The sequence below is a fragment of the Thermoplasma sp. genome, from assembly GCF_008709555.1.
Classification (GTDB): Archaea; Thermoplasmatota; Thermoplasmata; order Thermoplasmatales; family Thermoplasmataceae; genus Thermoplasma.
Window position 1 is genome coordinate 1 of record NZ_VYIJ01000005.1, and the last position, 57,671, is coordinate 57,671.

Sequence of the window (57,671 nt, forward strand, 5' to 3'; positions counted from 1 at the left end):
CTATACGGTTTCTCATTTCACAAACGGTTCATTTGCCATTTATGCGCCATCAACAGATATAATACTGGTTGAATCGCCTGGATACTGGCCGTATTTTTTCACATCTGCCCAAAACCATCATACGATAAATTTGACCAAGGACGTTTCAAATGTATACTATAACTACAGCATAAGCCAGAACCTTCAGATGCTTTACCAGAATATAACATTCCAGCTCAACAATGGAACGGCGATTCCCAATTATTTTGCAAATTCCAGCGTAGGATCGCTCTACTGGCAGATGCTGTTTGACCATATAACATCAGCACAGCTAATCAGATACTTCTATGGTCTTGCACAGAACTACACATCCGGGACTTTCATGGTCAATGGTGTGTACTACAGCATAACTGGATCGCCAAAGGTGACTGTTTACAGCACGCCTGACTCGATCAAAGCCTACGTCAACGCTACATACACAAACATGTCGTCTGTTTCAGGCCTCAGCACAATAGACGTCTACGTATACGGCACACAGAACACGCCAGGTTCAATACAGTACAACTTCAACGTGACCTACCATAACAGTAGCCTGGCCGTATCATCCTCAAATGTGCCTCTGATATCATCTTACAAGTATGTGAAGATCTCGCCGCTCTCAAGCAACACCATGGTGAAGTTGAAGCTTTCACCGGTGCAGAAACCCATCGTCTCGAACAATTCGTACACGCTTTATTGGAAGAACATGGTATCGGATAACTACGTGCTGAACGACAACGCATCAAACGCCTATTACGTTGTACCATTGAATCAGACCGTATACCTCAATGCTTCCACCGCTTACTTCAATCCTGTGACGAACTCCAATGATTATGCGCAAGCCAACTTCACATGGAGCATAAACGGCACCACGGAATACAGTTATAACGTTTCCTACAAGTTCTATGATCAGGTTAACAAGGTCAGTGTCAGAGTTGTGAGCCCGTCAGGAGGTGTAGCGTACTCGAACTTCACCGTCATCGGGCTGAGCAACAGCACTGTGCCAGCGGTGAAGTTCTCCGCTTCGTTAAACGGCAGGACTATATCATCTACAAAGAATTACTACGTCTCTAACAACACATACCTGATCTCGCTCAGCGTGCCGCAGTCGGCAAGCGTCAGCTACAGTTTCTATGGATCTTCTCTGAAAGCTGATTCTTACAATGTCTTCCTGATGTACAGCTGGCATTTCCCAGGGCAGACCTTCATAGGGCAGAATGTGTCCTACGCGTTCCAGCACCCCAGCATAGCCCCAGGATACCTGAACCAGTATGCATACGCCAACATCACAACTGAAGTTGGAAATGTTACGCATGTCATATTCCACGTCTACGTGAACGATACAACGCCTCCATCCGCAACTTTCTTCATGATGTACAACGGTACTTACATAAAGAACCCGATAGCCGGAAAGAGCATAGTGCTCAGCGCCAACAATACAACGGATCCATATTATCCATTCTCGGATCTGAAATTCCAGTGGAAGATTGAATACGTTAACGGTACCGTGGCTCAGCCATCATCAACAACGTACACCAACATGACGGCATTGAACATGTCATATGCTATAATCCAGTTCAACACCGTAAACAGCATGATAATATCTCTGAACGTGACAAACCCGTCTGGAATATCTGGCTACTACAACAAGACTGTGTCAATGGTTGTCCAGAGCCCAAGGCTGGTTGTCAAATCCATATACTCACCTAAGGCTGCATACCAGGGTTCTTCATCAAAGGTGTACGTGAACGTCTCCAATCTAGGGACAATAAATGCATATGACGTCAATGTAACACTTTACGTCAACGGCAAGGTTGTAGGAAGCACAACGGTGAGCGAGATAAAGGCAGGATCATATTACAATGCAACTGTCACATGGGTACCACCAACCTCTGGAAAGATCTCTCTCTATGCAACCGCGGAAGTTGGTAATGAGCCTTCAGCCTTTGTAACCGCAGGAGCATTAACGCAGACGGTTAGCGTCAACCCACCTGCTTACAGAACACCGCTTATAGTTGTATCGGTCATCGTAGTGCTCGTTGTGATCGTCTACGTCTACTACAGGATCAGATCTGGTGGCGGAAAGACGACGCAGAAGGCCGTGCAGCCCAAGACAGAACTTCCAAAACAGCAGCAGAAGAAGAAATAAATATAATTTTTATAAAATTTTTACATCTGATCAAGCATTCTTATTCCTATGAGGCTCCCTGCATCGGAGAGTATCTGCCTGTAAGCCTTTACTATCCTGATCCTTCTTGAATAGGTCATTGGATCCGTCCCTATGACCCTGCATGCGCCATAGAAGTCATTGAATTTCTGGACAAGCGATATCAGGTACGTTGCTATCAGATCCGGTTTCAGGTCAAGTGCTGCATCCATAAGATAGTATGGATAAACATACATGGCCTTGACGAGTTCCGCCTCCTCAGGATCCATGTTAAAATCGTACTTATCCCCAGGTTCCTCTGCCTTCTCAAGTATGCTTGTTGCCCTGGCATGCGAATACATTATGAATGGTGCAGAATTTGCCTCAAAGTTAAGCGCTTCGTCCCACCTGAAGGTTATTGCTTTCGGCGCGCTCACCCTTATTATGCTGTACCTTACCGCAGAGGTGGCTATTACCTCCGCTATCTTCCTGCGGTCATCCTCCGAGAGATCTGGCCTCTTCTCGTTCACTATTTTCAGTGCCTCTTCATACGTCCTGTCAACAAGGTCCTGTAGCGTGACTATGTTCCCGCGCCTCGTGGACATCTTCCCCGTTTCCAGCGTTATGAAGCTGTAGTACATGAAGGATATGCGGTTCTCCAGCTTCAGCATCTGCTTCAGTACATGATCAAGGGACTTAGCATGGTCCTTGTGATCCTCACCGAGCACGTCTATGATCCATTCGCTGTTCTCTGCCTTGAAGAGATGGTAGGCGATATCCCTTGCGAAGTATAGCGTTGTTCCATCCTTCCTGGTCAAAAATATCTTCTTTCCAGGTATCTCGATATACCTTGCTCCATCTTCTTCCTTCGTCTGGAGCATATCTATTATCTTCTTTACACTGCCATCACGCAGGAGATCGGATTCCCAGTCGAACTCATCGAACTCAATGCCTATCCGCTTCAGGGTCGAGGCTATACCATCCAGCATAACGCCTGCGATCTTTCTCAGAGTCTCGTACACCTCCGGATCGGCGTTCTCGTACCTCTCTATGTTTCTTTCTATCTCCTTTTCGATGCTCGGATCTGTTTCCATTTCACGGTAGATCCTCTGGTAGTTCTCAAGCAGGTTATCTATGGTTATTGGGCCGCCATACCTGATATAAGCCGTGTAAAGGGATATCATTTGCTTCCCTGAATCGTTCACGAAGTACTGCCTGGTCGTTCTGTACCCATACCTGGTGAGTATCCTGTAAACAGAATCTCCGATTATGGAGTTTCTGGCACGTCCAATGTGAAGTGGTCCGGTCGGGTTGGCGCTTGTGTGTTCAACGCTGACCCGATCAGCTTCCTGGAACACATCCGGATAAATCCCCTTCTTCTCTATGGATTCGATGACCTCCCTGAGCATGTAGGATCTTTTTATCCAGACGTTGATGTAACCGCCTTCTGATACGGCCTTTTCAACGTATTCTTTGCCGGATATCGATCCAACGATCTCATCGATGATCCCCTCTCCACCGTCCGGCGATTTGAGGATCCTGAATATCCTTACCGTTATATCGGAATGACCTGTATCATCTAAATATACATCATTCTCCGATATCCTGAATTTTTCATTCACGATCTCGTATATGGCCTTCCTCAGATCCTGAAAAAGAAGCATGCGTGTTAATCAACACCGCATATAAAATTAATTTGATTCGCTTATATTGGCGAATCTTGATAGTTCTTTGAAGAAGCCGGGGAAGCTCTTGGATACCTTTGTTTCGTTGTCCACGGTTATTTCTAAGCCTGATACGGCGGCAGCTATGGCCGCACTCATTATCATTCTGTGATCGCTGTAGGAGAGCGTTCCAGGGTTCTTCAGTTCGCCTCTCTTGATGAATAGATCCTTGCCATTGTCTTCGACTATGGCTCCGAACCTGGAGGCCATATCGACCATGCCCTCATAGCGGTTGCTCTCCTTTGTCCTGAGCCTGGCGTAGTTGTCTATCTCCACACCGTAGTCCGAGAATATGCCTATCACGGACAGAGGCGGACAGAGGTCCGGGTTTCGGTCAGCGTCAACGGTTACGCGATCCTTTATGCCGGGCAGTACCCTCACCGTGTCCCTGTCTATTGCTATGTTGTCCTTGAACATGTCCAGCAGGACCGAATCTGGCTGGATCCTGGACATTCGCTTTATGTTGAACCTGATGTCAACATTCTCGGACAGAAGGCCAAGCACTAGGAAGAAGGCAAGGCTCGAGTAATCCGGTTCAACATCTATGGCGGTCTTCCATACTCCAGATGGGTTGATTGTTATGGTCTTCTCGATGTTGACGAAGTAACCCAGATCATACAGCACGCGCTTTGTAATGTAAACGTAGCCAGGGGACCTCATGTTCTTCACGAGGAATTCACCACCACCCTTCTTCGCGTAGTAGAATATCATCGATGATACAAACTGGGAGCTGACCCCATCAACCTCGACATATCTCTTCTTGGATTCTGTCCCGTTGACGTCGTAGAACCCTTCGCTGTTCAGCGTCAGATGGACGTCGTTGGCCTCCAGCGCCTTTATGAGTGGTTCCATCGGCCTCCTTGCCAGGCTAGGATCCCCGGTGACATGCGTTATGCATCCAGCTGAACCGAGCAGCCCGACCGCTATCCTGTACGATGTCGCTGACTCACCAACATAGATCTCCTCCGGGCACCTGAGCGATGGCCTTATCCTGAAGCTGCTGTCACTGACCGTTATGCTGGCGCCAGCCTTCTGCGCTATATCCATGGCTATTGAATCATCACCAGTTATCGTTACATAGTTCAGCGTGACATTCTTGTTAAGGAACGCAGATCCAAGTATGTATCTCTGCGTGAAACTCTTTGACGAGGGGAGCGCAACCGTACCGCTACCACCGGATCCATATATTTTAACTGTCATATTTCCAGTAACGTATTCCCTGGTTGTTTATCTTTGTGACTATCCCGAAACCGATATCCGATCTAGCCTTCAAGGCCGAGTTTCTATCCGGAAATATGCCGAATATTGCGGGGCCCTTTCCGCTCTGTGATGAATAAAGCGCACCTGCCTTCATCATCCTATTCATGAGGCCAAGATCCATCCCGAACATGGAACCATATATCAGGCCGTTCGCAACAGCCGCATCGAATATGCGCCCGCTGAAGGCCAGATCCTCAACTCTGCGTATTGCGTTCCTGTAATGTCCGTCCACCGTCAGCGTACCTGAGGATCGCCTCTCTCCATCTGCGCATACTAGAACAGGCAGTTCCGGTAACCTTCCATGCCTTAGTATCCGCATCTTCCTGTTGTCTGTTAGGCAGTACCCTCCGTACATTGCCTGGCACAGATCGTCCAGCGCCCCGGTAACTGAGAAACCGGACATCTTTGAAACCTCAGCAGATGCCGTAAGTATGGACATGTCATCGAGATCCTTTCCAGAGTACACCACCATGGCCTTTGCCAGTGCTAATATGTATGCACTGCTGCTCTTGAGACCGTAACCAGACGGTATCCTGCTCTCAACGGTGAATCTGAAGCATGTGCTTATTGAGAGGTACCTGCGCAGATCTTCGCTGATCTTCTTCTCCTGCGAGCATGTACCTTCTCTCACCGTGACCGTCATCGGCACGTCCGTGGAGAATGCACCGCCTATGCCGTCTATGAAGGCGGATATTATAGATATTCCTCCGTGCGTCCTAGATCTTGCGTATTTCATCCAGAGCCTCCAGCGCGTACTTCCTGAACATCTCTTCAGGACTTATTCCGAAGACGAGTTCAAGGGTCCGCAACCCCTGTCCTATGAAAATGTCAATGCCAGAAACGATCTTGCCCCCAGCATTCTCCATCCTCATCAGGAAGGGTGTTCTCATAGGGTTGTAGACCAGATCGATGCCTATGCTGTCGCTTTCGAACCTGACTGTGGAAAACGGATCTCCCTCTCCGAATGTCCCGATCGGGGTGCAGTTGATGTACATGTCATACTCTGAATTTATGTGATCGCATATGTTTATACCAGAAAAAGCCAGGTTTTCCTGGGCTCTTCTAACGTCTCTTGTGAGGACGTCAATGCCTCCTGCACCATGATCCAGGAGGTATCTGATGGCTGTTCTCGCGATACCGCCGGATCCGGCCACGACGGCACGTTTTCCTCTGACATCGATGCCTTTAGCCTTCAGAGCGTACTCAATCCCGAAATAATCCGTATTGTAACCCTTCATAGCACCATCGATCCTTACGACTAGATTAACAGAATGTGTTTCAGTGGCTATGGGATCCATGGAGTCCAGGAATGGTATTACCGAAACCTTATGGGGTATTGTGACGTTGAATGCCCTCAGAAAGCCAGACCTGATCATGAACAGGGGCAGGATGTCACGATGAACATCCATTGCCAGATAAACGGAATCCATGCCAAGATCCTGAAATATACGGTTGTAAACGATCTGTCCTATTGAATGCGATACCGGATGGCCTATGAGGCCGACGATGCTATCTCCGCTCATGCTCCCTGATGAATGTGTTAAGACCATCGCTGATCATTCTATCCGTTACCTTCATAGTTATTATGTTGCCGATCTCAGCCGGCACAGGCATGTTGATGTAGCCCTCAGCCATCTTCTTGTCGTTTGATACGTACCTCAGTATGCTGTTTACCCCTATGTCAGAGATCCGCACCCTCTCTATCTCATAGTTATCAACAAGCCTCATTATCGCATCTATGACCTCTGGCTTCGTGTTCCCGTATTTCTCGCCTATATGTGCTTCAACCATCAGGCCTGTGGCCACCGCGCGCCCATGGCTTATCTGGCCCTTGGATGCTCCCTCTATTCCATGCGCGATCGTGTGCCCGAGGTTCAGTGTCGATCTTATCCCGTTCCTGTCATAGTAATCCCTATTCACAATGTCCGCCTTTATCCTTATGCTCATCTTGACTATATCTGGAGCATGGTCATGAAAGCTGGATAATGAGCACTCCGATACCTTCCTGAACATGTCTCCGCCAGCTATTATGCTGTACTTTATCACCTCACCCATGCCCTCCTTTATCAGTTCAGGTGTGCTCTTCAAGAACTGCAGATCATCGATGATCAGATATGGATTGTAAAATGTACCTATGACGTTCTTGACATCGGAGAAATCGATGCCGTTCTTGCCGCCTATGGAACTGTCAACCTGGGCAAGGAGCGTGGTTGGTACAGCTATCATCCTTATGCCCCTCTTGTACGTGGCCGCCACGAATCCAGCGAGATCGCCGACGGTGCCGCCGCCAACGTATACAAGCAGAGAATTCCTGCTCACCTTCTTCTCCACAAGAACCTTTATTATCCGCTGGTAGTTCCGCAGCGTCTTGAGCGATTCGCCATCGTTCAGCGTCATCTTGATGGTGCTGCTCCCATAATTTTCAAGCGGCGGTATCTTGGACCCGAACATCTCCTCAACGGTCCTGCTTATCATGAAGACGAGGCTGTCGTAGTGGCCAACCTCCTCATTTATGTGGCCTGTAACGTCTTCGCCTACTACCACTGAGATATTCTCGCCGTTCATTGGCAGTACAAATCTCTGAGCATCCACATGCTGTTTATTGTTAAATGGATATAAACTTTATTATAATATTTATATATCAATATAATAAACTTCAATTGCCAGTTGATATCATTTGCTAGTACAGGTGCACGAAGCGCATACGGATCTCGATAATGTTAATATCCCGGATGTAAATACGGAAAGAACTGACTGATATGGCCTTTCATGGTCTTGTTAAATATGATGACATAACTGTTGATGGATATCCAAAAATACAGTATCACGGTTTCATCGGAAACAACAGAACCGCCATGCTTGTGGCGATGAACGGCTACATAGACTGGGGCTGCCTGCCTAACTTCAATTCACCTGCCGTATTCTCGTCGATACTGGACAGGAACAAGGGCGGATATTTTGCGATACATCCGGCGGATACCCGTGACCTTTACGTGGATCAGTATTACAAGGAGCTGACGAATATACTCGTGACGGAATTCATAAGAAACGGAAAGGTCATACTGAGGACCACGGACTTCATGCCGGATTCCGAGTACGGCAAGATAAGCTTTCCCGAGGTGCACAGGTTCATAGAGACATTCTCCGATCCAGTCCGCGTGACCGTTGACTTCAAGCCAACATTCAACTATGCCACGGAAAGGCCTCTTATACAGAGGGTACAGCACGGGTTCATCTTCAGCACGGAGAAGGAAAACATGGGTATATCAACGGAATTCCAGCTGAAGAGGAACGCGGATCACGTCTTTGCCGATGTGGATATGGAGCCGAGGAGCTCTTCATGGATAATTGCACTTTACGGCATACACCATCTCTACAGGCCGACGGATTACAAATCGTATCTCAGGCTGCAGGAGACAACGGACTACTGGAGGAAGTGGGCATCTAATTCATCGTATGCTGGCATGTACCACAGCATAGTCATGCGGTCTGCACTGGCGCTGAAGGTGCTCTTCTACGAGCCAACAGGAATGATGGTTGCCGCACCTACGGCAAGTCTTCCAGAGGCCATTGGCGGTGAGAGAAACTGGGACTACAGGTACACGTGGATAAGGGATACAGCCTACGTGATCGAGGCGCTTGCCGCAATAGGATACAAGAGGGAGGCTGTATCATTCCTGTACGATATGATGGACGTCATATCCAGGGAGAATAAGATAAGAACCATATACAGCATAGACAACTCGGATGATCTTGTTGAGAAGGAGCTGGATTTCGAGGGCTATCGTGGGTCAAGGCCTGTGCGCATAGGCAACAAGGCCGTGGATCAGCTGCAGATAGACCAGTATGGTTCCATCGTGCGCGCCATACACGCAATGGAGAAGGCGGGAGGCGTTGTAAATTCGTATCTCTGGGACTTCGTTGAAGAGATGATGGCAAAGATCGAGTACCTCTGGAAATATCCGGATTCAAGCATATGGGAATTCCGGACAGAGCCCAAGCAATATGTGTATTCCAAGGTCATGTCATGGGCGGCATTCGACAGCGCCATAGCCATCGCCAGAGACCTCGGCCTCACAGCCCCGATAAAGAAATGGAAGGCCATACAGGATGAGATATGGAACGATGTGGTCACGAAGGGCTTTGATAAGGAGACTAACAGTTTTGTCCAGTACTACGGATCGAAGAACGTGGATGCATCCCTTCTCCGCCTGCCCATACTGGGTTTCATACCCGCGAACGATGAGAGATTTGTCGGTACGCTGAAGCGGATAGAGAATGAACTGATGGTTGATGGATACCTCTTCCGCAGATACAGGGAAGACGATGGCCTTAAGGGCGACGAGGGCTCGTTTTTGATGCTTACGTTCTGGTACATCGAGGATCTGATCCTAATGAAGAGGCTCAGGGCTGCCAGATCTGCGCTGGAATCCGTGATAGAGAAGGCAAATCACCTCGGCCTGTATTCGGAAGAAATAGACGAGAAGACAGGTGATTTCCTGGGCAACTTCCCTCAGGCTCTGTCGCATCTGGGCATTATAAGGGTCGCACCGAAGCTGGAAGAAGCCCTTCTGAAGAGGGTATCAAAGATAAACGAGTGATCTCAGGCTTTCAGGCCTGAGGTCAGCTGGTCGATCCTCTTCATGTCATCATCGCTGAGCCTGACGTCAAGCGCAGCGAGGTTCTCGTCCAGGTATTTCTCCCTGGTCACACCCAGCAGCGGTATCATTGGTATCTTCTCCATCTCCGATCTCTTGATGATCCATGCTATGGCAAGCTGGCTACCGGTTATGCCCTTTTCCTTTGCCAAGTCCATAAGGTCCCTGATGATCTTTTCGTTTCTCCTGCTGAACGTTATGAGTTCAGGATAATACGAGGATCTCGATCCTGATTCTGGTGCCTCGAGGTATTTCCCGGCCAGAACGCCTTGGGCCAGTGGTATGTACGCGAGAAGGCCAAGGCCGTGCTTCTTAGCAACGTCAAGCTTGTCCTTCTCTATACCGCGCTGTATTATGTTGTAGGGTTCCTGCATGGAAACAAAGGGATGAAGCCCATATTTTTCCGAAATGTTCATGAAGTCCTCTATATCCCCTGCAGAATGATTGCTTTCTCCAGTGTACCTGACGAGATCCAGATCCACGAGATGACTGAGGGTGCGCATGGTCTCGGTGTGCGGCGTGTTCGGATCCGACCAGTGTATCTGGTACAGATCTACATAATCCATATCGAGCCTTGAGAGGCTTTCCCTTATCTGCCACATTATGTGCTTTCTGGAAAGACCCTCGCCATTCGGAAAGGTTGAGACCGGACCCCTTACCTTCGTTGCAACCACTATCGATTCCCTGTCATATCCTCTAAGCGATCTGCCAAGGATGCGTTCCGAGTTTCCGATGTGATCTATGTGATCCTCGTTCTTTTCCACGCGGCCATGATATATGTTCGCTGTATCAAAGAAGTTCACGCCCGCGTCATAGGCCTTTCTCACTATCTTGTAGAATTCAGCCTCATCAACCATTTCCACTCCATCCAGGTGAAATTTCCCAGATCCAGGTAGATGCCATGTGCCAATGGCAACCTGAGATACAATCGTTCCAGAGTTACCAAGCCTAACATATTTCATAAAAAGTCATAGCTCCATTTATGAAATACTTTATCGAAATTGATCCATGAAAAGAAAGCAGAATGATAAAGTGACTATTAAGAAAATGCTTGAAATCGATGGATTACGCCCTGGCAAACTGAGCCAGTGAGGTGATCTCGTCAGCGCCCTCCACCCCGTATCTCTTCACTTTTTCTATGTCTACGCCGGCCTTCTGTGCCTTCTTCTCTATGAAGTCCATCATCAGCCTGCCGCCGAATGATATGAGACCTCCCGTTGCCAGCTTGAGGAAAGCATTTCCATGGGCATCCCTAAACCCATCTCTGGCAGCCATCTTTGCAAGATGTCTGTAGGAGGCGTAGTATACGGCAAGGCCGTTGACGTCCAGCATGCTTGTGTTGAGCTTCTTTGATTTTATCCTGCCGAGAGGAACGTTAACCAGAGGCGTAACGGTGAACTCGAATGGGCGGCCGTCCACGTAGGAGTTGCTCAACTTGTTAATGAGCGCTATGGTATCCCATAGATCCTCTGGAGTCTCGCCCTCCTGCCCGACCTGTATGGTGAAAGCTGATCTCCAGTAGTTTCTTGTCTCAACAAGGACTCCCTGCCAGACGATGTCCTGCCATGATCCGTCCACGCCTATTCTCAGTGGAAGCGTCTTGTTCGGCATGTGCTTCTTAGCCAGTTCCTCGCTGCCGGTTTCCAGGCCGGTCTGTATGCCTATCCAGTTCCTCGGGCCAGCCCTCAGGATCTTGGATAATTTCTCCATCATTTCCGGATAGCCGGCAGGTATCGATATCCTTCCATGCGTCGGGTTGGATGTCTTGACTCCCGGCACGCTCATTACGGTAGAGAATAATTCGCTCAACGCTTCCTCGTTTGGCTCGAAGAAATGACCATGCTTGTACCCGAATATTTCATCGGAATGCAGCCAGGCATTGTCAACGCCCCCTGCAACGTTGATCTTGATCTCGTCCACGATCATGTTCAGAGGCATGTACCTCAGCGGCCTGAGAGTTACTTCGCAAAAGTCGCAGCCGACACCACAGCCGCGCATCACCTCGACCATTCCCTTCATCGATGGATTTATGATCTCTGGTATATCCTCAAGCCTAGGATACGCTGACTGGGTTATTCCTCTTGCAAGGAATTTCTCATCCTTCTTCAGAACCTTGTGGAAATTATCATCGTAGCTCATGTAGCCGTTGAAGAACATCTGCTTGTCTATATTGTCCTCGGCTACCTGTCTGAAAAGCTCGGCAACCACGTCATCGGTCTCGCCCTGCACGTAATAATCAACCTTGTACTTGTCGATCTCGTCCCTTAATATTGTAAATTCCCAGACACCAGGACCCCCAACGATCAGCTTAGCCTTCTTGCCCTCCCTAGCCTTGTTGACCTTCTCCATCAGGCTGTCCCATTCACGTCTGACCCAGGCATCAAGATCGCCACCAAAAAGCGCATAATAGGACATAGTCGTTGGCCCAAGACCAAGTGGATCCATGGTGGACACGCCAATGACCTCAGTCTTGTCATCCACATATTCGCCCAGATAATCCTCGTCCACAACTACAACACTGTCCCTACCGAAGGCCCTGACAAGCGATGCCTCGATCTTTCGTATTGCGTATGGAGCATATTTGACTATTCCGTTGACATTGGGTGGTTCCGGGCCCTTGAGAAAGCGGTATATTGGGCCAGGAATGGTCTTCCCCGGTGCACATGGAAGGAAATCCAGCAATGGGAAATGTCTGTATTCATAACTAAGGGTAGTGTCAGATACGAGCACGAATCTGGTCATTTTATCTTAATATGTAGACTCTCTTTATTCATAAACTTTTCCTCCAAAAACTGATAAAAATATTTCTGTCTGACATATTTCAATATATGGCTATGTAATCATTTTTAATTGAAAAATATTATATTTAATCATAACATAGCTTGTCAATGAAAGTTCAAAAGATAATGAACTCAAACTTCAAGACTGTTAACTGGAACGCGACCGTCTTCGACGCGGTGTAGATAATGAATGAAAACCATCTCTACGGCCTAGTTGTGAGGGACGATAATGGGAATAGGGTTGCTCAGCGAACGCAGCATAATAAAACGCTTCATTCCAAGGAACAAGAAACCAGACGAGGTACCGGTTAAGCTGGTGATGAGAAAACCAATACCAAAGGTCAGATCCGATTACGATGTTAAGGACGTTGCGGCTTATCTCAGCGAGAACGGTCTCGAGAGATGTGCGGTCGTCGACGACTCCGGGCATGTTGTTGGGATCGTGACGCTTACCGATCTGTCCAGATACCTTTCCAGGGCTTCTATAACCGGCGTTCTTCTTTCCCACAGGACGAAGGATTACCAGCACATATGCCCGAAGTGCGGTGTCGGTATACTTGAACCCGTCTACAATGAGAAAGGTGAAATAAAGGTGTTCAGGTTTTCAAACCCGGCTTGCGACTATGAGGAGTGATAAACCTCAAAATATTTTTTGTGACTTCTTGACGCATGTCTCTCCCTGAGACCACAATCATCTTCACCCATTGTTTTCGATATTACGATATTCCTTGCTAATATGGGCAATATTTAAAGCTAAAAAATTATATTGCTTCAGAGTCTATACATATTATGAGTTCAAAGGATCTCATAAACCAGATGGTAGGAAAGGTTCCGGAAAAAGACATGGCTGACATTGCAAAGACCAGCAAGACCGTGAACATAGAGCTGAGCGATTCCAGTCCGTTCCGGATCGTCATAGGCAACGGGAAGATAGACATAGCAGATGGAAAGGCTGATAAGGCTGATGCGACGGTCAAATGCACCGATCAGGTTCTCAGCGATATAATAACCGGAAAACTGAACGCATTTTCCGCATTCATGAGTGGCAAGGTCACTGTTTCTGGCGATCTCTTCTTTGTGCAGAAGATGATAACTGTTCTCGGAAAGGGGAAGTGAGACCATGGAGATCAACAAGGTAACCGTTATCGGTTCTGGAATAATGGGTCATGGCATAGCTGAGGTCATAGCTCTCGCAGGCCTGGACGTCAACATTGAGGACGTTTCCAACGAGATACTTGAGAAGGCTAGGAATTCCATAAGCGCCAGCCTGGACAGGCTTGTGAACTCAGGAAAGCTGAAGAACAAGGATGAGGTTCTTTCAAGAATACACTACTTCACGGACATACCGGCATCGGTTAAGGACGCAGATCTGGTCATAGAGGCCGTTCCTGAAGTACTGGAGATAAAGAGGAGCGTTTTCGATCAGCTCGATAAGAGCACAAAGGACACGGCGATACTTGCGACAAACACATCGAACATAAGGCTTACGGAGATCGCTGAAGGCATAACGAAGAAGGGCAAGGTTGTGGGCATGCACTTCTTCAACCCACCGGTCGTATTGAAGTTAGTTGAGGTCATAAGGAGCCAGTACACCGAGGACGAAGTATTTGAAACCGTTTACGAGTTTTCGAAGAGGATAGGGAAAACGCCGATAAAGGTCTACAAGGACACACCGGGTTTCGTTGTCAACAGGATAAACGCTCCGGAATCGCTTTACTTCTGCCTAGTCATAGACAAAGGTCTGGCCAAGCCGGAGGAGGTGGACAGGTTTGCGCGTTCGCAGGGTCTCCCAATGGGGCCATACGAACTCATGGACTACGTGGGCATCGATACGGTTTACCATTCCTTGCAGTACTATGCAAAGGAGCTATCGCCCGACTACTCCAAGTGTCAGGTCTACACTAAGCTCTTCAACGATAAGAAGCTGGGGCTTAAGACAGGGGAAGGCTTCTACAAATGGGTGAATGGGAAGGCGCAGATCCCGGAGGCAAAGCCGACAAAAGCAGTAGAGCTCATGGATATCTTTGCGCTGGAGATAAACGAGGCTGTCAAGATAATCGAGGAAGGAGTTGCATCGCCTGACGATATCGAAACGGGTGTGAAGCTCGGAATGAACAGACCGTTCGGTCCGATAACCGTGGCGAAGGGGCTTACGAATGCCGAGGTAAAAAGCAAGCTTGAGGCGCTCTACCAGAAGTTTGGCGTGGAAGTTTTCAGGCCAGCAAAGTCCATAGCAGAGGGGAAACTGAAAACGGTCATATCCATGCAGATCGCTCCATCAAAACCAGAGGAGAAGAAGGTGGAGGCAGCTTACGTGTCATCCAGCGACCCGGTAATAATGGAGACGAAGGGGAAGATCGCAGTTCTCCGCATAAACAACACGAAGAACAACCTGATCAACGCTGCAGTCATGGATGGATTGGAAAAGGCGCTGACCGATCTATGGAACAACCGGGAGATATCTGTGGTCATAATCACCGGAAACGGGCCCGTGTTCTCGGCAGGCGCACAGCTGGACTCATTCTTCAGCAGCACATTTGACTTCATGGAGTTCGCACGGCGTGGTGAACGTGTTTATAAACTCCTCAGCGAGATACCAAAGGTGACCATAGCAGAGATGAAGGGCTACACGCTTGGCGGTGGGTTCGAGATGGCCCTGGCCTGCGACATAAGGGTGGCTACGGATGATGTCCAGATAGGATTCCCAGAGGTCACTCTCGGTCTCGTTCCAGGCTGGGGTGGTACGCAGAGGTTGTCGCGCGCTGTTGGTCAGTCCAGGGCCGCCTACTATATACTGACAGGCGAAAGGTTCACCGGCAGGGATGCGTACGAGATGGGCATAGTTTCGAAGATATTCAGCAAGGATACGATAGACTCTGAAACACTGAATCTTGCGCAGACCATAGCCGAGAGGGTTGCCCCAATATCAGCGGCACTTGCGAAGAGGCTCGTCCTCAGGAGCACTAACACCTCGCTGGACGATGGGCTGGAGATGGAGGCCATATCAATGGGGCTTCTATACGGAACGGAGGATCTCAAGGAAGGAATATCGGCCTTCCTTGGAAAGAGAAAGCCAAACTATCAGGGAAAATGATCATTTCTTGATCATTTCCCTTAAAACCTTTTTATCTACCTTTCCAGTGCTTGTTTTTGCGAATTCCTTCACGTTTATGAAATCGTCTGGTATCCAGAACTTTGCGATCCTCCCGGCATTGACCATGTCCATCAGATGCCTGCGGATGTCATCTGGTTTTGCGGTTCCGGTGTAGAATGCCACGGGCCTCTCGCCCCACTTTTCATCCGGCTTTCCGACAACGGCGTTTTCTATGACGCCAGGACATGAACTTATGGCATCCTCGAGCACAAGCGATGGAATGAACTCCCCACCGGATTTCACAGCGTCCTTCTCCCTGTCCACTATGCGTATGTAGCCGTACTCGTCCATGACGGCGAGATCTCCGGTGTGCATCCAGCCACCACGCCATAGGGCCTCAGTGCCTTCATTGTTCTTGACGTATACGCTTGTGAGCCATGGTGCCCTGACAACTATCTCTCCTATTGTCTTCTCGTCCTTCGGCACATCGTTCATCTTGTCATCAACCACACGGAGCTGCACCAGAGGTATGGGAACGCCTGTCTTGAGCCTGAACTTCTTCTTCTCCGTGTCAGGCATCTCCTTTACCCTTTCGTTGTAGGTTGCAAGCGTGAGGATGGGAGCAGTTTCTGAGAGTCCATAACCGGATATGGCGGTTATACCTAGCTTTTCAGCGGCATTAGCGAGTCCCTCTGGAAGTGCACCACCTCCCACAATGGCTCTGATGCCGCGCCCGGCAATTTTCTTCACGTTGGGGTTCGTCACTATAAGGTAGAGTATCGAAGGAACCATTGCTATTACGCTTACGTTGTACCTGTCGATGAGATCGATTATGTGGTCGAAATCGTATCTTCCAGGGAGAACGTAACGCCGGCCTGCCATTATGGACATGTACGGCACGCCCCAGGCGTGCACGTGGAACATCGGAACCAGAGGCATTATGGTGTCCCTTGACGTCAGGTTTATTGGATCGTCACCAAGAGCAAGACCTGAGGAGATAGAATGAAGGACGATCTGCCTGTGCGTGAACTGCACACCTTTCGGTAGGCCCGTCGTCCCGGACGTGTAGAAGGTGGTCGCAAGATCGTTTTCAGATATCTGCGGAAGTTCGATATCCGAATATGATCCCTTCATGAGATCCTCGTAAATATACTTGGGCGAGATCGAATCAGGAATCTGCCCTGTCTCTGAGTAAACGATCCATCCCTTTATGAAATAGAAAGCCTCCCTGTTCTTCGAGAGTATCGGAACGAATTCATCACGAACTATCACGTACTTGTCCTCAGCATGATCCATCGTGTAATATATCAGATCCTGGGGATAACGGACATTAACGGTGTGCAGGACAGCACCAATCATAGGAACGGCAAAGTAAGCTTCCAGATACACATAGGTATCCCAGTCTATGACTGCAACCCTGTCGCCCTTCTTCACGCCGATCGAGATAAGCGCCTTTGCCAGAGTGTAAACGCGCTTTCCGAACTCCTCAAACGTGAATTCTCTCCTGCCAGTGTAATTTATCACCTGTGCAGGATTGGATGATATACCACTCTGTAACAGCTTATCTATGGTAAGTTCGTATTTATACTCCATGTCTTTATATTGCATATCTGGATAATATATTTTCTGTATCTATATGTAGGAATAATCGCATGTTTAAAATATTTAAAAATTAAATATATTATTTTCCTGAGATCTTTTTGGAAAAACGATGATAATAAGTTTTTATTTTGTCCCGGCATTCTGAAACGATGTTTGATGGAGAAGATCTGAAGAAGATATTTGCAATGGACGGTTTTCTCAGGAATATAGAGTTTGATGTGTCATATATTTCGGAGGGATCAATAGAAATAAAGGTCCCGCTGAGGGAGAACCTGATACGTATCGGCGATATAATGAATGGTGGTGCCATAATGGCAATTTCAGACGCCATAGGTGGATTGACCGTGCTCACATACGGGACGGTCATAAATCAGGTCACGGTTAACTTTAGCACGGAATTCATAAGGCAGATAGGTAAGGGGCCGGTGGTATTCAGAAGCAGGATGGTCAGGATCGGCAAGAACATAGCCTATGTTGATGTGGAGGCGCTGGATGGCGATGGCCAGCTGTGTTCAAAATCAATGGGTACCTATTATATATACAGATAAAAAAATAAAAGGTCACGGTATCCTCAGATTATACCGCCCTTCTCTCCCATGACCGTCTGCGAAATTACACCGTTTTCCCAGGAATCATCGCCGAAATATACGGCGAGTGCCATGGCATCCCTGTAGTATTTCTCTATTCCGAAGTCGTGTATGTAGCCGTATCCGCCATGTATCTGCAACGAACTTCTGCTAGCCGTTAGCGCAATATCCTTTGCCTTAACCTTGCATAAGGCCCTTGCATACTCACCCTGATTTCCATATAGATAGAAGCGTATGAGATCTATCTGCGTCCTAGCGTTCACGATTTCGTCGAAGATCGGCGTATAATCCTTCAGCGGATGATCGAATGCGGTTCTGACTTTGGAATAATCGATCGCCTTCTGCATAGTGCCATCAGCGAGGCCGAGGAATATGGAAGCGATCTCGCCATCTGATTTCTTCAATTCCATCCTCAGCTTTTCCTCAGATCCGACCTTCTCATAGGAGGAGGAATCAAAATCGATATCGGACAGATCCATTCCTCGAAGCCCAAGGTGGTTCCTGCTTTCAGCATGCATTCCTGAATTCACGGCATATATATTTGTTCCGTCGCTGACGATGATTGACGAAGCGGTTCCGTTGATCACACCGGTGCGCCTGCCGGTCAGCTTTCCTCCCGTGACCGTGAGCGGGTTAGTTTTGCTCCTGAGGTAATATGGAGATATGTCCACGGTGGCATCGACGCTTCCAGACATTATTCTCTCCTTCTGATCGGTATCAGGGTACAGCTTCAGGTACAGGTTTGTGAGAAATATCCAAGTTGAAACGGATGGCGACGCTTTGGCCGTTTCCTCTAGTATTATCATGTATCCGTTCTCATCGAGGCCCGCACCGCCTTTTTCTGCCGGGAGAGTTGCACCGATGAATCCCTGCCCGGCAATCTTCTCCTTCAACTGCCTCTGTATCCCGTTCAGCTCTATGTCCTTTGATACTGGCTCTATCTCCTTTGTCGCGAACTCCCTCACCGTATTTCTAAGGATCTCGTATTCTTCCATCATTGTGTATCACCCACCTTCAGCATTCTGGCTATGACGAGTTTCTCGATCTCACTGGTACCCTCCCATATCTCCATGATCTTGGCGTCCCTGAACGATCTCTCCATACTCGATGTGAGGCCGTCTACACCGGTGATCTCCATGGCCTTCCTTGATACGTATACAGCGGTTTCCGCAGCATACGCCTTGGCCATGCTGGTGACAGCAGGATTCGGGTTGAAGTTGAATATGAAGGAGGCAGCCTCATAGGTCAGGAGCTTTGCAGCCTCTATCCTGGTGGCCATATCTGCTATTGTGAACTGGACCCTTTCCGGCTGTGATGTCAGAGGCCCATCCTTCTGAAGGATGTTAACGGCCCTCTCGAGTATACCCTCGGCTATGCCAAGGGCCTGTGCTGCGACGTATGCCCTGCTTATATCGAAGAAGGTCATTATGTAGTAGAAGCCCCTGCCGGGTTCTCCAACAAGGTTCTCCTCTGGCACCTTGACGTTCTCCAGGGTAAGCTCAGCCGTATCAGTTGCGCGCACTCCCAGTTTTCCATGTATCTTGTTGGATTTGAAGCCTTCGAAGTTCCTCTCAACTATGAACACGCTCATGCCCTGGTGCTTCTTCTTCTCCACGGAGGTCCTTGCGAGGAGTACGAAGAAATCCGCTATGTCGCCGTTAGTTATGAACATCTTTGATCCGTTGAGGATGTAATGATCGCCTTCCTTAACGGCCGTGGTCTTTATGTTTGCCACATCGCTTCCGCCACCTGGCTCTGTAACTGCCAGGCCCATCTTTGCCTGGCCTGAGAATACCCTGCTCAGGTATTTCTTCTTCTGTTCGTCGTTTCCGAAGAGTGCTATTACTTCATTCCCGAAGAACGGTACCAGCATGGATATCCCCATGCCTGCATCGTACTTGCAGAACGTCTCCGTGGCTACAAGTATGTTCCACGGGTTTGAGTAGTCAAAAACACCTTCGCTCAGCATCTTTCTGACGACCTCATCAGGATATTTTTCCTGAAGATCGTATTTTGACGCAGCCTCCTCCGTGAACTCCCTCCTTGCAAACTCCTCAACCTTTTTCCTGAACTCCTTCTGGGATTCATCAAGTTCGAAATTCATATCAATACCTCTCAAACACGACAGAATAGCCCTGTCCTCCTCCAACACAGAGCGTTGCCACTCCGTAATCCTTCTTCTTCTCATTCATTATACGTGCCAGTGTGCCTGCGATCCTGGCTCCGGTGGCACCTAGTGGATGGCCGATTGCTATGGCGCCTCCATGTACGTTCACGCGATCCTCTTCAATACCAAGCTCTTTCATGGCGTTGAGTACGACGACGGCGAAGGCCTCGTTTATCTCCCACAAATCGATGTCGGATACATCCATCTTCGCCTTTGCAAGCGCACTTCTGGTTGCAGGTACAGGCCCCTCACCCATTATGGATGGATCCACGCCTGCCCACCCGAAGGACACGATACGAGCCATAGGCTTGAGCCCGTATTCCTTGACTTTCTTCTCTGACATAAGGAGTGTCAGCGAGGCGCCAGCGTTTAGCGGTGATGAGTTTCCTGCCGTTATGATGCCATCATCCCTGAAAGCCGGCTTCAGCTTCTTCATTTCCTCAAGGGATGCGTTCTTCCTTATGCTCTGATCAGTATCAATGACCTTCTCCTCACCGTTTATCTCCACCTCGATGGGAACGATCTCGCCCTTGAAGTATCCGTCGTCCAGCGCCTTGGAGGCGAGCTGGTGGCTTCTCAGCGAAAATCTATCCATCTCGTCTCTGCCTATGCCTCTGAGCGCCGCTAGTTTCTCTGCTGTCAGGCCCATCGAGTATCCCGTATTCATGTCATAGTGCATGTATTCAGGCCTCACCATGAGCTTTATGTTGGGTTTCAGGAAGGGGCTGTTTCCCATGGGTACGTGTGTCATGTGCTCATAACCACCGGCCATTACGATCTCGGAATTGCCCGTCATTATCTCCATGGCACCTATTGTTATTGCGTTGAGCGATGAGGAGCACGCTCTGTCTAGGGCCATTCCCGGGACATTGTCTGGCAGATTGGCAAGCAGTATGGGGTGCCGCCCGCCGTATGTCCAGTTTTCGTCCATCTGCAGGGCACAGCCAGTTATCACGTCGTTTATCTCCTCTGGCCTGATCCCTGTCTCATCTATCACCGTATTGATCAGCTTAGCCATGGCTTCATCCATGCGGATAGAGTTGAACACATCCTTCTCCGGATCGTTCGGTCTTGATCTGGAGAATGCAGTTCGTTTGAAATCGACGAGGTATACATTCTCACCATTCATTTCGCATCAATATGAATAAGACGAAGATCCGATATAAATTTATTCTGACAATATTTATATTTATTTGTAATAGCATAGAAAATTAACCAAATATATTTGATATGATCGTTTCGAATACTGCTGATTCGACATAAGATGCCAACGAAGATGACCTGGAAACCACAACAAAGGTCATATATATGTTCATAATATTAGGAAAGCTGAAAGTGCGCAAATGGGATGTTTAAAAATTCAGCATCATGGTTGATACCTTGATCACATCTAAGGTCGTTGATGTTGCTTTTTGTAAATTTGCCATTCGCGGACTTTAGTCGAATGGTTGGAATATATATGTCGAAATTCGAAGACTGCAATATAAAAGAAGATCTGAAAGCGGATCTTAAGAGAATTGGCTTTGTAGATATGACGACTGTACAGGAACAGTCAATGGAACCGGCGCTTGCTGGTAAAGACCTTATAATAAGATCAAAGACAGGATCTGGCAAGACGGCAGCGTATCTTGTGCCGATAATAAACAGCATAGGGCGCGGAAAGAAACCAAGTGCACTGATAATACTGCCGACAAGGGAACTCGCCCTACAGGTGAACGGTGTGGCGGAACGTCTCGGCCGAAGTTCAAGGATAAGGACTGCGGTGATATACGGCGGCGCCTCGATGAGCAGGCAGATAGAGATGCTGGAGAGAGGCACCGATATAATCGTCGGTACACCAGGCAGGATCCTGGATCTCCATGAGAGAGGATTCCTTGATCTTTCGGCGATAAAACATTTCGTTCTGGATGAAGCCGATGTGATGCTGGATATGGGTTTCATCGATGATATAAGGATGATAATGTCATTTCTAAGCGAGAAGAGGCAGACCTTCATACTGTCGGCAACCATGCCAGAAGAGATAATAGGGATGGCCAATGATTTCATGACAGATCCTCAAACGATAATCGTAGGTTCGGATGAGGTGACGGTGAAGGAGATAGACCACTACTACACAGTATCGAAGAGAAACAGGAAGCTTCAGGCTTTGCAGAACTATCTCAAGACATACGGTCCGCAGAAGACGATCATATTCTCCAGGACGAAGGCTGGCACAAAGATGGTGTGTGATTTTCTCCTGAATAGGGGATACAATGCAGTGATGATCAATGGAGACATGAGCCAGAGCCAGAGGGAACGTGCAATGTACCTGTTCAGGAACAGGGCAGATTACCTCGTTGCCACAAATGTGGCTGCACGCGGCATAGACATAAGGGATGTCACGGACATAATCAACTTCGATCTGCCAGATGATCCTAGGGTATACGTGCACAGGGTTGGCAGGACAGCCCGCCTCGGATCCGATGGCCGTGCTTTCAGCATAGTGGAAGAGGGGCAGAAGGACGCGGTGCATCAGATAGAACGCATGGCAAGGGTCAGCCTGAAGCATATAAAACTTCAGGATTGAACATCATTTTCTCTTAAAAACATACTATTAATGTTAGTAAAAAATTAATAAATCCTTATGCTACACACATGATTAGCATGCAGTTGCTCGATGATATCAAGGGTTTTATGAACACCTTTAGTGAAACAATGTTCATGGACGTTATAAATTATTCGCTTACAAGAGATAAATATGATTCCATGTTTCTCCCAAGATCAAAATACAGTGATCTGGGTAAGCTTAACGAAGTCAGGATTCAGGATAACGCGATTCTGGTAAGATTTGATGGATATGATCTCAGGATACAGGGTACGGCAGACGGCATCATTAAGTTCACCTGGACAGACGGGCCAGTGATGCCGGTCGCGGATCCCGAATTCGTAAAGCCTGCACAGGACGGGCAGATGTACAGGATAGGCAATAATACACTTTCACTGGAAAGCGACGGCTTCTCGATAATGGACGGCAGCGGAATAACAATGCATCGAGAATTCTTTCCGGTATTTGCAGAGACCATCACGCATAGCTTTGAGATACATCCAGGGGATATGGTTGCTGGCCTAGGCGAAAGAGCTGCACCGCTCAATATTTCCGGACACGTATTCAGGCTCTGGAACCATGACGCAAACGGATCCTATGGCCCAGACAGCGATCCGCTTTACCTAAACGCACCCGTGATCCTCCACGGGCATGCTGGAAAGTTTACGCTTCTGTTCTATGCAAATGCAGGAGATGCAACTGTGGACGCAGGCTATTCGAATGAGAGGAGGGTATCGTTTTCCTTTAGATCAAAGCCGCTGGCCTATTACATCATAACCGGTAGCCTTGATTCCATATACGAGAAGCTATCACGCATAACTGGAAAGCCTTACAGACCACCTTATTGGGCATTCGAGTTCCAGCAGTCAAGGTACAGCTATATGAATAGCAGAGAGGTCCGTGACCTAGTTGATGGCTTCGTCTCACGCGGAATACCCCTCGGCGCTGTATATCTTGATATAGATTATATGGACAGATTCAAGATGTTCACGTTCGATAATCAGAGGTTTGGAGACATCGGGCAGCTCACGGAATACATGAGGGAAAGAGGCGTAAAACTGATAACCATAATGGAGCCAAGCGTCAAGATGGAACCCGGCTTCGAACTATACGATGAGGGCCTCAGGAATGGCCATTTTGTAAGATATCCGGACGGAAACGTCATGTACGCGCCTGTGTGGCCTGAGATGGCAGCATTCCCGGATTTCACCGACGCAAATACGAGAGAATGGTATGCCTCGAAGTATGACTTCATGCGTTCTATGGGCATATCTGGCTTCTGGCATGATATGAATGAACCGGCCATATTCGTGGCCTGGGGCGACAACACGATGCCAAGATCCGCTGTGCACAGCATTGGACGTCACGAGGAGGTGCATAATCTCTATGGATACTACATGGATAAAGCTGCCTACGATCATTTATCCAGGATTGAGAGGCCTTTCATACTTTCCAGATCTGGATGGGCAGGAATAAGCCAGTACGCATGGATATGGACAGGAGATACGGAGACCTCATGGAAGGAGCTTAAGCAGAATATCCTCACGATACTTCACATGTCGCTCTCAGGAATAACGCTCACTGGTTGTGATATAGGCGGCTTCACCGGATCTCCAACGCCGGAGCTGTTCATCAGATGGCTGCAGGCCTCTCTATTCTTCCCGCTTTACAGAGTACACTCTGATAAGAAGTCAAAGAGGAGGGAACCCTGGGCATTCGGCGATCATGAGAAGGAAGTGATAGACGTCATAAGGTTGAGGCATTCATTCGTTCCACACATATACAGTGAGGCAGTATCGTCATCGGAGAGCGGTGTACCCATACTCAGGCCACTGTTCTGGGTTGAACCGGACAATCCAGTTATGATGACCGTTGACGACGAATACATGATAGGAGACAGCATGATAATAGCGCCAGTTGTGGAAGAGCATGCGGTTGCAAGGAAGATAACGCTTCCTAAGGGCAGGTGGTACAATATCAATGATGACAGGATCGTTGAAGGGAGCTTCACAATGGACGTTGACCTAGGCACAGTTCCCATATTTGTCAGGGAAGGATCGGCAATACTGAGGGAAAACAACGGTATTGAACTGCATCTATATCCAGGGTCGCAGATGAGTAGGCGGGTTTTCTACATCAATAATGGGAATGATGATGCTAGGGTCGAGATCGAGTTTGACGGAGGGAACATAGCAATCAGCCCGCCGAAAGTTCCAGGGATAAAGAGCATCATCATGCACGGATTTTCAGGAGGGGATCTGCTTCTGAATGGAGAAACGATAAAGACAGGAGATGGAGTCATCAATCTTATGCTATGAAGTCCAACTTTAATCATATATGCTCATTTTATTTTTGAACCCTTACTTTCCAAGCGGTGAGACATAGAACCCAATTTTTATAGAAAGGTTGGGAGTTTGGGGGAAGCAGTAAAACTCTTCTCGAACATGAGATACACGGACTTCCCCCAATAGAAAGATCTTTAAAGTGTGTATCTATATTTTTTGTATCCCACAGGATAACCAAGTGGTGTGATGCTTGAGTAAAATCGCTGAAATCCGAATCTACGCCTGTGGACGTCGCTATTTTGGCTTGTCTGGATGTCCGGAGAGGCGGATGCCCCTTCGATGAAAGTAAGATCTGAAGCTTCAGATGAGGAGTAGCTCACATCATTATAAATTCGGGCTTCTCTAGATGCATTATTTCTATGATCTATGATATAAAATATTTTCAATGGAGCATATGTGTATATTTTCCAGTATAGTATCATATATCAAAAGTATCCATCAGATAAAATTTAAATATAGCTATGATCATATGTTATCGATGAACAATAAATATGTGATAGCGGGCATATTGCTTATCATACCGTTCATCGCGTATTTCGCGATACCAACGTATAATAGGATTAATCCGCAGATAGGTGGGCTGACATTTTTTTATTGGTACCAGACCCTCTGGCTGGCGATCTCTGCGGTGCTCTTCGGAACAGCTGCATACATACTTGACAAGGGGGCGAAGGAATGAACGGAGTCTACATTGAGATCACAGTTTTCCTCGTCTTCTTCGTGATATTTGTTCTTGTTGGGTTCCTTGCCAAGAACTTCAGGAGAGGAAACCTGAACCAGCTGCCCGAATGGGCCCTTGGCGGAAGAAGGTTGGGCACGTTTCTGGTATGGTTCCTCGTCGGGGCTGATCTTTACACGGCATACACGTTCATAGCTGTGCCATCCTCCATGTATGCTGTGGGTTCGATCCACTTCTTCGCCGTGCCATACGTCTCGCTGGCATTTGCCATAGCCATGCTGACAATGCCGAAGTTGTGGACACTTTCAAAGAAGAGGGGTTATGTTACCGCTGGTGATTTCGTCAGCGACAGGTTCAACAGCAACGCACTTGCCATGATAATAGCACTAACCGGCATAGTAGCTGAACTCCCTTATATCGCGCTGCAGATAGTGGGAATGAGGGCGATACTCACCGGCATGCTCACGCCGCTTGGAGGCAATGTGAACCTGGCCAGCAATATAGCCCTTGTTCTGGCGATACTTGTTCTGATAGGGTTCACATACACCAGCGGTCTCAGGGGAACTTCGCTTACCGCAGTTATGAAGGATCTTATAATATTCACCACAGTTATAGTCGTGATAGTTACGGTCTTTATCGCATATCATTCGGCACTGCATACAGCTTTCACCGTAAAGCCGGTATACGCTGACCTTCCAACGAAGTTCTACAATGCTTACTGGACACTGTTCCTGATGAGCGCTGCTGCCCTGTATCTGTATCCGCATGCCATCAACGGAAGCCTGAGCTCGATGTCTGCCCAGAAGCTGAGGCTCAGTACAGCTTTGCTTCCAATCTACGGTATAGGCCTCGCCTTCCTGGCATTGTTTGGCTTAATCATTTATGGTGTTCCCGCAGCGGAGCATGTCTTAAAAATCACGTATGCGAACAATGGAGCAATGGTCGTGCCAACCCTGATAGCATCTGTGACGCCTTCTTGGTTCACAGGTTTTGCGTTCCTCGGGATATTCATTGGAGGTCTCGTACCTGCTGCCATAATGTCAATGGCTCAGGCGACGCTGCTGACCAGAAACGTCATCAGATACCTCGGAAGGGAACTTGAGGAGAAGAGGGAGACCTTCATAGCAAAGGTATCGATGATATTCTTCCAGCTTCTAGCGCTAGCCTTTGTCTTCATAGTTCCTGGGACGTATTCCATAAGCCTTCAGCTCATTGGCGGAATAATAATACTCCAGACCTTGCCGGCGGTATTTCTCGGTATGTATGTGAAGCGTCTCGAGAAATATGCAGTTGCAGCTGGGTGGCTCGCAGGTATTGTTTCAGGAGTGTATTTCGAGGTGTACTCTAACTTCGTCTATTTCAAATACACAATAATAAAGACCACGCTTATGCCATCCTCACTTGGACTGATATTCGTTGGCTTTATGGCCCTGGTCATAAACCTGGTCGTCGTTGCAGTGGTTGAAGGGGTTGTTTACGCACTTCACAAGCAGCCAAAGGTACTACCAGAAAACATCTGAAAAACGTTAAAAATATTGAAAAATTATAATTTATTGTAAAGTTTTCTCACTATCTCCAGCGTCTCAAGGCCTTTGTTTATTCCAACGTTATAGCTTGGCTTTCTTATCTGATCCGCTTTCTTCTTTATGTCCTCGTACCTTGTCAGTCCGATATATGGTATCGCCATTTCAAGTATCCTGCTGGTATATCCTGTCCCTTCGAACGCGTGTTCCATCAATGCAACGATCCTGTCTATATTGGCAAAGAAAAAGTCTCTGCCCTTTGGGTTTGCAGGCATGTTGCTGAATACATAGAGCATGTCCTGCTTTCTTATTGTGCCATTGTCTATGAGTTCGAATACCCTGCTCAGGTCTGAAGGTTTGCACCAGCCCATGGCAGCGATTATCCTCACACGGATCTCGTCGTCCGTATATCTGTCCGCAGCGTTGGCGAGTTGCGACATTCCATGGACCTTAGCTGCGGCTATGGACTTGGCCAGCGCAAGATCAGGGTCATCGGAAAGCGTATCGAATTTGCGAGCCAGTTCTGAAGCAAAGCTATCGTCAACCATGGCCAGGTCCTGAGCAACTATGCCCCTTATCTTTGATATCTTCTCGTCTTCACCCTTCTTCTTCTCTCCCAACGCTACAACCTGCCTGCTGAGATAGGATGCGGCTGTTTCCCTTATCCTGTTCGACTCTGGTTTCAGGAGATATAGCCCGGTGAGCTGTGCGGAGACTTCCTCAACGATCAGATGATCCTGGTCGTCGAAGAAGCCTTTTATCCTGGTGAGATAATCATCCACAGATATTCTTCCGGAGACGAGGAAAGCGTATAGATCGCTTATAAGCCCCCACCTGTCAAGGTTACTGAGCTTAGAATAGTTCTTCATGACCGTGTTGAACGAATCGCCATCATATGATACCCTGTAAAATCCGCTGCTGTTCACATTTACCTTGACCAGATCATCGATCTCTGCGGTGTCCTCCATGAGCATGGATTTCTTACCTGCGGACGTGATCACTGTCAGAGGTATGGGCCATTTCTTCTCCCCCTTGGTCCCGTCCAGGAAGAACTGCTCCTGGGTGAGCGTGAACTTGTTTCCTCTCCTGGTCACAGAGACAACAGGATATCCAGGGTTCTTTATCCAGTACTCCATCACACGCTTCACCGGTTTACCTGATACATCCTCTATGGCTGTCCAGAGATCAGATCCCTCAGCGTTTCCGAATTTGTGATCGTTCAGATACTTGGATATACCCTTCCTGAACTCATCGGATCCGGCGTAGTCCTCGATCATGCGCAGTATCGAAGCTCCCTTGCCGTAGCTTATCTCATCGAATATCTGCGATATCTCGTCCGGATCCTTCACATCAACTTCTATCGGATGCGTGTTCTTCAGGGAATCTGAACGGAGTGCACCAGACGTCCTGTTTACAAAGAAATCTCCCCAGAATGACCAGTCAGGAAATATCGTATCCATGGTCTTGTACGACATGAACGTGGCGAAGCTCTCGTTCAGCCAGAGGTCGTTCCACCACTTCATCGTTACGAGATCACCGAACCACTGGTGTGCGATCTCGTGCGCTATGGTTATCGCTGCATTCTGCTTCATTATTGATCCGGAATTCTCTGTCGCCATCAACGCCACCTCCCTGAACGTTATGGCACCCCAGTTCTCCATGGCTCCAGCACCGAACTCCGGAACGGATATCAGGTGCATCTTTGGCAGAGCGTATGGTATTCCAAAGTAATTCTCGTAGAATTCAATAGATTTCTTAGCTATCTCAAGAGGGTATTTCGACTTGATATCCTTCAGCGAAGCTAGGATCAGATCAATGTTCCTGTACTTATCATTCGCGTACTTGAATTTCCCAACACCGATGTACAGCAGATAGGTGGACATCTTCGGTGTTTCCTGGAATTCAACGGTCTTCCTCTCGGAAATCTCAATGTTCTTGGGAGGCATGTTGGATATTGCATCGTAGTCCTTATCTATGACGAGGGTGATCGCGAACACGGCCTTATATGCTGGATGATCGACACAGGGAAAAGCCATTCTCGCACCGTTGGACTCAAACTGTGTGGTTATCATGGTGCCTTCCTTAGTCTTGGAAAGATACAAGCCCATCAGCGTGTCGCTGACCTTGGCATGAAAATCGATGTCTAAGATATCTCCGTTATGAAAACTTCCCTTAACGGTGATCGTGTCATCATCAGTTTCGAATTTCACAGGTTTGCCGTTCCAGGCCACCCTGTCCACGGTCAGTCTCACAGAGTCAAGTCTCAGATCCTTCCATTCTCCGGTCAGATGTATCCTCTCATGGGAGGTATAGGTGAAATCCTTCAGGTCAAAGTCGAACCGAATCTCATATTTTTCAATACCCGGATTCATGCAATTCCATTACAGCGCTTTATAAAAAACTATTTTCACAGAATTCTAAATGGATATATATGATTCTTTGATAGCTATTTGATGACAAGGATAATTCACATAGACAGGGAAAACTATCACAGGGATCAGATCCTCGAGGCCGCTGATGTCCTTAGATCCGGAGGTATCGTTGTATTTCCCACGGAGACGGTCTACGGCCTTGGGGCACTTGCTGACAATGCGGATGCATGCAGGAAGATATTCGTGGCAAAGGGAAGGCCCTCTGACAATCCACTCATAGTACACATATCCTCGATGGAACAGTTTGAAAGGTATTCGAATCCACGCGAGATGTATCCGATCGATGGGCTCAGGAAGGTATGGCCTGGGCCTCTGACCGTGGTGGTGAAAAAGGTTGACGGCATACCGGATGTGGTCACAGCCGGATTGCCAACGGTGGCTGTGCGGATGCCGGACGACATAATAGCACATGATCTCATAGAGATGGCCGGGCCAATCGCGGCGCCATCTGCGAACATATCCACCAGGCCAAGCATAACCGATTCTAAGGATGCAATAAGGTTCCTTGATGGAAGAGTGGACGTTATAATAGATGCAGGCCCTACAAGATTCGGTATAGAGTCAACCATCATAGACATAACGAAGAGGCCTGCAGAGCTTCTGAGGCCAGGATCCTACGCCGTTGAGGATCTAGAACCAATCTTCGGTAATATCGTATTCGGAGACGTTGCGAGGGGGTTGGGTGAGGCCAAGGTCGCCATAACTCCAGGTATGAAGTACCGGCACTATTCGCCATCTACGAAGCTTATACTGGCTGAAACAAGGCAGGTGTTCAGGGATATAGTTGATGCGGCGGATGAGGATCTGGTTGTGCTTGCCACAGAGGAGATGGCAGAAGGCAGCACAAGATCAATAATCCTCGGTACGGACAGGGATCTCTACAGCGTGGCCCACAGCCTGTTCTCTTCCTTCATAGCTCTCGATGACATGCATGCAGATCTTGCCCTCATACACCCGTTCGAGGAGCATGGCATCGGATTCGCGCTCATGAACAGGATACGTAAGGCGTCCTACAGAACGGTGAAGAGCAAAGAGGAATTCTTTAACGTAATTAATGAGATCAGGGAAAAGGTAAATTAATAATGACCGGATGCGAGTACTATGCCTAAGGTTGCAGTGATAATGGGCAGTTCCAGCGATTACGAGACGATGAAGCCTGCAGTGGATTTCCTCAGATCCATGAACATCGATGTCATTCTCAGGATCGTTTCCGCGCACAGGACGCCTGAATATATGCTTCAGTTCGCATCCAGTGCGAAGGATCAGGGGATAGAGGTCATAATAGCCGGGGCCGGTGGCGCGGCCCACCTGCCCGGTATGGTTGCGTCAATGACGACTCTTCCGGTGATAGGAGTTCCTGTGCCCAGCAGGAACCTGAACGGCCTTGATTCCCTGTTATCCATAGTCCAGATGCCATCTGGAATCCCTGTTGCCACCGTGGCGATAGGGAACTCGAAGAATGCCGCTATACTGGCCTGCAGGATCCTCTCCATAAAGTATCCGGCGATCGGAGATGCCATAAGGAGATACATGGATGATGAGCGCAACAGGGTTATGAACGAAAAACTTGAATGATCAGGGTTCATTATGTTAGAGGAGGATCTTGCAAGAAAAATAGAGAAGTACATCAGCATTGAGGAGGAGGCTCTCAGGAAGATAAGGATATCTCCAGCTGAGGGATCTTTTCTCAGAAAGATTGCCGAGGACAACATGCAGATGATCTTGAGTTACTATTCCGATGCGAAGCACTTCTATGAGAAGGGAGACCTGATAAACGCCTTTGCTGCGCTCAACTACTCCTACGGATGGATCGATTCGGGCGTGCGTCTGGGCATATTTGATGGAGCCGGAGATCACAGGCTCTTTACCCTCTATGAGTGATCCTGGAGCTGACCAGCATCCGTGCTGCACAGTTTCAGGCGGTGCTTAAGGAAAGGGCAAAATATAAATATATGAATAAATTATTAAGAGTAAGAGACATGAAAAGACAACAGAACGATAGAAGGGATTTTCACGAAAGGCGTGAATTTCCAAAGAGAGAAAAGAAGCTTGATATGAGAAGGAGCGAGGAGTTCGGCTACATGCTCGGTAAGGCTGTGGAGGGGCTTCCAGACAGCGTCCGTGGCGCCATAAGGGGTTCGATATATTCGCTTGCCTCCAAGAAGGGGATAAAGGAGGCCAAAGAGTTCATAGGAAAGAAGTATCAGGAGGGCGTCATAGACTACGACACCCAGAAAAAGCTGATAAACCTAATATACGATTACAGCAAGTACAGATGATCTGTTCTATCCGAAGGCCATACCGGAATATTTGAAGTTTTCATCATATTGATATACTTCTGGTATTTTCACGGTATTTTTTATTATTCTAAATATTCGAGTCACATCATCCTGGCTAGTGATGCCATAAGGGATATCGCAAAGGGTACGGTCATGTTGTCGTCAAGAGGGTATCCCGAAACAGCCTCAACAATAGATCCGAGAGCCGCGAAACCTATTCCGAGGAATCCGAGAAGGAAGAAGCCGAATGCCGCGGAAACGGCGAACAGGGAAAGCGTGCCTGCAACACTCTTCTTTCTGTTTATGATGAGTTTCGGGCTTTTAACGTTGACACCCACTATGGTGGCCACAGAATCCCCAACTGAGATTATGAATACTATGAGCATTATCAGGTAGAGGCTGTCGTGCATGCTGTAAGCCAGGAGTATGCCGGACGCGAACCACATCGACCCTATGCCAAGCTTGGTATGGCTTCTCTCCAGATTCTGCAAAAACTTGCCTATCATGAGGTCAGGCCTCGCTGAGAAGAAGTTTCCTATGGCGTAGAGAATGAGAGAACCGAACGTCACCAGTATCCTGGACAGGTCAACACCATAGAAATAGAGCAACCCTATTATTATTATGCCGGCGGCTATCTGCACGTAGTCTCTCCTGACCTCCTTGACCCTGTCTTCTCCTCTGGTTACCTCATTTGCTCTGACATATTGTCTCTCCCTGGAATCGAATATCATAACAACGATCATCCCGGTGCTTATCGCCGCATCTATGGCTCTCCACTGGCCGCCCTCGCCGAAAAATACATATGACAGGAGTGTGAAGGCGAACAGGAATATGAATGGATAATAGAACCTCTTCGTGTAAAGGTAGGTGCCGCTGATGACTGAAAGGATGAATATGGGAACCACAAGATAGCTGGAAAACGCGAGCATCAGGATCGGGACAACAGCTATAGAAACGGCGTACTTGATCTTGAAATCCTCTGGATCTATAAGAAGCGATATGATGGCCGCAGCGGTTCCAACTGATGCTTCGATATACCCTGCAAGCACTGGGTTCACCTGACACGCATCGTCTTCCGCCCGATGCCTGTTATTAATCGATCACCTGACTATATTTAAATATTGTTCATTTTGTGGCATATACCAACACGACGAACGCCGTAATATGGCGATGTCACTGCTTGAGCGTAATGAAAAGCATTACAAAGGATACAAGGCCGATGGAGTTAACCGCTATCAGAGGAACGGCTATCCTGTATCCCGCGAAATGTGAGAAATCGTAATAGAAATATGCAGATAATATTGACTGCACCAGGAAAAGAGATGAGAAGACGATCATTGGTGCTATGAACTTCCCGCCGGTTCTCCTAATTATGCCTATGTAGAAATAGAGTATTATGCCAAGGAATATGGCTTCTATCAGGACGATCAGGATGTTTGTTATCCAGAATATACCCATTATGAATCACCATATAATAAAAAATATAAAAATTTAGTGAGTTCAGATCTCGGAGAGTGGTTTTGGCGATCCTCCAAGTATGTTGAACACTTCGTAGATTATCTGATATTGGAACTGTCCGGTCTTTACGTTGAATCCCATGTTCTGGTATACGATCTCGTAGGACACGTTTATGTAATCGAATACAGTGCTGTTCTTCTGCAGTACGAACTGAACCGTAGCGTTGACATATGCCATGTCTCCTTTCACTGTTATCATTGGCGGCTCCTCAGAGTAGAACCATACCGCTATCCAGGCTGCGAAGAATTTGTTCCATGTGGCATTTATAGAGCTGTAATTGTTGTAAGTGCCGTTCAGCGATCCATTGACCCAGTGAAGCACTGCATCGGGCGCGTACTGCTCCATCACAAGTGTCGTGTTCTCTATGGCTATGTAGTCCCAGTGTTCAAACGCTGATCCCAGCACAGCGTCTGGTTTGAACCCATTTGCCGTATTCACGGCGTTCTGGTAGTTTGTATTCGTTTTTGCGTTCGAGTAGTCAGCATAGCCGAACGCTCCGGCGAAGACAACGGCCAGAACGATCGCAACTATAAGACCAACCATTATTGGTTTCATGCATGAAATATGCCCAGCCGATATTAGGGAATTTTTCAAAATTATGTGCAAATCTATTGCAAATTGTGTATAAATCGATATATGCTCAGGATATAATTTGTGAACGGATCCGTTCATGCAATCAGGTGCGCGATCACATGGGCAGATCAATCATTCCTGAGGGCTAGCGCTAATTAGATGACATGATTGCACACAATATTTCCATGCCTGGCACTTAATCATGCGTGTTCCATTAATCTTAAAATTTTTTGAATAAAATTAATTGAAATTAAAAAGAATATCCACAGATAATTACTATATTAAGTAACGATACTTGACTATGAAGATCATCGCAAGTGGAAAGGTAAAGGACGTTTACGATGATGGAGATACGCTGATTTTCAAGTTTTCAAACAGGATATCGGTGTTCGACAAGATAATACCGACGGAGATAGAGAACAAGGGAGAATCACTGTGCAGGACGTCATCGTTCTGGTTCAGGTACATAGGTGACAGGGGGATAAAGAACCACTTCATAGAGATGATAGACAAGAGGACTATGCGTGTTCGCAGGTATGCTGTTCCAGACAGGGTATCGCCAGGTTTGTCAGGTTATGTTATACCTCTTGAATTCATAACGAGGCACTATGTTGCAGGTTCCCTGTATGACAGGCTGAAGGCTGGCGACACGAGCCCAGCTGATATCGGGCTTGACCATTTCCCAGCGTATGGCGAGAGGCTCCCTTCGCCCATCTTCGAGGTGACAACGAAGAGGGAGAAAACCGACAGGCTGCTTGGCATTGACGAAGCATTGGCCATATCTGGTCTCAGCAGAGAAGAGTACGATGAAATAAGGGAAACCATACTGAGGATAGACGAAATGATGGAACATGAGGTAAGCAAACGCGGCCTGATACATGCTGATGGCAAGAAGGAGGTTGCGCTGGGCAAGGAGAGGGAGATAGTGATAGTGGACACCTTCGGGACGGCTGATGAAGACCGTTTCTGGGAGAAGAGCGAATACGATCAGGGAAGGATAGTGGAGCTCAGCAAGGAGATGGTCAGGCAGTACTACAGATCAACAGGATACCATGACCGCCTCTATGATGCCAGAGCCAGGAGATTGCCAGAACCAGACATACCCCCTCTGCCTGTGGATATGGCAAGGAAAGTCTCCGATCTATACAGAACAATGTATGAGCGCATAACTGGCCAGAAGTGGTGAAACAGGATAAGAGGTTTGCGCAGATGGATCCATTCAGAAGTGCGATCAGAGGCAACGATCACGATCGCATACCAGTCTGGTTCATGAGGCAGGCCGGGAGATATCTCCCATCGTATATGAAGTACAGACAGCGAATGAACATAGAGGAGATGATGTCATCGCCTGACATCATAGTGGAGGTCACGCATGATCCAGTGGAACGTATAGGAGTTGATGCTGCCATAATATTCGCCGATATAACCACACCTCTGAATGGGATGGGGATAAGGATCAGGTTCCAGGACTCACTGGGGCCGATAACGGAGAACAACATTGAGCGATCAGGTGTATCCGTACTGGAGGAGTTCGATGCGTCCTCGTTCGATCATCCTGTCCTGAGGGCAATATCACAATATAAGGAGAGGTATCCTGAACCGCTTATCGGTTTCGCAGGAGGCCCAGTCACGATTCTTTCATACATAATATCAGACAGCGTGGACAGGGATCTATTCAGGGTTAAGAGGATGATGATAACGGATGAACAAGCGTACAGGACGGTGATGAGGCGCCTCACGGACATGGTTATAGCGTTTGCCAGGATGCAGATAATGCGCGGTGTGGATGCTTTCCAGATTTTTGACAGCTGGGCCGGTTATCTCTCACCAGGGGAGTACGAAAGGTTTGTGAAGCCTTACATGCATGAGATACTGCAGGAGATATCTGACAGCGTACCCAGTATATACTTCAGCACGATGACATCATCCTACATAGCCGATATGGATCTGCCTGCGGATTTTTATTCTATAGATTGGCGCGTGGACATGCACAGGTTCTCCTCTGTCCTGCCGCATGAAATCGGGATCCAGGGGAACCTCGATCCTGCAGTCGTAAACTACGATTACGCTATCGGCGAGGCACGCAGGATAATCGAGTCCGTTTCGGGAAGGCAGCGATACATATTCAACACCGGACATGGGCTAATGCCGAGCACTGATCCGGAAAAGCTAAAACGGTTGGTTGAATACGTGCACAGCGTGAATCCATGAAATCTGCTCTTCTTCTGCTTTCCTACGGAAGCCCTGAGAGGATCGAGGAACTTGACGAGTACCTCAGAAACATATTCAATGGAAAGCCCGTTCCTGAAGCTGTAAGGGAGGAAAATTTCAGAAAGTATGAGATGTTCGGTGGCAGATCACCATCAAATAGCATAATAGCGAACATAGCGAGGAAGCTTCAGGAGAGGATCGGCAGCGATATGGACATAATAGTGGCCTACAAACACTGGAAACCATCCATAGAGGATGCTGCCGGGAACCTCGGCCCATACGATAACGTCGTTGCCATACCACTCTTCTCCTTCTACTCGCAGAATGTTAAGGATTCCTATCTGAATCCGCTCGAGTCAGCTTTGAAGAGACACAATTTCTCTCCACGTCTGGAGTTCGTGAACGGCCTTGCTAACAGCGATCTCTTTCTTCCAATGTGGGCCAACATAATATCGGAGGACGCCAGCTATGACTCGTTTTACCTGTTCGATGCGCACAGTCTGCCAGATCCGGAGAAAGAAGAGGATTACCTTTTCTGGCTCCGCTATTCCACCTATAAGATATCACAGATACTTGGCATAGCCCGATCTGATTTCGGTTTTCAGGGAGGCCACAAGGGCTGGCTAGGCCCAAGCGTGTACGATGTCCTCAACAAGATAGATGGCACCAGCATAACAGTTATACCCATATCTTTCCTCTACGACCATTTGGAGATACTTTATGACCTGGACTACGAGTTCAGGAGGGCTGTCGAGGAGAGGGGAATGCGATACCACCGAGTACGTATGCCGAACGATTCTGCCATGATGGTTAACATAATAGAGCGTGCAGCAAGATCAGCAATAACGCACCTCCGTGGCGAAAAGATCAATGGTCGGGTTATCGGGCAGCCAGCTGCACCGCATCAGAGAGAGGAACACAGATAGGTTCCATGGGGCCTGACAGTACCAGATGCTTCAGGCTTCTCTGTATTTCACATTTTTATGGTCCGTATGGGGCTCATAAAGATATTTCTGATGCATAGGCCAGAGAATCACAAAATATTTATATTATGTGTTTGGCTAACAAAGTGTGCAGAGCATAAGAAGGCCAACATGGGACGAGTATTTCATGCGGATGGCCTATCTTGCTGCATCTAGAACAAACTGTATACGCAGGAAGGTAGGCGCTGTCATAGTCAAGGACAGAAATGTACTTGCGACGGGATACAATGGACCACCAAGCGGTACGGCGCACTGTGATGTCGTGGGTTGCATACGCGAGGACTTGAAGGTACCTTCCGGTGAAAGGCATGAGCTATGCAGAGGTCTCCATGCAGAGCAGAATGCGATTATACAGGCCGCTGTACATGGCGTCAGCATAAAGGATTCAACGATATACGTAACCACACACCCCTGTGTGGTGTGCTCGAAGATGATCATGAACGCGCAGATAAAGGAGATAGTCTACGCCGAGGGATATCCGGACGAGCTTGCAGAGCTCATGCTTCTTGAAAGCGATATCAAGGTGAGGAAATTCACGCTGCCGGATCAGGAGGTAAAGGCTATGATAGGCGAGTTCTATTACCTTGAAGGCGAGGACTGAAGCCGGATCACACTAATATACCGAAGGTATTACCTGATGATGTATACCGCCATTGTCAATCTGAAGGCTTACAGGGAAGCAACTGGTTCAAATTTCCTCAGCTTCATGGAAAAATTTGAAACCATAAGATCTGATTTTGATCTCATATTCTCCCCGTCGTTGCTGGATCTTGAAAGTGCCGCTTCGTATGGGAAATTTAAATTCTTCGCGCAGCACGTCGATCCAGATCCGTATGGTGCATACACGGGCCATGTACCCATGGAGATGATGATGGATCTCGGCATAACCGGGTCGCTTTTGAACCATTCGGAGAGGCGGCTCACCCGCGAAACGATAGTGAACACGCTGCAGAAGGCACGCCAGCTGGATTTCAAAATAGTACTTTGCGTTGAAAATGCTGAAGAAGCAGCGTATTTCAGGGAATACGAACCTGATTTCATCGCCTATGAACCGAAGGAACTGATCGGTGGAAACATATCTGTCTCGTCTGCCAGGCCAGAGATCATAGAGGGCATAGTCAGAATATACGATGGCACCACCACATCGGTTCTTGTTGGCGCTGGTATAAAGAATGGTGGAGACGTAAGGCGTTCCATAGAACTGGGGGCAGATGGCATTCTGGTTGCGAGCGGTGTTGTGAAATCAGCAGATCCGGTAAAAACGTTAAATTCATTAATGGAGTTAAAATAGAGGGGCTGAATGCCAAAGGAGAACGAGGAGCCCCTGGTCAAGATACCTGAATTCGATGAGAGAAAATTTCTATTCGATGAGAAGGAGAGAGCAAAGTCAATAGTCGTTATATTCATAATAGGGGCTATAATCGGTTCAATATCTGGCTATCTTCAACTGATAGGCTACTGGTATCTATCACTCATACTCATCCTTGTGGTTCTCCTATTTTCAGAATATATATTAAAGGGGCTTGGCGTTCAGGTATCTAAGAAGACGTCGCATCGCATTCTTCTGGTTGGCGAGTTCCTTCTTACGTGGCTCGTATTCTGGATCTTGGTTTTGAACCCTCCACTGAACCACGTTTCCGGTCCTGAAATAGCGAACCTGCAGATAGCAAGCAATGGAGTCTGGACATCGCTCGCAGAAAAGAGTGGTGTTTATGATGTACCGATTGGAAGCATAAGCCTCCGAGTTTACATGTATGCCTATTCCGGTGTGGTCTACTACAAGGTCATGGCATATGAGGCCGGATCCACGCCTGCGGTGATACCATCCCATCTCAACAATAACTATGTATACTTCAATCTGACGGATCTGAATTATGATAGCACTTACTACGTTCAGGTTTACGGGAGCACGGTCGTAAATGGATCGAACTTGACCTCTCAGGTATCCTACACACTCTACGCAACCTGATCTTCATTATCGGGTTGTTGTTCATAGAGTATACCGATCTGCACTCTATATTTTCTGACCATGCCCGTGAAAAAATATCTGTACCCCAAGGAATCATCCTTAAAGGTAAGGCGTGGTTCAGAGAATTAGAAAATACTTCGTCCTCTTAAGATATCTGTCAATTCCAGACCCATACTGTGCTGCCTTCTTGCCGTATCCGTAGATCATATCGGGCAGACCAGAAATACGCGCAACATCCCTGATCATGGCTTTTCCTGTGCCATCTCTAATATGCTGATCCGGCCCAAAGGATCTCGCTATGCTTGTTATTCTGTCATCAAGATATGGTGTTATCAGATCCTTTCTGTAATACTTAGCCATTTTCTTCTCTCTGGGCAGCGTCCTCTGAAGGAGCTTCGCAACCTGTTCAGAATTGCTCCTGGATTCTATTGCCTTTCTGTAGCCGTAGAAAAATTCATCCGCGCCCTGGCCAGTTATCACGGTATCATCATCGACGGTGGACATTATTATCGAGAGAATAAGTTCATATCCGATCTCTGATCTTGTGATCGTTTCATCGATCTCCTTCAGCAGGCGCAGGTGGGACTCTATATCTATTTTCTCAAGTGAAATTATTCTTATGCTGAAGTCCAATGCCTTCGATACCTGTTGGGATCTTCTTACATCATGCGAATCGTTGAAACCAGCGGTGTACCCTTTGAGCCTGTATCCGGAAAGATGCATTATGAGGGTGCTGTCCAGGCCTCCAGAGAAACCGAGCGATCCATGCTGCGGGATAACCTCGCTAAGAACATCGCGGATCTGTGCTATGGCCTCACTGTAATCCACGCTGGCAAATTATGGACATAGTTATATAGTTACCTATAATGTAGCAATGTGAATTACGTTCCAGATACATCGGTCATAGTGGACGGCCGCTTCACTCAGTACATACAGGACAAGGAAGAGGCAAACGTGATCCTGCCAGAGGCGATGCTCTCCGAGGTGGAACACCAGGCAAACGAGGGACGCGCCATAGGTTTCGCTGCTCTTGAAGAGCTGAAGAAGCTGCGGGCGCTTGAAAGGGAAGGCAAAATAAGCATTGAGATTGTTGGTGAAAGGCCCAGGGAATGGCAGATAAAGAGAGCAAAGAGCGGGGAGATCGATGAGATGATCAGGAGTGTGGCGCTACAGTACGATGCCATTCTTGTCACGGGCGACAATATACAGCGGGATGTCGCCATAATCAAGGGCATAAATGTTGATTATCTCCCCCCACCGGAAAAGATAGTGAAGAACATAGAGGAGTTCTTCGATGATACGACTATGAGCGTGCATTTGAAGGCTGGTACCAACCCCGTCCTCAAGGATGGGAAGCCGGGAAGCATAAAGTACCGGAGGCTCGATTATATCCTCAACCGGTCTGATCTTGAAAGCATAGCAAGCAACATAGTGAAGCGGGGCAAGCTTGAGGCTGATTCCTTCATAGAGATGGATGCGCAGGGCGCCACAGTCGTGCAGCTAAAAAACATTAGGATAGTCATAACCAGGCCCCCGTTTTCAGATGATCTTGAGATAACTGCTGTTAGGCCCGTCGTAAAACTTGGCATAGACTACTACGATCTCGACGACAGGATAAAGGAGAGGCTGGAGAGCTCTGCGAGTGGCATTCTCGTCGCCGGTTCTCCGGGTGCTGGAAAGAGCACGTTCGTTCAGGCCCTGGCCGAGTTCTTCAACGCCCGCGGAAAGATAGTTAAGACCATGGAGAGGCCGAGGGATCTGGACGTATCGAAGGAGATAACGCAGTATACGGAGCTGGAAGGATCCATGGAAATGACGGGCGACATACTATTGCTTGTTCGCCCGGATTACACCATATTCGATGAGATGCGCGTCACAAACGACTTCAAGGTTTACGCCGATCTCAGGCTTGCCGGTGTTGGCATGGTCGGTGTGGTCCATGCCACAAGAGCAATAGATGCACTGCAGAGGTTCATAGGAAGAATCGAACTGGGTCTGATCCCGCAGATAATAGACACGATAATATATATCAACAACGGACAGGTGGCGCAGGTCCTTAGCACGCAGTATACGGTCAAGATACCATACGGTATGACCCAGGAGGATCTTGCCAGGCCAGTCATCGTTGTATCGGATCTCATATCAGGAAAGGATCTCTACGAGATATACAGCTTTGGAGAACAGGTCGTGGTCGTTCCTGTGAAGGAGAGGAAAGAATCGTCGATCTCCAAGCTGGCTGTGGACAGGATAGAGGACTACATAAAGCGCATCATAAGGAACGATGATGTTGAGGTCAAGATGGTTGGCGACAGCAGGGCCATAGTTAGAGTGGATCCCAAATACATCCCGAAGCTCATTGGCCGAAGCGGTAAGAACATCACTGAGATAGAGAGGAAGCTTGGCATAAAGATAGACGTGGAGGAGTCAGGTTCTTCAGCTGAGAGGCAAAAAGCCGGTGTGGAGATAAAGAATAAGATAATTTACATCGATGTGGGTCATCCAAACAAGCATGTGCGCATATACCTGGGGGAGGTGCCGATACTTCAGGCCCTGTCATCATCCAAGGGCATAGTGAGGATAAAGCTGAGCACTGAGATAGGTAATGCAATATACAACCATATAAAGAACGGAGGAGACATATTCTACTCAATAGACTAACATGAACGAATACGAGAAGGAGATAGAAGAGCTGATAAATGATTACGATCTTCTGCGTGTGCTGAAGCATTTCACAGTAGCGCATGTGGATTACGCCAAGAACATAACCAGATATACAGAGATACCGCAGATGAGGGTGCGTGAATACCTGAAACGGCTGAAGGATATGGGCCTCCTGGACTATTATACGAACACATCAATAAAGAGGACTGAGGCGAAGCTAAAGAAGAGCGCCGAGGTGCACAAGCATCATACGTATTTCCAGATAAACAAGAAGGCTGAGGCTGTGCTTAAGGAGATAACCCCAAAGCTCTACGCTCGTTATCTGAAACCGGAAGATCTGGCTATGCTTTGCAGTAGAAAGGAGAGAAAGGGTAATCCCGGTGCCTGCGATAAGATATTTCGCATGGGATTGATCGATAAATGCTACGACCTCACCGATCTGGGCAGGGAAGTGTTCGATACGGCCAGGAAGATGCAGATACTGCACTGCGACGATAGAAACTAGTTCTTCTGGAAAAGGAATATGTACTCATGTTTGAACACATAGAACCCTCCAGAAAGTGCGCGGTAACGCCAGAGCGCCTCTGAACCGGCCTTGGCCCTTGTGAATTCGAAGTTCTTCACTATGGTGCTCTTGAGCCTGAAGCCCATATCCATGACGGCCTGCATCGCGTAAAAGCCAAGCGGTATCCACTCTCCCCTTCTGTACTTGTCACCTATGACCATGGCCATGAACCTGCCATCCTCCAGATAATCCATAAAGTTCTTCACCACTCTGGATAGCATTTTTATGAAGTCCTCAACGCTCCTGGCATTGGAGAGGTCATCAGGATCGTCCGAGAATCTTATTATGTCATGGTATGGAGGATGAAGTATAACCATGCTGAACTCGTCGATGCCGTTCTCGTCCATTATACCCTTTATATCAACGGTCATCGAATTTCCAGTGTAAAGTCGCGTTATCCCTTCCCCCTGGATCCTTTCTATTATATCCTCAGATTTTCTTACCACATCGTGGTTTATCTCTACCCCAACAGCATTTCTTCCAAGCTTCTTCGCCTCTATGAGGGTCGTACCGCTGCCGCTGAATGGATCCAAGACCCATTCATCTCTTTTCGTATACCTGATCAGCATCTGCCTGGGTATCTGCGGTACGAAGTTTCCCCAGTACCATCCCAGTTTCGATCCGCTGTAATCCCTCTCCTTGAACAACCACAGACTGTCGGTTATCACATCATCATACTCTCTCCACCTTGAAAGATCTATTTCGCTGTAAGGAAGTTTTCTTGGCCTGAAAACCATCCTGTAGATCTCCTCGGCATAATGCGTAGCACGTTCAGTGGTCTTTGACTTCTCTATCTTACCGATGATCTGATAGAAAGCCTCTTCGTTCAAAGTAACGACATGCCCTTTAGCATCCTCTCCGTTTACGCAGGATAGAAGATAACCGGCAACATTGCGCACGGTCTCCATGTCCGGCGCCGATCTTATACCATCCACAGCTTTTTCAATGACACCGAGGGGTATTCGTACTTCGCCCATTGACAACATCAGCATGTTATGAGATTTAATTTTTCTGTGGATCAAATGCCGTTGGTATTTCGTTGTATTCGTTTGAATTTGGAGCCATCATTCATTATCGATCCGAGGAGAAAAGCAATAATGATCAATGCCATAGAAGCCATAATTAGCTTTCACGGTGTTATTATCCATACAATCACCTCTCTCCTATTCTTGATAGATATTCTGGTAGCGATCTCGATCTCGCTGCGTGCTTCTGAAAGGGAAAATAGAATTCAGGTGAAATTTAAGCCTGTCACTATGAAATCCCATGCAAAGTGTACCAAGCTCATTCTTCCGTATAGGCTCGGTCCTATTACAAGAAGGAATTGTCAACGTATATTGAGGGGGCATAAATATTGGATTTTCGTGAGTTAGATGCATTATTTTCCATGAAGATGTTTTTGACCATATCAGCGCATGAAATCTAATATTGACGATATTAAATTTAAGTTGAGGGGGCGATCATAGTCCATGCGCATACTCGCGCTATCCAGATAATCAAGAAGATATGGGGTTGACCGGATTCGAACCGGTGACCTCTCGGTTATCAGCCGAGTGCTATAGCCTGTCTAAGCTACAACCCCGCAGCTCCGTAATTTGTTCCACACATAATATTTTTTCCCTGTATGCTGTGGCATCACGCCACAGAGTACGATCTAAACAGCATTGGCTAGATACTCTATAAGTGGCAGCAACCTCCTCCGGATCTCGCGGCCCATTTCTGTCAGTTCGTATGTTACGATATCACCATCATGCCTCTCGATCAGACCTGCGCCGACCATCTCGTGTAGCCTTGCAGATAGCATGGTGCTGCTGATACCCGGTATCGCCTTCAGGAGGTCGTTGAAGTTCTTCCTTGTATTATCATTCCCCAATACAGAAAGTATGAAGATGGCATATTTCTTGCCCATTACATGGAGAACAGGCGTGGCAGGATCAATGCATATCTCGCCATCTTCAGTCCTTATCATGCAGGAAAGCGTTCTTTCCCCGTTCACGATCATAATATCTGCATTTGCTATTTAAAGGACACCCATCGCATTCAGGGATCTTTTTACAGTGATCCTTGGAGATCTGCACGATCATGGCGTGCAGGTTCTTCAGGCGGTCCACATCCTTTATCTCCGCTTCAACAGATTCCCTGATGCCCTTTCCAGGTATCCCATAGCACCTCTCCAGAAACCTGATTGTGTATTTATCCACGACGAAGACTGGAAAATCAAGCGCGTAAAGAAGAATGGAATCAAGAGTCTCCCGCCCGATCCCCTTCATGGATGAAAAGAAGGATTCTGCGACACCGGCGTCTCGTATATTCTCCAAACCGCCAAACCGGTCTATCACCGATCTGGACAGAGAGATCAGGCGTTCAGCCTTCTGGTTGTAGAACCCTGATGATCTTATGATCTCAGCAAGATCCTTCACATCACATCTGGATATTTCAGCCAGGCTGTTAAGATGTCTTTCCTTAAGGCTTTTCATTGCCTTTTCGACATTTTTCCAGGAGGTGTTCTGTGTAAGTATGGCACCAATGACCACCTCATCCTTTGAATCAGCGGGCCACCAGTGCAGGTCACCGTATATTCGGAAAAGGTCATCGTATACAGTGCTGTATATGCCCATTGCTTCATTCCAGAGACTGGATTATACCGTAGCCTATCAAACGCCATCTGTTCAAAACGCGTCTTCCTATGGCCACGCGCATGCCGTTGAAGGCGGCAACTGGATACTTAAGTGAAACATCTATCTCGCCGCCTTTCATGGAATTCACAACGCCAACGGTGCTCGCAGTTGCGACAGTGAACATGAGAGTTTCCTTTGGCTTTATGGGCTCAACGTTTAGCTCCTGGTCCGAACCGACCACCCTCTTCAGCAGGTGCGATTCCAGTCTCATAGAGAACGCAACCGGAGGTACCTTACCTACACGTCCGGCTATCCTGCCGGTGAACGCGTCTCCCTTGGTGAGAAATGGATCAAGCTTTGTACCAACGGCCGCAAGTCCACCTGGCCTTATCCTGTCATACGAGTATTTGCCGGCCATCAAACTTACTATTTCCGTTGTAACATTGTTCCATACGGTCTTGTTTCCCTTAGTGGTCTGAATGCCCGGGACAATCTCGATCTCATCGCCCACGGCAAACTCTCCCTGCGTCAGAGATCCACCTATGACGCCGCCTTTAAGTTCTCCAACTGGTGTTCCTGGTCTGTTTATATCGAACGATCTCGCTATATACATTATCGGATCGTCTTTCTCGTTAAACTCAGGTGAAGGTATGTATTTCTCTATGGCCTCGAAGAGCGCATCTATGTTTGTGCTGTGATAGGCGCTCACGGGTATTATGGGCGCGTTTTCAGCTATACTGCCCTTAACGAAGTTCTTTATCTCACGATAGCTCTCTATGGCCCTCTCCTTCGTAACTAGGTCGATCTTGTTCTGCACTATTATTATGTTCTTTATGCCCATTATCTCAAGCGCAGTCAGATGTTCCCTGGTCTGTGGCTGCGGGCAGTGCTCGTTTGCGGCTATGACGAGAAGCGCTCCATTCATGAGCGCTGAACCTGACAGCATGGTGGCCATGAGCGTCTCATGGCCCGGCGCATCGACTATGGATATTACCCTCTCAAGCTCGCAATTCTCGCCATTTTCCCGCGTATAATGCACGTTTCCAGATGGATCGTAGCACCTGTATATGGGCGTGTCTGCATAGCCAAGCTTTATGGAGATGCCTCTCTTTATCTCTTCCGAATGGGTATCGGTCTTCGTGCCCGTAAGAGCCAGCGTCAGCGTGCTCTTTCCGTGGTCAACGTGGCCTACCATCCCTATGTTGACGGAAGGCTGGGGCATCTTAAGCTTGCTGATCATCTTTCTTCTCCTCTAGGGGCGTTGGCCCGTACTGAACGATCTTCAGGTTTATCTGTGATATGTCCGATCCTATTATTGATCCTCTAACCGTTATCCGTTTCCTTATGCCGTTCTTGCCCCTGTATCCCTTCCTGTATGAGACCAGGATCTGCTTCTTGCCCTGCGTCTGCAGATCGGATCTCATCGGAAAACCGTCTATGGAACTGCCACCAGTGACCACAAGCTTGTAGCCCACGAGGTCGAAGAATACGCCATCTATTTCGTCACCAATTTTTCTTCCTACAAGCGATCCCATGCGCTCTGCCGGTATCTCCCTCTTGTAAGTCTTCCCGGTCTTGGGATCAGCTATGATTGCCAATGAATTAGCCATGATTCACCTGTCGGTTAATATCAATGCCCTTTAAAAATGTGATGATTCTGCACACCTTAATGAAGTACGGGCTGTAATTCGCTTTCTCAATGCATCATATGACGGGTAGAATTTAAATCTGAAGCTTTGATGACCTTGTGTGATAGTTCTCGGGCTAGAGGGTACAGCTCATACCATCAGCTGCGGCATAATAGATGAGGATAGAATCCTGAGCATGGAGTCCTCTATGTACAGGCCGAAAACTGGCGGTATAAGGCCTCTGGATGCCGCTGTGCACCATTCAGATGTTGTGGATTCCGTAATATGGCGCGCACTGGAGAAGGCGAAATTATCAATCCGCGATATTGATCTCATTGCCTTTTCAATGGGGCCTGGCCTTGCACCCTCGCTTAGAGTAACTGCTACAGCCGCAAGGACCCTGTCAGCTCTGACAGGGAAACCTATACTCGGTGTCAATCATCCTCTCGGGCATATAGAGATAGGCAGGCGTGTGACGGGTGCTGTGGATCCGGTCATGCTATACGTTTCAGGCGGGAATACCCAGGTCATAGCACATGTTAACGGCAGATACAGGGTTCTCGGAGAGACGCTCGATATAGGTATTGGCAACATGATAGACAAATTCGCCAGGGAGGCAGGAATACCTTTTCCAGGTGGGCCCGAGGTCGAGAAGATGGCGCAGAAGGGTACCAGGCTACTGGATCTTCCATACTCCGTAAAGGGCATGGACACGGCCTTTTCTGGAATCCTAACGGCGGCTATGCAATATCTTAAGGCTGGAAATGCCATCGAAGACATAAGCTACAGCCTACAGGAGACGGCCTTCTCAATGATCGTTGAGGTGCTGGAGAGGGCGCTTTACGTTTCAGGAAAGGATGAGATACTCATGGCCGGCGGAGTTGCCCTGAACAGGAGGCTTCGCGAAATGGTCACCGAGATGGCTGATGAGGTAGGCGTCAGGGCGTACCTTACGGATAAAGAATATTGCATGGACAATGGCATAATGATAGCGCAGGCAGCTCTGCTGATGTACAGATCCGGATTCAGGATGCATATCGAGGAAACCGCCGTCAATCCAAGATTCAGGATAGACGAGGTTGACGTACCATGGATCGCCGATAGCGTTAGGAAGGACTATGGAAAAGCTGGTGCGGAATCCCGCATAGAAGAAGTGGACTTCCATGGGCGTCCAGCCATTAGAAAGGTGCGGATTCCAAAGAACTACAGGAATCAGCATCTGGACAGCAAGATAAGGTACGATAGGATGCGGAACGAGTTCACCATGCTGAGAAAGATAAAGGATGCAGGCATCAAGGCTCCGATAGTTTACGATTTCGACCCATTTTCTTTTTCGATCACCATGCAGAGGATACCTGGAAGAATGATGTCGGCTGAACTATCCGAAGGAAAAACCGAGTATATGCATGATCTGGGTGCTGCAGTTGCAAAGCTGCATTCCACTGGGCTAGCTCATGGCGATCTTACCGTTAACAACATCATGGTGAATGAGGGCATCTATCTAATCGATCCAAGCATGGGAAAGGTGTCTGCAGAGATTGAGGACATGGCGGTTGATATATACGCGCTGGAAGATTCGGTGAAAGGCCTTGGTCTTGATCCTAGTATTGTGCTTAAACCGATGATCTCTGCGTATATATCAGACTTCAAGAATGCAGGCGATGTTCTGGAAACCGTCGGCGCAATAAGGAGGAGGCACAGGTATGTTTAAGTTTGTGACAAGCAACCAGCATAAGTTTGAGGAGGTCAGCAGACTGGCCTCTTCATACGGTATTGATATAGAATGGGTGCGCATGAAATACGAGGAGATACAGGACGAGAGCACGGAGAGGATATCGTACGACAGCTGCAAAAAGCTTGCTGGGGTAGTTGAAGCGCCATACTTCGTTGATGATTCCGGTCTGTTCATAAATGCCCTGAAAGGTTTCCCCGGCCCGTTCTCCAGCTACGTATCTTCCACCATAGGCAATGAGGGATTACTGAAGATAATGGAGGGCGTAGAAGACAGGTCTGCCTACTTCCTGACGGTCGTTTCTCTCAACGAGGGGCATAGCATTATGCAGTTCACGGGTAAGGTCATGGGCAGGATAGCCACATCAATAAGGGGTTCCAATGGATTCGGTTACGATCCTGTGTTCATACCTGATGGATCGAATATGACGTTTGCTGAGATGGATCTTGAAACTAAGAATGCCATATCACATCGCAGCATAGCATTCCGTGGGCTCTTTGAATATATAAAGATGAATCATAGTGTTAAGAAATAGTACATATAAAATTATAATTATTACAATCTCCGTATCATTCCTGCTCTTTACGATCATATATTTATAATCTCCTATCTGTCCAGGTGAAATATCAAATGTTCATGTCGAAAAACGTCAATGATAATCCTAAATCTTTTATAATATAGAAAAAAACAAAAAACATATAAATAAATTCGCTATCTTCGAACAATGAGTGAATTTGATGTCATAGTTATCGGCGCTGGTCCCGCTGGATCCTCTGCCGCAATAAAACTTGCGCAGGGTGGTATGAACGTGCTTCTGGTGGAGAGGGGAGATCCTCCAGGAACAAAGAACGTTTCTGGTGCGGTTCTCTGGGGCGATGAGCTCTCGAAGGTCGTGCCAGACTGGGAGAGGAGTGCGCCCATTGAACGTTACGTAACCAGAAAGGAGGTCGCATTTCTCACGGAGAAGTCCAAGATAGCCATAAGCTACAGTTCACAGGATCTGATGGAAAGGAAGTCAGGCAAGATCATAGTAAGAGGAAAATTCGATCAGTGGCTGGCAAGAAAGGCCAAGGACGCGGGTGCTATGCTCGTGACCGGAATAACCATAGATAAACTGGTCATCGACGGTGGTAAGGTCATTGGCGTGATGCAGGATGGAGATGTCATCACATCTGACGCAGTCATAGTGGCTGAAGGGGCGAATCCAAGGGTTCTCATCAATTCCGGGCTCAGGCCAAAGCTCTCAGATCATGATGTTGCTCTTGGAATCAAGGAGACTATCAAGCTTCCGGAAAACGTGATAAACGAAAGGTTCAACGTGGATTCCAAGGGCGGATACGCATCTGAGTTCGTTCTTGGCTTCCTGGATGATGGCATTCTTTCCGGCGGATTCCTTTATACAAATAGGGATACGGTATCGCTTGGAATAGTGGCTTCTCTTGACAGGCTGAGGGCAAACGGCATGACCCATTCATATGATATAATGGGGAAGTTCGAGGAACATCCGTTCATAAAGAACCTGATAAAGGACGGGATACCAGACGAATACGCGGCCCACCTGGTACCTGAAGGAGGTCTTGCAAGCATGCCAAAGCTGTACGGCAATGGATATCTCGTGACCGGAGATGCGGCCATGTTCACGTTCAGCAACGGCATGGTTCTGCAGGGCATAAACTATGCGATAACATCTGGGATACTGGCTGCCGAAACGATACTTGAGAATAAGGGCAAGATAAGCGAGGAGACCCTGTCAAACTACGTGAACAAGCTCCGCAACAGCTACGTTCTGAGCGATCTGTACACGTTCAACGGCATCCAGAACGTGACATGGAGCGATTTCACCCAGAAGACCATGCCTAAGATACTCGACAGCGTAATGATGTCGATGTTCGATGAACGTGGCATGCCGAAGAAGCATCTCATGCAGGTGCTGTCCGCTGCGGTCAAGTCCAACGGAATGAAGTATACGGAGCTGATATCAAGCGGCTACCGCATGATGAGGAAGATGTGAGGTGTTATATATGAAGATTGAGGAAAAACTTTCCCTGCTGAACTACAAGACGGATCGATCCTACGCGCACATAACGATCGATCCCGATATATGTGCGACCTGCCCGGATCACTTCTGTGTTTTTGCCTGCCCGGCAAACTGCTACACGCTCATAAACGGCAAGCTGAATTTCAAATATGAGGACTGCGTTGAATGCGGTACATGCGATATAGCCTGTTCGCATGGCAGCGTTAAATGGACGCTTCCAAAGGGCGATAATGGAGTCATATACAAGTACGGGTGATGGCATATGCTAAACATAGTTGTGATGATAAAGCAGGTTCCTGACAGCAGCGAGGTTGAGATCGATCCTGTAAAGATGACGCTCAATAGGACAAAGGCGAGAAACGTTGTCAATGCGGCAGATCTCAATGCGCTGGAATACGCATTGAGGATAAAGGACAAGGTGGGAGCCAACATAACGGTGATATCCATGGGTCCGCCTATGGCTGATGCAGCCATAATTGAATGCATGGCCCGCGGAGCGGATCGTGGCATCCTCATCACCGATAGGGCATTTGCTGGTGCGGATACATATCCTACCGGCCTTACTCTGGCCGCAACGATAGCGAAACTGGGGAACGTCGATATCGTGTTTGGAGGGGATGAGACGACCGATTCCAGCACAGGCCATGTAGGACCTGGTGTGGCCGAATTCCTCGGCATTGACCAGATAACGTACGCCAAGGAGGTTGATTATGAGGATGGCTACGTCATAGCGACCAGGGATCTCGAGGATGGAGACGAGATCGTTAAGGTCCACACGCCGGTGCTTGTGACAGTCCTGCTGAACTCAAATGTGCCAAGGCACCAGAGTCTCAGGAAGAAGATCGACGCGATAAGGAAAGGCGTCGAATCTTGGGGCATAAACGAGCTCGGTCTCAAGCCAGAATGGGTCGGCCTTCGCGGTTCGCCGACGATCGTCAGATCTATGAAGGCCATCAAGGAGCCTGAACACCTTCACAAGACGATCACATTGGACAAGATCGATGAGGTCGTTGCAGACCTTGTTTCGAAGAACATAATCAAGGTAGGTGGTAAGTGATGGTTGGCCTGATAAATGCGATTCCGGTAGCGAACAAGGACGAATACAAGAATGTCGGCGTATACATAGAGCACAGGGGCGATGATATAAAGAGGTCGTCCATAGAGATGATAGGCATAGGCAAACAGTTAGCCCGCAAGATCAATGAGAAGCTGATCTGCGTTGTCATAGGAGACAAGGTGGATGGTATAGCAAAGGAGGTGGGCGAGTACGGCTGCGATATAGTGCTCGCAGCAGAATCACCCGATCTGGCCGAATACAGGACCATGCCCTATGCACAGATAATCGGAGATTACATTGCAGAATACAAGCCAAACATATTCCTCCTTGCCGCGACCAGGAACGGAAGGGATCTCGCATCGAGGATAGCGGTTAAGGAGAGGACGGGTATAACGGCTGACTGTACGGTGCTAGATGTGGACGAGAACAGGACGCTTCTTGCCAACAGGCCTACCTACGGTGAGAGCACGCTGGCAGAGATACTGTGCAGGAACCACAGGCCGCAGATGGCAACGGCCAGGCCGGGCACATTCACTCCGGCTGAGAAGGAGAAGGATCATAAGTACGAGATAGTCAAGAAAAAGGTCAACGTGGACAAGAGCCTGCTGGGCAAGCAGATACTGAAATTTATCCCGAAGAAGGCCACAGATCTCACAGCGGCGAAGATCGTCGTGGCTGGCGGGCTTGGCCTTGGGGGCCCAGACGGATTCAAGCTTCTGCAGGAACTTGCCGATCTAATTGGTGGGGCTGTTGGATCGTCGAGGCCGCCTGTGGATCTTGGCTGGATAACCAGGGATCACCAGGTTGGCCAGACAGGTCAGGCTGTCAGGCCGGATCTTTACGTTGCGGTTGGCATATCTGGAAAGCCGCAGCACATAGCAGGAATGAAGTTCTCAAAGGTGATCGTCAGCATAAACAAGGATCCGAACGCAGAGATAAACAAGATATCGGATTACATCATAACGGAAGACTACAGAAAAGCCGTACCAGCGCTCATAGACGCAATAAAGAATTTCGGAAAGCAGAAGGTGGCCGAGGCTCAGAAGGCCTGATCCACCCTCCTCTCCGCTATTTCATTTTCAACAATTTTTATGAATTCCTGAAGGCCGTAGGTCTTTGATTTTCCATCTCTGTTCCTTGCGGTAACGCTGTCGGTCTCCTTCTCCTTTGATCCTACCACCACTATGTATGATGGCCTGTATGGATGTATGAGTTTGATCTTCTTGCTCACGGTCTCCTGCGAGGTGTCAAGTTCGCTCCTTATTCCATGCTTAAGCAGCTCCTCATGCACATGCCTGGCGTAATCGTCGAAGGTGCTGCTTATTGGCACGACGTAGGCCTGTATCGGCGTGAGCCAGGTTGGAAGCCTCCCAGCGTAGTGTTCAAGGAGTATGGCCATGACCCTTTCATAACTCCCGTATATGGCCCTGTGCACCATGACCACGCGATCCTCCTTCCCCTCGCTGTTGGTGTACGTGAGCCCGAAGTTCACCGGCATAAAGAAGTCAAGCTGTATGGTAGACAGCTGCCACATCCTGCCGATCGCATCCTTAACGTGCACGTCGATCTTCGGCCCGTAGAAGGCAGCCTCTCCTGGATACTCCTTGTATTCTATGCCCATGGATCTCAATGCATCCCTGAGCTGTTCGGTGGCATTGTCCCAGACGGACAGGTCCGGTGCTAGATCGTGTGAGTGGCATACTGGGCACTCTATGTCGGTACCGCGGGCACCCTCTATCCTGTATCCGCAGTTCCTGCACACGTAGCTGACAAGGTAGTTCTCAGGATGGCCCCTGTCGATCACGCTGAGATCGAACGACATTTCTATCTTTCCGAACAGCGTGCCGAAGACCTCTTTCACCATGGTGAGCAGCCTCCTGATCTCATCGCCTATCTGGTCCATGCGCAGGAAAGCATGGCCATCATCCTGGGTGAATGCCCTGGGCCTGGTCAGGCCACCGACCTCGCCCGACTTTTCATACCTGTAGACCGTCCCTGGCTCTGAATATCTCACGGGCAGATCCCTGTAGCTGTATTTCCTCCTTGAAAATATGGCTATGTGGCCCGGGCAGTTCATGGGCTTTATTCCGTAGCTGTCTCCGTCCGGAAGCGTGAACAGGTACATGTTCGGTTTGTACTTGGCGTAATGCCCGCTCTGCTTCCATATGGTATCTCTGAACACGTGCGGGGTCCAGACGTCGAACCACCCGTTCTTCCTGTTCATGCTGTCCATGTAGGCTAGAAGTTCCTTCCTTATGATCTGGCCGTACTGTGTGTAGAGCGGGAAACCGGGAGCCCAGTCTGAATTGAAGACGGCAAGATCCATCTCAGCCAGTATCCTCCTGTGATCCCTCCTCTTGGCCTCCTCCAGGTTGTTCAGGTATTCCTTGAGAAGCTTCTCGTCGGGGAATGCGGTTCCATATATGCGGACGAGGGTCTTGCTTTCATCGTGCTTGTACACGGCGCTTGCGATGTTCAGGAGCTTGAAGGCCCTTATGTATCCGGTGCTTGGCACATGCGGGCCAAGGCATAGGTCAACAAAGTTACCCTGCCTGTATACCGAGCTGGCGTCAGATACGTTGTCCTCTATTATCCTGATCTTGTATGGATTCCTGGAGAATATCCTGATCAATTCCTCCTTAGGGTACACTATCCGCTCTATCGGCACATCCTCCTTCTGTATCCTGTGCATCTCCTCCTCTATCCTTGCTAGATCTTCCTCGCCGATCGGTTTCATGTCGAAATCGTAGTAGAATCCATTCTCGACAACGGGACCGGTGTTGGGCAGGGCATCTGGATACAGGTCAGTCACGGCGTTCGCAAGGAGATGGGCTGCGGAATGCCTCAATATGTAGAGGCCGTCATCGGAATATACGCTGACGGTAATGGCATCAACATCACGATCCGCGATATCCCTGAGGTCATGCAGCGTGCCATCCACCTTCACTGCAACAATATTTTTGTCCTTTATGACGTCCAGGTAGCGCTGGCCCTTTCTGACATGAACGGTTGAATCTGGCATAATTGGGTAAGAGATATATGTATAAAAAGATCGATTTCATGGATCTGAACGCAAATTGGCAATGTTTATACGTCTTGTTCCAATTAATACATAATGTCATCTTACATAATAAAGAATGGAACGATCCTTCAGGACGATCAAGAGGTAGGGCGCATAGCCATCAACAGGAATGGCATGAGAACAGCAGAAGTCCAAATATCTGGTGTTTCTGATGTGAGGATCGTTCGCGCTGGATCGGGAAGGTTCGAGATATACGAACATGGAAATCTCGTCGGGTACGAGAGGCGCGGCCTGATACTGGATTACTATTCAAACACGTTCAAAGTCGACCCCAGGGAGCTCAATGGCTTTGTGTCCGGCATAGCAAACAGCATCAGCGTATACAACAATGGCATCACTGTTGGAACGATAACAAGATCGGACGGTTCTCTAAGGATCGATGCAAACAGCGACGATACGGTCATGATCATCTACGGGGCATTCCTCCAAGCCTATACCAGGCCAATACCGGTGGCAGCAGGTCGCAGAGGCATACAGGGAAGGTACCTTCTTGCATCTCTGGCGCTACTGATAGGGGGCCTGGGCATCTTCGATTACATGTCCGTATACAGCAAGTATCCATATTACTACGGCCTGGTGATATTTCTGGTCCTGGTTGCAGCGTCAGTGTACATACGTGTTCTTGGCAGGAAGGCTTATTTGAGGAGTCAGAACAGGGAATCTGAACAGCAGTGATGCAGGTGTCGGGATTTGGACCCGAGTCGAAAGCTTGGAAGGCTCTCGTGCTACCAGGCTACACCACACCTGCAGAAAAGCAAAGAGGATATTGAAAAAAGCTAAAAAACTTTTCCCTGGCTTTCATCCAGACGAATTAAGCATTTTTTGGCGTTGATGAATTAAACAGCATAAGGAGATGCGTCCACCGATACACGGTCGTATGGTTCAGAATTGGGAATGCGCCAGCGTACGGCTGCATTAATTTTGCCGGAGGAACTTGCCGTAGAGAGATCGGACGTGCTCTTTGAATGTTTTTAGCTTTTGGAGGATAGTTAACTTTTTGTTTACTTCTAAATTGAAGTGACGGTAAACATGGCTTACATAGGAATCATTGGAGGCAGCGGACTGTACGATCTCATGCCGGAATCAACAAAAAAGGAGGTAGAGACACCCTTCGGAAAACCATCCGACGCCATAGAGATTGGCGAAGTCAACGGCGTGGAGGTAGCCTTTCTGCCCAGGCATGGTAAGAAGCACACAATACCACCGCATAGGGTGAATTATCGGGCCAACATATGGGCCCTGCACGATCTTGGAGTTGAGCGGATAATAGGCCTCAACGCAGTTGGATCCCTTAGGGAGGATTATAAGCCTGGAGAGATCGTCATTCCGGATCAATACATCGATTTTACAAAGAGGAGGGAGCTCACATTCTATGATGGACCCCAGGTATACCATATTTCTGAGGCCGATCCATTCTGCCCAGAGATGAACTCCATCCTTTATGATACCGCCAGAAATCTTAAAATCCCAGTTCACAATTCAGGTACATATATAACGATTGAGGGTCCAAGATTCTCAACGAGAGCAGAATCAAAGATGTTCAGGCAGTTTGCTGATATAATAGGAATGACGCTTGTACCAGAGGTAAGTCTGGCAGGCGAGCTTGCGTTGTGTTATTCGGTAATCGCTTCCATAACGGATTACGATGTGTGGTCCACCAAGCCGGTGGATGCACGGGAAGTGATGAATATAATGAAACAGAATGATCACAAGGTTAGGGACATCCTGTTCAATGCACTTCCGCTCATAAAGAAAGAGAGGAAGTGTTCATGCTCTCTTCGTTTGGATAACGCTAAAATGTGATGGAAATGAAATTGAAATTTTTGGGTGGTGCAGAAGAAGTTGGAAGGCTAGGAGTGAAGATAACGGACAGGGACACGAACGTGATAGTGGACTACGGAGTGATACCGGAGAAGCCACCTCAGTACCCGCTGCCCCCTGAACCGGTGGATGCGATGTTCATAACACACTCGCACCTGGACCATATAGGGGCAATACCTGTCTACTACCACAAGGGAGAGCCAGACCTGTATGCCACGCAGATGACTCTTAACACCATGAAACCGCTGCTGCGAGACGCGCTCAAGGTCACGAACCTCGAGGGATATCCGGCGATGTTCAACGAGGACGATATAAACAGTGCCCTGGCAAACATGCGTCCTGCGAGATACTTCGAGTCAATCGAGGTTGGAAATTTGGTTGCAACGCCCTATCCTGCGGGCCACATACCTGGATCGACCATGTGGAAGTTCGAGGACGGCATGTCTGTGACGGTGACGGGCGATGTCAACACCATAGACACTTACCTGATAAACGGTGCAAAGCCAATAAAGACAGACGTACTGGTGATCGAGAGCACGTATGCGGGTAAGAACCACGAGAGCAGGGAAGACGTAAGGAAGAGGTTCAGGGACAGCGTGAAGGAGGTCATAGACAGTGGCGGAAAGGTCATCATGCCCGCGTTCGCCGTCGGAAGGACACAGGAGCTCATAATGACCATAGCAGACATGGGCTACGATGTGGCAGTGGATGGCATGGGCAACGATATAAGCACGATTTACCTTAACACACCGGGTTTCCTGAGATCCAAGAAGGAGTTCCTGAGGGCACTCAGCAAGGTCAGGATCATAAAGGGCAGGAATATGCGCGAGAATGCAATAAGGAGCGACATAATAATATCGACATCCGGAATGCTCGATGGCGGCCCTGTACTGGGCTACATTCAGAAGCTTCTTGATGACGAGAAGAGCGCCATATTCGTGACAGGATATCAGGTTGAGGGTACAAATGGAAGGAGTCTGCTTGAGAGCGGTACGCTGACCATAGCAGGCGTCACCGTGAAGCCAAAGATGCGCGTGGAATTCTTCGATATGTCTGCGCACGCCGGACACGATGAACTTGTGAGCTTCATAAAGGCCATAGACCCCAAGAAGATCGTGCTCTGCCATGGAGACCACAGGGAGAACCTTCTTCCTGATCTGGAGGGTTACGACGTGCTTCTACCGTACAATGGAAAGGAGTACGAAATTTAAAAATAATTGAATTTTTTTAATTATTTTTCAGGCCTTCGCGTTCCAGATCTTTTCTAATGGTTTTTTCTTCGTTTCAGGTGCGAACAGAACTGTTATCACGAAGGCCACGAACATCAGTGCTGCGAA

The 57,671-nt window shown here is 48.1% G+C and carries 54 protein-coding genes and 2 tRNA genes (1 of these 56 running past the window's edge); 31 read left to right on the forward strand and 25 right to left on the reverse strand.

Features of this window, described 5'->3' with window-relative positions:
* Positions 1 to 2,167 (forward strand): CARDB domain-containing protein (locus F6Q11_RS02985; RefSeq protein WP_297026223.1); only part of this gene is annotated, 2,167 nt, incomplete at its 5' end.
* A gap of 20 nt (positions 2,168 to 2,187) precedes the next feature.
* On the opposite strand, the gene argS is transcribed toward F6Q11_RS02985, so the two are convergent.
* The 5 genes from argS to aroB are packed head-to-tail and all read right to left on the reverse strand — an operon-like array spanning position 2,188 to position 7,740.
* Positions 2,188 to 3,828, reverse strand: coding sequence for an arginine--tRNA ligase (argS, locus tag F6Q11_RS02990; RefSeq protein WP_297026224.1), 1,641 nt, complete (start codon positions 3,826 to 3,828; stop codon positions 2,188 to 2,190).
* 27 nt (positions 3,829 to 3,855) lie between these two features.
* A complete protein-coding gene (locus tag F6Q11_RS02995) occupies positions 3,856 to 5,088 on the reverse strand; it encodes a 3-phosphoshikimate 1-carboxyvinyltransferase (protein WP_297026225.1) in 1,233 nt (410 codons plus the stop codon).
* On the reverse strand, positions 5,078 to 5,884 hold the full coding sequence (locus F6Q11_RS03000; RefSeq protein ID WP_297026226.1) for a shikimate kinase: 807 nt from the start codon (positions 5,882 to 5,884) through the stop codon (positions 5,078 to 5,080). The genes F6Q11_RS02995 and F6Q11_RS03000 overlap by 11 nt, the downstream gene beginning before the upstream one ends.
* On the reverse strand, positions 5,865 to 6,671 hold the full coding sequence (locus F6Q11_RS03005) for a shikimate dehydrogenase (protein WP_297026227.1): 807 nt from the start codon (positions 6,669 to 6,671) through the stop codon (positions 5,865 to 5,867). Before F6Q11_RS03005 ends, F6Q11_RS03000 begins: the two co-directional genes overlap by 20 nt.
* A complete protein-coding gene (aroB, locus tag F6Q11_RS03010; RefSeq protein ID WP_297026228.1) occupies positions 6,658 to 7,740 on the reverse strand; it encodes a 3-dehydroquinate synthase in 1,083 nt (360 codons plus the stop codon). The genes F6Q11_RS03005 and aroB overlap by 14 nt, the downstream gene beginning before the upstream one ends.
* A gap of 167 nt (positions 7,741 to 7,907) precedes the next feature.
* Between aroB and F6Q11_RS03015 the strand changes: the two genes are divergently transcribed.
* Entirely contained in the window at positions 7,908 to 9,749 is a 1,842-nt protein-coding gene (locus F6Q11_RS03015; protein ID WP_297026229.1) for a glycoside hydrolase family 15 protein, read from the forward strand.
* Between the two features lie 2 nt (positions 9,750 to 9,751).
* Here the strand turns inward: F6Q11_RS03015 and F6Q11_RS03020 are convergent, their stop codons facing one another.
* Both F6Q11_RS03020 and F6Q11_RS03025 read right to left on the reverse strand, forming a co-directional pair.
* Positions 9,752 to 10,768: an aldo/keto reductase gene (locus F6Q11_RS03020; protein ID WP_297026230.1), complete on the reverse strand. Its 1,017-nt coding sequence runs from the start codon at positions 10,766 to 10,768 to the stop codon at positions 9,752 to 9,754.
* Between the two features lie 103 nt (positions 10,769 to 10,871).
* Complete coding sequence (locus F6Q11_RS03025) at positions 10,872 to 12,548, reverse strand: radical SAM protein (RefSeq protein WP_297026231.1); 1,677 nt, start codon at positions 12,546 to 12,548, stop codon at positions 10,872 to 10,874.
* Positions 12,549 to 12,815: 267 nt separating this feature from the next.
* On the opposite strand from F6Q11_RS03025, the gene F6Q11_RS03030 reads away from it, so the two are divergent.
* The 3 genes from F6Q11_RS03030 (at position 12,816) to F6Q11_RS03040 (ending at position 15,680) form a co-directional block, all read left to right on the forward strand.
* On the forward strand, positions 12,816 to 13,220 hold the full coding sequence (locus F6Q11_RS03030; protein WP_297026232.1) for a DUF1936 domain-containing protein: 405 nt from the start codon (positions 12,816 to 12,818) through the stop codon (positions 13,218 to 13,220).
* 155 nt (positions 13,221 to 13,375) lie between these two features.
* Positions 13,376 to 13,702, forward strand: a complete 327-nt coding sequence (locus F6Q11_RS03035; RefSeq protein ID WP_297026233.1) for an SCP2 sterol-binding domain-containing protein — start codon at positions 13,376 to 13,378, stop codon at positions 13,700 to 13,702.
* 4 nt (positions 13,703 to 13,706) lie between these two features.
* Positions 13,707 to 15,680 (forward strand): 3-hydroxyacyl-CoA dehydrogenase/enoyl-CoA hydratase family protein, encoded by a 1,974-nt coding sequence (locus F6Q11_RS03040; RefSeq protein ID WP_297026234.1) that lies wholly within the window; start codon positions 13,707 to 13,709, stop codon positions 15,678 to 15,680.
* On the opposite strand, the gene F6Q11_RS03045 is transcribed toward F6Q11_RS03040, so the two are convergent.
* Positions 15,681 to 17,273 carry a fatty acid--CoA ligase gene (locus F6Q11_RS03045; protein WP_297026235.1) on the reverse strand — a complete coding sequence of 531 codons (1,593 nt, stop codon included), beginning with the start codon at positions 17,271 to 17,273 and terminating at the stop codon, positions 15,681 to 15,683.
* A 158-nt stretch (positions 17,274 to 17,431) separates the two neighbouring features.
* Here F6Q11_RS03045 and F6Q11_RS03050 point away from each other — a divergent pair, with 158 nt between their 5' ends.
* Positions 17,432 to 17,830: a PaaI family thioesterase gene (locus F6Q11_RS03050; protein WP_297026236.1), complete on the forward strand. Its 399-nt coding sequence runs from the start codon at positions 17,432 to 17,434 to the stop codon at positions 17,828 to 17,830.
* Positions 17,831 to 17,853: 23 nt separating this feature from the next.
* Here the strand turns inward: F6Q11_RS03050 and F6Q11_RS03055 are convergent, their stop codons facing one another.
* From F6Q11_RS03055 to F6Q11_RS03065, 3 genes are read right to left on the reverse strand one after another with little or no spacing between them, the layout of a single operon-like run.
* Positions 17,854 to 18,867 (reverse strand): acyl-CoA dehydrogenase family protein, encoded by a 1,014-nt coding sequence (locus F6Q11_RS03055; protein ID WP_297026237.1) that lies wholly within the window; start codon positions 18,865 to 18,867, stop codon positions 17,854 to 17,856.
* Positions 18,864 to 19,973, reverse strand: coding sequence for an acyl-CoA dehydrogenase family protein (locus F6Q11_RS03060; protein ID WP_297026238.1), 1,110 nt, complete (start codon positions 19,971 to 19,973; stop codon positions 18,864 to 18,866). Before F6Q11_RS03060 ends, F6Q11_RS03055 begins: the two co-directional genes overlap by 4 nt.
* Position 19,974: 1 nt before the next feature.
* Positions 19,975 to 21,165 (reverse strand): acetyl-CoA C-acetyltransferase, encoded by a 1,191-nt coding sequence (locus F6Q11_RS03065; RefSeq protein WP_297026239.1) that lies wholly within the window; start codon positions 21,163 to 21,165, stop codon positions 19,975 to 19,977.
* A gap of 315 nt (positions 21,166 to 21,480) precedes the next feature.
* Here F6Q11_RS03065 and F6Q11_RS03070 point away from each other — a divergent pair, with 315 nt between their 5' ends.
* The 4 genes from F6Q11_RS03070 (at position 21,481) to F6Q11_RS03085 (ending at position 27,164) form a co-directional block, all read left to right on the forward strand.
* Positions 21,481 to 22,602, forward strand: coding sequence for a DEAD/DEAH box helicase (locus F6Q11_RS03070; protein WP_297026240.1), 1,122 nt, complete (start codon positions 21,481 to 21,483; stop codon positions 22,600 to 22,602).
* 134 nt (positions 22,603 to 22,736) lie between these two features.
* Positions 22,737 to 24,938 (forward strand): glycoside hydrolase family 31 protein, encoded by a 2,202-nt coding sequence (locus F6Q11_RS03075; RefSeq protein ID WP_297026241.1) that lies wholly within the window; start codon positions 22,737 to 22,739, stop codon positions 24,936 to 24,938.
* 505 nt (positions 24,939 to 25,443) lie between these two features.
* On the forward strand, positions 25,444 to 25,644 hold the full coding sequence (locus tag F6Q11_RS03080; protein ID WP_297026242.1) for a DUF3311 domain-containing protein: 201 nt from the start codon (positions 25,444 to 25,446) through the stop codon (positions 25,642 to 25,644).
* Positions 25,641 to 27,164 carry a sodium:solute symporter gene (locus tag F6Q11_RS03085; protein ID WP_297026243.1) on the forward strand — a complete coding sequence of 508 codons (1,524 nt, stop codon included), beginning with the start codon at positions 25,641 to 25,643 and terminating at the stop codon, positions 27,162 to 27,164. Before F6Q11_RS03080 ends, F6Q11_RS03085 begins: the two co-directional genes overlap by 4 nt.
* A gap of 23 nt (positions 27,165 to 27,187) precedes the next feature.
* Here F6Q11_RS03085 and F6Q11_RS03090 read toward each other — a convergent pair whose 3' ends face one another.
* A complete protein-coding gene (locus tag F6Q11_RS03090; RefSeq protein WP_297026244.1) occupies positions 27,188 to 29,539 on the reverse strand; it encodes a M1 family metallopeptidase in 2,352 nt (783 codons plus the stop codon).
* 81 nt (positions 29,540 to 29,620) lie between these two features.
* On the opposite strand from F6Q11_RS03090, the gene F6Q11_RS03095 reads away from it, so the two are divergent.
* The 4 genes from F6Q11_RS03095 to F6Q11_RS03110 all read left to right on the forward strand — a co-directional run bounded on the left by F6Q11_RS03095 (position 29,621) and on the right by F6Q11_RS03110 (position 31,878).
* A complete protein-coding gene (locus tag F6Q11_RS03095; RefSeq protein ID WP_297026245.1) occupies positions 29,621 to 30,679 on the forward strand; it encodes an L-threonylcarbamoyladenylate synthase in 1,059 nt (352 codons plus the stop codon).
* Positions 30,680 to 30,700: 21 nt separating this feature from the next.
* Complete coding sequence (gene purE / locus F6Q11_RS03100; RefSeq protein ID WP_297026246.1) at positions 30,701 to 31,174, forward strand: 5-(carboxyamino)imidazole ribonucleotide mutase; 474 nt, start codon at positions 30,701 to 30,703, stop codon at positions 31,172 to 31,174.
* A 12-nt stretch (positions 31,175 to 31,186) separates the two neighbouring features.
* A complete protein-coding gene (locus F6Q11_RS03105) occupies positions 31,187 to 31,480 on the forward strand; it encodes a DUF357 domain-containing protein (protein WP_297026247.1) in 294 nt (97 codons plus the stop codon).
* A 98-nt stretch (positions 31,481 to 31,578) separates the two neighbouring features.
* On the forward strand, positions 31,579 to 31,878 hold the full coding sequence (locus F6Q11_RS03110; protein ID WP_297026248.1) for a hypothetical protein: 300 nt from the start codon (positions 31,579 to 31,581) through the stop codon (positions 31,876 to 31,878).
* Between the two features lie 101 nt (positions 31,879 to 31,979).
* Here F6Q11_RS03110 and F6Q11_RS03115 read toward each other — a convergent pair whose 3' ends face one another.
* From F6Q11_RS03115 to F6Q11_RS03125, 3 genes are all read right to left on the reverse strand, one after another.
* The gene (locus tag F6Q11_RS03115; protein ID WP_297026249.1) at positions 31,980 to 32,927 is read right to left on the reverse strand and encodes a diacylglycerol/polyprenol kinase family protein; all 948 of its coding nucleotides are present in this window, start codon (positions 32,925 to 32,927) and stop codon (positions 31,980 to 31,982) included.
* Between the two features lie 124 nt (positions 32,928 to 33,051).
* Entirely contained in the window at positions 33,052 to 33,336 is a 285-nt protein-coding gene (locus F6Q11_RS03120) for a hypothetical protein (protein ID WP_297026250.1), read from the reverse strand.
* A 42-nt stretch (positions 33,337 to 33,378) separates the two neighbouring features.
* Positions 33,379 to 33,951, reverse strand: coding sequence for a hypothetical protein (locus F6Q11_RS03125; protein WP_297026251.1), 573 nt, complete (start codon positions 33,949 to 33,951; stop codon positions 33,379 to 33,381).
* Positions 33,952 to 34,270: 319 nt separating this feature from the next.
* Here F6Q11_RS03125 and F6Q11_RS03130 point away from each other — a divergent pair, with 319 nt between their 5' ends.
* The 6 genes from F6Q11_RS03130 (at position 34,271) to F6Q11_RS03155 (ending at position 39,132) form a co-directional block, all read left to right on the forward strand.
* Entirely contained in the window at positions 34,271 to 35,155 is an 885-nt protein-coding gene (locus tag F6Q11_RS03130; RefSeq protein ID WP_297026252.1) for a phosphoribosylaminoimidazolesuccinocarboxamide synthase, read from the forward strand.
* The gene (hemE, locus tag F6Q11_RS03135) at positions 35,152 to 36,180 is read left to right on the forward strand and encodes a uroporphyrinogen decarboxylase (RefSeq protein WP_297026253.1); all 1,029 of its coding nucleotides are present in this window, start codon (positions 35,152 to 35,154) and stop codon (positions 36,178 to 36,180) included. Before F6Q11_RS03130 ends, hemE begins: the two co-directional genes overlap by 4 nt.
* Positions 36,177 to 37,106: a ferrochelatase gene (locus tag F6Q11_RS03140; protein ID WP_297026254.1), complete on the forward strand. Its 930-nt coding sequence runs from the start codon at positions 36,177 to 36,179 to the stop codon at positions 37,104 to 37,106. The genes hemE and F6Q11_RS03140 overlap by 4 nt, the downstream gene beginning before the upstream one ends.
* A 145-nt stretch (positions 37,107 to 37,251) precedes the next feature.
* Entirely contained in the window at positions 37,252 to 37,764 is a 513-nt protein-coding gene (locus tag F6Q11_RS03145; RefSeq protein WP_297026255.1) for a cytidine/deoxycytidylate deaminase family protein, read from the forward strand.
* Positions 37,765 to 37,800: 36 nt separating this feature from the next.
* The gene (locus F6Q11_RS03150; RefSeq protein ID WP_297026256.1) at positions 37,801 to 38,454 is read left to right on the forward strand and encodes a triose-phosphate isomerase; all 654 of its coding nucleotides are present in this window, start codon (positions 37,801 to 37,803) and stop codon (positions 38,452 to 38,454) included.
* A 9-nt stretch (positions 38,455 to 38,463) separates the two neighbouring features.
* Positions 38,464 to 39,132, forward strand: coding sequence for a hypothetical protein (locus F6Q11_RS03155; RefSeq protein WP_297026257.1), 669 nt, complete (start codon positions 38,464 to 38,466; stop codon positions 39,130 to 39,132).
* A 117-nt stretch (positions 39,133 to 39,249) separates the two neighbouring features.
* Here F6Q11_RS03155 and F6Q11_RS03160 read toward each other — a convergent pair whose 3' ends face one another.
* A complete protein-coding gene (locus F6Q11_RS03160) occupies positions 39,250 to 39,960 on the reverse strand; it encodes an asparagine synthase C-terminal domain-containing protein (protein WP_297026258.1) in 711 nt (236 codons plus the stop codon).
* Between the two features lie 48 nt (positions 39,961 to 40,008).
* Here F6Q11_RS03160 and F6Q11_RS03165 point away from each other — a divergent pair, with 48 nt between their 5' ends.
* Together F6Q11_RS03165 and F6Q11_RS03170 are read left to right on the forward strand one after the other, a co-directional pair.
* Positions 40,009 to 41,790: a PINc/VapC family ATPase gene (locus tag F6Q11_RS03165; protein ID WP_297026259.1), complete on the forward strand. Its 1,782-nt coding sequence runs from the start codon at positions 40,009 to 40,011 to the stop codon at positions 41,788 to 41,790.
* A 1-nt stretch (position 41,791) separates the two neighbouring features.
* The gene (locus tag F6Q11_RS03170) at positions 41,792 to 42,298 is read left to right on the forward strand and encodes a DUF2250 domain-containing protein (RefSeq protein WP_297026260.1); all 507 of its coding nucleotides are present in this window, start codon (positions 41,792 to 41,794) and stop codon (positions 42,296 to 42,298) included.
* Here the strand turns inward: F6Q11_RS03170 and F6Q11_RS03175 are convergent.
* From F6Q11_RS03175 to F6Q11_RS03200, 6 genes are all read right to left on the reverse strand, one after another.
* Entirely contained in the window at positions 42,295 to 43,335 is a 1,041-nt protein-coding gene (locus F6Q11_RS03175; protein ID WP_297026261.1) for a TRM11 family methyltransferase, read from the reverse strand. The two genes, F6Q11_RS03170 and F6Q11_RS03175, sit on opposite strands and share 4 nt — an antisense overlap.
* Before the next feature lie 530 nt (positions 43,336 to 43,865).
* A tRNA-Ile gene (locus F6Q11_RS03180) sits at positions 43,866 to 43,940 on the reverse strand.
* Positions 43,941 to 44,012: 72 nt separating this feature from the next.
* A complete protein-coding gene (locus F6Q11_RS03185; RefSeq protein WP_297026262.1) occupies positions 44,013 to 44,354 on the reverse strand; it encodes a helix-turn-helix domain-containing protein in 342 nt (113 codons plus the stop codon).
* Positions 44,314 to 44,976 carry an endonuclease III domain-containing protein gene (locus tag F6Q11_RS03190; RefSeq protein WP_297026263.1) on the reverse strand — a complete coding sequence of 221 codons (663 nt, stop codon included), beginning with the start codon at positions 44,974 to 44,976 and terminating at the stop codon, positions 44,314 to 44,316. The genes F6Q11_RS03185 and F6Q11_RS03190 overlap by 41 nt, the downstream gene beginning before the upstream one ends.
* Before the next feature lie 4 nt (positions 44,977 to 44,980).
* On the reverse strand, positions 44,981 to 46,216 hold the full coding sequence (eif2g, locus tag F6Q11_RS03195; protein ID WP_297026264.1) for a translation initiation factor IF-2 subunit gamma: 1,236 nt from the start codon (positions 46,214 to 46,216) through the stop codon (positions 44,981 to 44,983).
* On the reverse strand, positions 46,200 to 46,586 hold the full coding sequence (locus F6Q11_RS03200; protein WP_297026265.1) for a 30S ribosomal protein S6e: 387 nt from the start codon (positions 46,584 to 46,586) through the stop codon (positions 46,200 to 46,202). The genes eif2g and F6Q11_RS03200 overlap by 17 nt, the downstream gene beginning before the upstream one ends.
* Before the next feature lie 139 nt (positions 46,587 to 46,725).
* On the opposite strand from F6Q11_RS03200, the gene F6Q11_RS03205 reads away from it, so the two are divergent.
* The 6 genes from F6Q11_RS03205 to F6Q11_RS03230 all read left to right on the forward strand — a co-directional run bounded on the left by F6Q11_RS03205 (position 46,726) and on the right by F6Q11_RS03230 (position 52,483).
* Positions 46,726 to 48,315: a bifunctional N(6)-L-threonylcarbamoyladenine synthase/serine/threonine protein kinase gene (locus tag F6Q11_RS03205; RefSeq protein ID WP_297026266.1), complete on the forward strand. Its 1,590-nt coding sequence runs from the start codon at positions 46,726 to 46,728 to the stop codon at positions 48,313 to 48,315.
* Positions 48,308 to 48,871 (forward strand): XTP/dITP diphosphatase, encoded by a 564-nt coding sequence (locus F6Q11_RS03210; RefSeq protein ID WP_297026267.1) that lies wholly within the window; start codon positions 48,308 to 48,310, stop codon positions 48,869 to 48,871. Before F6Q11_RS03205 ends, F6Q11_RS03210 begins: the two co-directional genes overlap by 8 nt.
* A 189-nt stretch (positions 48,872 to 49,060) precedes the next feature.
* Positions 49,061 to 50,347 carry an FAD-dependent oxidoreductase gene (locus tag F6Q11_RS03215; RefSeq protein ID WP_297026268.1) on the forward strand — a complete coding sequence of 429 codons (1,287 nt, stop codon included), beginning with the start codon at positions 49,061 to 49,063 and terminating at the stop codon, positions 50,345 to 50,347.
* 10 nt (positions 50,348 to 50,357) lie between these two features.
* Positions 50,358 to 50,630, forward strand: a complete 273-nt coding sequence (locus F6Q11_RS03220) for a ferredoxin family protein (protein ID WP_297026269.1) — start codon at positions 50,358 to 50,360, stop codon at positions 50,628 to 50,630.
* A 6-nt stretch (positions 50,631 to 50,636) separates the two neighbouring features.
* A complete protein-coding gene (locus F6Q11_RS03225; RefSeq protein WP_297026270.1) occupies positions 50,637 to 51,431 on the forward strand; it encodes an electron transfer flavoprotein subunit beta/FixA family protein in 795 nt (264 codons plus the stop codon).
* Positions 51,431 to 52,483, forward strand: coding sequence for an electron transfer flavoprotein subunit alpha/FixB family protein (locus F6Q11_RS03230; protein WP_297026271.1), 1,053 nt, complete (start codon positions 51,431 to 51,433; stop codon positions 52,481 to 52,483). The genes F6Q11_RS03225 and F6Q11_RS03230 overlap by 1 nt, the downstream gene beginning before the upstream one ends.
* Here F6Q11_RS03230 and F6Q11_RS03235 read toward each other — a convergent pair.
* Positions 52,471 to 54,453 (reverse strand): threonine--tRNA ligase, encoded by a 1,983-nt coding sequence (locus F6Q11_RS03235; RefSeq protein WP_297026272.1) that lies wholly within the window; start codon positions 54,451 to 54,453, stop codon positions 52,471 to 52,473. The two genes, F6Q11_RS03230 and F6Q11_RS03235, sit on opposite strands and share 13 nt — an antisense overlap.
* A 93-nt stretch (positions 54,454 to 54,546) precedes the next feature.
* On the opposite strand from F6Q11_RS03235, the gene F6Q11_RS03240 reads away from it, so the two are divergent.
* Entirely contained in the window at positions 54,547 to 55,188 is a 642-nt protein-coding gene (locus tag F6Q11_RS03240) for a hypothetical protein (RefSeq protein WP_297026273.1), read from the forward strand.
* Here the strand turns inward: F6Q11_RS03240 and F6Q11_RS03245 are convergent.
* Positions 55,189 to 55,261, reverse strand: a tRNA-Gly gene (locus F6Q11_RS03245). It lies immediately after the preceding gene.
* A 281-nt stretch (positions 55,262 to 55,542) separates the two neighbouring features.
* On the opposite strand from F6Q11_RS03245, the gene F6Q11_RS03250 reads away from it, so the two are divergent.
* Positions 55,543 to 56,316, forward strand: a complete 774-nt coding sequence (locus tag F6Q11_RS03250; protein ID WP_367119324.1) for an S-methyl-5'-thioadenosine phosphorylase — start codon at positions 55,543 to 55,545, stop codon at positions 56,314 to 56,316.
* A 5-nt stretch (positions 56,317 to 56,321) separates the two neighbouring features.
* Entirely contained in the window at positions 56,322 to 57,545 is a 1,224-nt protein-coding gene (locus tag F6Q11_RS03255; protein WP_297026275.1) for an MBL fold metallo-hydrolase, read from the forward strand.
* A gap of 27 nt (positions 57,546 to 57,572) precedes the next feature.
* Here F6Q11_RS03255 and F6Q11_RS03260 read toward each other — a convergent pair whose 3' ends face one another.
* Positions 57,573 to 57,671: the end of an MFS transporter gene (locus F6Q11_RS03260; RefSeq protein ID WP_297026276.1), read on the reverse strand. It continues 1,239 nt past the right edge of the window; only the last 99 of its 1,338 coding nucleotides appear in the window; its start codon lies off the right edge, out of view — the gene reads right to left on this strand; its stop codon occupies positions 57,573 to 57,575.

Coding starts and splice junctions, on each gene's coding strand:
- argS (WP_297026224.1), bottom strand. CDS start 3,828: ATGCTTCTTTTTCAGGATCTGAGGAAGGCCATATACGAGATCGTGAAT.
- F6Q11_RS02995 (WP_297026225.1), bottom strand. CDS start 5,088: ATGACAGTTAAAATATATGGATCCGGTGGTAGCGGTACGGTTGCGCTC.
- F6Q11_RS03000 (WP_297026226.1), bottom strand. CDS start 5,884: ATGAAATACGCAAGATCTAGGACGCACGGAGGAATATCTATAATATCC.
- F6Q11_RS03005 (WP_297026227.1), bottom strand. CDS start 6,671: ATGAGCGGAGATAGCATCGTCGGCCTCATAGGCCATCCGGTATCGCAT.
- F6Q11_RS03015 (WP_297026229.1), top strand. CDS start 7,908: ATGGCCTTTCATGGTCTTGTTAAATATGATGACATAACTGTTGATGGA.
- F6Q11_RS03020 (WP_297026230.1), bottom strand. CDS start 10,768: ATGAAATATGTTAGGCTTGGTAACTCTGGAACGATTGTATCTCAGGTT.
- F6Q11_RS03025 (WP_297026231.1), bottom strand. CDS start 12,548: ATGACCAGATTCGTGCTCGTATCTGACACTACCCTTAGTTATGAATAC.
- F6Q11_RS03030 (WP_297026232.1), top strand. CDS start 12,816: ATGGGAATAGGGTTGCTCAGCGAACGCAGCATAATAAAACGCTTCATT.
- F6Q11_RS03035 (WP_297026233.1), top strand. CDS start 13,376: ATGAGTTCAAAGGATCTCATAAACCAGATGGTAGGAAAGGTTCCGGAA.
- F6Q11_RS03040 (WP_297026234.1), top strand. CDS start 13,707: ATGGAGATCAACAAGGTAACCGTTATCGGTTCTGGAATAATGGGTCAT.
- F6Q11_RS03045 (WP_297026235.1), bottom strand. CDS start 17,273: ATGGAGTATAAATACGAACTTACCATAGATAAGCTGTTACAGAGTGGT.
- F6Q11_RS03050 (WP_297026236.1), top strand. CDS start 17,432: ATGTTTGATGGAGAAGATCTGAAGAAGATATTTGCAATGGACGGTTTT.
- F6Q11_RS03055 (WP_297026237.1), bottom strand. CDS start 18,867: ATGATGGAAGAATACGAGATCCTTAGAAATACGGTGAGGGAGTTCGCG.
- F6Q11_RS03060 (WP_297026238.1), bottom strand. CDS start 19,973: ATGAATTTCGAACTTGATGAATCCCAGAAGGAGTTCAGGAAAAAGGTT.
- F6Q11_RS03065 (WP_297026239.1), bottom strand. CDS start 21,165: ATGAATGGTGAGAATGTATACCTCGTCGATTTCAAACGAACTGCATTC.
- F6Q11_RS03070 (WP_297026240.1), top strand. CDS start 21,481: ATGGTTGGAATATATATGTCGAAATTCGAAGACTGCAATATAAAAGAA.
- F6Q11_RS03075 (WP_297026241.1), top strand. CDS start 22,737: ATGGACGTTATAAATTATTCGCTTACAAGAGATAAATATGATTCCATG.
- F6Q11_RS03080 (WP_297026242.1), top strand. CDS start 25,444: ATGAACAATAAATATGTGATAGCGGGCATATTGCTTATCATACCGTTC.
- F6Q11_RS03085 (WP_297026243.1), top strand. CDS start 25,641: ATGAACGGAGTCTACATTGAGATCACAGTTTTCCTCGTCTTCTTCGTG.
- F6Q11_RS03090 (WP_297026244.1), bottom strand. CDS start 29,539: ATGAATCCGGGTATTGAAAAATATGAGATTCGGTTCGACTTTGACCTG.
- F6Q11_RS03095 (WP_297026245.1), top strand. CDS start 29,621: ATGACAAGGATAATTCACATAGACAGGGAAAACTATCACAGGGATCAG.
- purE (WP_297026246.1), top strand. CDS start 30,701: ATGCCTAAGGTTGCAGTGATAATGGGCAGTTCCAGCGATTACGAGACG.
- F6Q11_RS03105 (WP_297026247.1), top strand. CDS start 31,187: ATGTTAGAGGAGGATCTTGCAAGAAAAATAGAGAAGTACATCAGCATT.
- F6Q11_RS03110 (WP_297026248.1), top strand. CDS start 31,579: ATGAAAAGACAACAGAACGATAGAAGGGATTTTCACGAAAGGCGTGAA.
- F6Q11_RS03120 (WP_297026250.1), bottom strand. CDS start 33,336: ATGGGTATATTCTGGATAACAAACATCCTGATCGTCCTGATAGAAGCC.
- F6Q11_RS03125 (WP_297026251.1), bottom strand. CDS start 33,951: ATGAAACCAATAATGGTTGGTCTTATAGTTGCGATCGTTCTGGCCGTT.
- F6Q11_RS03130 (WP_297026252.1), top strand. CDS start 34,271: ATGAAGATCATCGCAAGTGGAAAGGTAAAGGACGTTTACGATGATGGA.
- F6Q11_RS03140 (WP_297026254.1), top strand. CDS start 36,177: ATGAAATCTGCTCTTCTTCTGCTTTCCTACGGAAGCCCTGAGAGGATC.
- F6Q11_RS03150 (WP_297026256.1), top strand. CDS start 37,801: ATGATGTATACCGCCATTGTCAATCTGAAGGCTTACAGGGAAGCAACT.
- F6Q11_RS03155 (WP_297026257.1), top strand. CDS start 38,464: ATGCCAAAGGAGAACGAGGAGCCCCTGGTCAAGATACCTGAATTCGAT.
- F6Q11_RS03170 (WP_297026260.1), top strand. CDS start 41,792: ATGAACGAATACGAGAAGGAGATAGAAGAGCTGATAAATGATTACGAT.
- F6Q11_RS03175 (WP_297026261.1), bottom strand. CDS start 43,335: ATGGGCGAAGTACGAATACCCCTCGGTGTCATTGAAAAAGCTGTGGAT.
- F6Q11_RS03190 (WP_297026263.1), bottom strand. CDS start 44,976: ATGGGCATATACAGCACTGTATACGATGACCTTTTCCGAATATACGGT.
- eif2g (WP_297026264.1), bottom strand. CDS start 46,216: ATGATCAGCAAGCTTAAGATGCCCCAGCCTTCCGTCAACATAGGGATG.
- F6Q11_RS03200 (WP_297026265.1), bottom strand. CDS start 46,586: ATGGCTAATTCATTGGCAATCATAGCTGATCCCAAGACCGGGAAGACT.
- F6Q11_RS03210 (WP_297026267.1), top strand. CDS start 48,308: ATGTTTAAGTTTGTGACAAGCAACCAGCATAAGTTTGAGGAGGTCAGC.
- F6Q11_RS03215 (WP_297026268.1), top strand. CDS start 49,061: ATGAGTGAATTTGATGTCATAGTTATCGGCGCTGGTCCCGCTGGATCC.
- F6Q11_RS03220 (WP_297026269.1), top strand. CDS start 50,358: ATGAAGATTGAGGAAAAACTTTCCCTGCTGAACTACAAGACGGATCGA.
- F6Q11_RS03225 (WP_297026270.1), top strand. CDS start 50,637: ATGCTAAACATAGTTGTGATGATAAAGCAGGTTCCTGACAGCAGCGAG.
- F6Q11_RS03230 (WP_297026271.1), top strand. CDS start 51,431: ATGGTTGGCCTGATAAATGCGATTCCGGTAGCGAACAAGGACGAATAC.
- F6Q11_RS03235 (WP_297026272.1), bottom strand. CDS start 54,453: ATGCCAGATTCAACCGTTCATGTCAGAAAGGGCCAGCGCTACCTGGAC.
- F6Q11_RS03240 (WP_297026273.1), top strand. CDS start 54,547: ATGTCATCTTACATAATAAAGAATGGAACGATCCTTCAGGACGATCAA.
- F6Q11_RS03250 (WP_367119324.1), top strand. CDS start 55,543: ATGGCTTACATAGGAATCATTGGAGGCAGCGGACTGTACGATCTCATG.
- F6Q11_RS03255 (WP_297026275.1), top strand. CDS start 56,322: ATGAAATTGAAATTTTTGGGTGGTGCAGAAGAAGTTGGAAGGCTAGGA.